The 56,331-nt window shown below is 62.8% G+C and carries 54 protein-coding genes and 2 pseudogenes (1 of these 56 only partly in view); 29 read left to right on the forward strand and 27 right to left on the reverse strand.

Annotated features, from left to right (window positions below):
- Window positions 1-50: 50 nt before the first annotated feature.
- Window positions 51-893, reverse strand: coding sequence for a GAF domain-containing protein (locus ABFY71_RS16280; RefSeq protein ID WP_347947005.1), 843 nt, complete (start codon window positions 891-893; stop codon window positions 51-53).
- Window positions 894-1,088: 195 nt separating this feature from the next.
- Here ABFY71_RS16280 and ABFY71_RS16285 point away from each other — a divergent pair.
- From ABFY71_RS16285 to ABFY71_RS16300, 4 genes and pseudogenes are all read left to right on the forward strand, one after another.
- Window positions 1,089-1,307, forward strand: a pseudogene (locus ABFY71_RS16285) (hypothetical protein); the annotation flags it as partial.
- Window positions 1,308-1,642: 335 nt separating this feature from the next.
- Window positions 1,643-2,569: an HlyD family secretion protein gene (locus ABFY71_RS16290; protein WP_347947006.1), complete on the forward strand. Its 927-nt coding sequence runs from the start codon at window positions 1,643-1,645 to the stop codon at window positions 2,567-2,569.
- 3 nt (window positions 2,570-2,572) lie between these two features.
- Window positions 2,573-3,763 carry an ABC transporter permease gene (locus ABFY71_RS16295; protein WP_347947007.1) on the forward strand — a complete coding sequence of 397 codons (1,191 nt, stop codon included), beginning with the start codon at window positions 2,573-2,575 and terminating at the stop codon, window positions 3,761-3,763.
- Window positions 3,760-4,893, forward strand: coding sequence for an ABC transporter permease (locus ABFY71_RS16300; RefSeq protein WP_347947008.1), 1,134 nt, complete (start codon window positions 3,760-3,762; stop codon window positions 4,891-4,893). The genes ABFY71_RS16295 and ABFY71_RS16300 overlap by 4 nt, the downstream gene beginning before the upstream one ends.
- Before the next feature lie 67 nt (window positions 4,894-4,960).
- Here the strand turns inward: ABFY71_RS16300 and ABFY71_RS16305 are convergent.
- Window positions 4,961-5,409 (reverse strand): annotated as a pseudogene (locus ABFY71_RS16305) (SulP family inorganic anion transporter); the annotation flags it as partial.
- Between the two features lie 282 nt (window positions 5,410-5,691).
- On the reverse strand, window positions 5,692-6,357 hold the full coding sequence (locus ABFY71_RS16310; RefSeq protein WP_347947009.1) for a DUF6629 family protein: 666 nt from the start codon (window positions 6,355-6,357) through the stop codon (window positions 5,692-5,694).
- Between the two features lie 253 nt (window positions 6,358-6,610).
- Between ABFY71_RS16310 and ABFY71_RS16315 the strand changes: the two genes are divergently transcribed.
- From ABFY71_RS16315 to ABFY71_RS16335, 5 genes are all read left to right on the forward strand, one after another.
- Window positions 6,611-6,847, forward strand: coding sequence for a hypothetical protein (locus tag ABFY71_RS16315; RefSeq protein ID WP_305580848.1), 237 nt, complete (start codon window positions 6,611-6,613; stop codon window positions 6,845-6,847).
- 119 nt (window positions 6,848-6,966) lie between these two features.
- Window positions 6,967-7,143: a hypothetical protein gene (locus tag ABFY71_RS16320; RefSeq protein WP_305580850.1), complete on the forward strand. Its 177-nt coding sequence runs from the start codon at window positions 6,967-6,969 to the stop codon at window positions 7,141-7,143.
- Between the two features lie 173 nt (window positions 7,144-7,316).
- Window positions 7,317-7,988, forward strand: a complete 672-nt coding sequence (locus tag ABFY71_RS16325) for a 5-oxoprolinase subunit B family protein (RefSeq protein WP_347947010.1) — start codon at window positions 7,317-7,319, stop codon at window positions 7,986-7,988.
- Window positions 7,985-8,887, forward strand: a complete 903-nt coding sequence (locus ABFY71_RS16330; protein WP_347947011.1) for a 5-oxoprolinase subunit C family protein — start codon at window positions 7,985-7,987, stop codon at window positions 8,885-8,887. The genes ABFY71_RS16325 and ABFY71_RS16330 overlap by 4 nt, the downstream gene beginning before the upstream one ends.
- The gene (locus ABFY71_RS16335; protein WP_347947012.1) at window positions 8,884-9,645 is read left to right on the forward strand and encodes a 5-oxoprolinase subunit PxpA; all 762 of its coding nucleotides are present in this window, start codon (window positions 8,884-8,886) and stop codon (window positions 9,643-9,645) included. Before ABFY71_RS16330 ends, ABFY71_RS16335 begins: the two co-directional genes overlap by 4 nt.
- Window positions 9,646-9,757: 112 nt before the next feature.
- On the opposite strand, the gene ABFY71_RS16340 is transcribed toward ABFY71_RS16335, so the two are convergent.
- The 5 genes from ABFY71_RS16340 to ABFY71_RS16360 all read right to left on the reverse strand — a co-directional run bounded on the left by ABFY71_RS16340 (window position 9,758) and on the right by ABFY71_RS16360 (window position 15,008).
- The gene (locus tag ABFY71_RS16340; RefSeq protein ID WP_347947013.1) at window positions 9,758-10,513 is read right to left on the reverse strand and encodes an ABC transporter ATP-binding protein; all 756 of its coding nucleotides are present in this window, start codon (window positions 10,511-10,513) and stop codon (window positions 9,758-9,760) included.
- Window positions 10,514-10,524: 11 nt separating this feature from the next.
- The gene (locus ABFY71_RS16345) at window positions 10,525-11,292 is read right to left on the reverse strand and encodes an ABC transporter ATP-binding protein (protein WP_347947014.1); all 768 of its coding nucleotides are present in this window, start codon (window positions 11,290-11,292) and stop codon (window positions 10,525-10,527) included.
- Window positions 11,293-11,303: 11 nt separating this feature from the next.
- Window positions 11,304-12,452: a branched-chain amino acid ABC transporter permease gene (locus ABFY71_RS16350; RefSeq protein WP_347947015.1), complete on the reverse strand. Its 1,149-nt coding sequence runs from the start codon at window positions 12,450-12,452 to the stop codon at window positions 11,304-11,306.
- A 1-nt stretch (window position 12,453) separates the two neighbouring features.
- A complete protein-coding gene (locus ABFY71_RS16355; RefSeq protein ID WP_305580864.1) occupies window positions 12,454-13,485 on the reverse strand; it encodes a branched-chain amino acid ABC transporter permease in 1,032 nt (343 codons plus the stop codon).
- 167 nt (window positions 13,486-13,652) lie between these two features.
- Entirely contained in the window at window positions 13,653-15,008 is a 1,356-nt protein-coding gene (locus tag ABFY71_RS16360) for a substrate-binding protein (RefSeq protein WP_347947016.1), read from the reverse strand.
- 190 nt (window positions 15,009-15,198) lie between these two features.
- On the opposite strand from ABFY71_RS16360, the gene ABFY71_RS16365 reads away from it, so the two are divergent.
- From ABFY71_RS16365 to ABFY71_RS16380, 4 genes are read left to right on the forward strand one after another with little or no spacing between them, the layout of a single operon-like run.
- The gene (locus ABFY71_RS16365; RefSeq protein ID WP_347947017.1) at window positions 15,199-16,821 is read left to right on the forward strand and encodes a helix-turn-helix domain-containing protein; all 1,623 of its coding nucleotides are present in this window, start codon (window positions 15,199-15,201) and stop codon (window positions 16,819-16,821) included.
- Window positions 16,822-16,879: 58 nt separating this feature from the next.
- The gene (locus ABFY71_RS16370; RefSeq protein WP_347947018.1) at window positions 16,880-17,263 is read left to right on the forward strand and encodes a response regulator transcription factor; all 384 of its coding nucleotides are present in this window, start codon (window positions 16,880-16,882) and stop codon (window positions 17,261-17,263) included.
- Window positions 17,250-17,483: a hypothetical protein gene (locus ABFY71_RS16375; RefSeq protein WP_347947019.1), complete on the forward strand. Its 234-nt coding sequence runs from the start codon at window positions 17,250-17,252 to the stop codon at window positions 17,481-17,483. The genes ABFY71_RS16370 and ABFY71_RS16375 overlap by 14 nt, the downstream gene beginning before the upstream one ends.
- Window positions 17,483-20,185 (forward strand): ATP-binding protein, encoded by a 2,703-nt coding sequence (locus ABFY71_RS16380; protein WP_347947020.1) that lies wholly within the window; start codon window positions 17,483-17,485, stop codon window positions 20,183-20,185. The genes ABFY71_RS16375 and ABFY71_RS16380 overlap by 1 nt, the downstream gene beginning before the upstream one ends.
- Here ABFY71_RS16380 and ABFY71_RS16385 read toward each other — a convergent pair.
- A complete protein-coding gene (locus ABFY71_RS16385) occupies window positions 20,182-21,003 on the reverse strand; it encodes a potassium channel family protein (RefSeq protein ID WP_347947021.1) in 822 nt (273 codons plus the stop codon). The genes ABFY71_RS16380 and ABFY71_RS16385 overlap by 4 nt on opposite strands.
- 80 nt (window positions 21,004-21,083) lie before the next feature.
- Here ABFY71_RS16385 and ABFY71_RS16390 point away from each other — a divergent pair, with 80 nt between their 5' ends.
- From ABFY71_RS16390 to ABFY71_RS16405, 4 genes are all read left to right on the forward strand, one after another.
- Window positions 21,084-21,584 carry a DUF1993 domain-containing protein gene (locus tag ABFY71_RS16390; RefSeq protein WP_347947022.1) on the forward strand — a complete coding sequence of 167 codons (501 nt, stop codon included), beginning with the start codon at window positions 21,084-21,086 and terminating at the stop codon, window positions 21,582-21,584.
- 191 nt (window positions 21,585-21,775) lie between these two features.
- Window positions 21,776-22,519, forward strand: coding sequence for a glycosyltransferase family 2 protein (locus ABFY71_RS16395; protein ID WP_347947023.1), 744 nt, complete (start codon window positions 21,776-21,778; stop codon window positions 22,517-22,519).
- A 131-nt stretch (window positions 22,520-22,650) separates the two neighbouring features.
- On the forward strand, window positions 22,651-24,408 hold the full coding sequence (fliK, locus tag ABFY71_RS16400; RefSeq protein WP_347947024.1) for a flagellar hook-length control protein FliK: 1,758 nt from the start codon (window positions 22,651-22,653) through the stop codon (window positions 24,406-24,408).
- Entirely contained in the window at window positions 24,405-24,677 is a 273-nt protein-coding gene (locus tag ABFY71_RS16405) for an EscU/YscU/HrcU family type III secretion system export apparatus switch protein (protein ID WP_347947025.1), read from the forward strand. The genes fliK and ABFY71_RS16405 overlap by 4 nt, the downstream gene beginning before the upstream one ends.
- 33 nt (window positions 24,678-24,710) lie before the next feature.
- On the opposite strand, the gene ABFY71_RS16410 is transcribed toward ABFY71_RS16405, so the two are convergent.
- Both ABFY71_RS16410 and ABFY71_RS16415 read right to left on the reverse strand, forming a co-directional pair.
- A complete protein-coding gene (locus ABFY71_RS16410; RefSeq protein ID WP_305580884.1) occupies window positions 24,711-25,175 on the reverse strand; it encodes a cell wall hydrolase in 465 nt (154 codons plus the stop codon).
- A 110-nt stretch (window positions 25,176-25,285) separates the two neighbouring features.
- Entirely contained in the window at window positions 25,286-25,618 is a 333-nt protein-coding gene (locus tag ABFY71_RS16415) for a hypothetical protein (RefSeq protein ID WP_305580886.1), read from the reverse strand.
- Between the two features lie 180 nt (window positions 25,619-25,798).
- Between ABFY71_RS16415 and ABFY71_RS16420 the strand changes: the two genes are divergently transcribed.
- Entirely contained in the window at window positions 25,799-26,119 is a 321-nt protein-coding gene (locus tag ABFY71_RS16420) for a hypothetical protein (RefSeq protein WP_347947026.1), read from the forward strand.
- On the opposite strand, the gene ABFY71_RS16425 is transcribed toward ABFY71_RS16420, so the two are convergent.
- On the reverse strand, window positions 26,116-26,736 hold the full coding sequence (locus ABFY71_RS16425) for a 5'-methylthioadenosine/S-adenosylhomocysteine nucleosidase (RefSeq protein WP_347947027.1): 621 nt from the start codon (window positions 26,734-26,736) through the stop codon (window positions 26,116-26,118). The genes ABFY71_RS16420 and ABFY71_RS16425 overlap by 4 nt on opposite strands.
- A 100-nt stretch (window positions 26,737-26,836) precedes the next feature.
- Here ABFY71_RS16425 and ABFY71_RS16430 point away from each other — a divergent pair, with 100 nt between their 5' ends.
- On the forward strand, window positions 26,837-27,136 hold the full coding sequence (locus ABFY71_RS16430; protein ID WP_305580891.1) for a hypothetical protein: 300 nt from the start codon (window positions 26,837-26,839) through the stop codon (window positions 27,134-27,136).
- 69 nt (window positions 27,137-27,205) lie between these two features.
- Here ABFY71_RS16430 and ABFY71_RS16435 read toward each other — a convergent pair whose 3' ends face one another.
- The 5 genes from ABFY71_RS16435 to ABFY71_RS16455 form a co-directional block, all read right to left on the reverse strand.
- Window positions 27,206-28,024 carry a universal stress protein gene (locus ABFY71_RS16435; RefSeq protein ID WP_347947028.1) on the reverse strand — a complete coding sequence of 273 codons (819 nt, stop codon included), beginning with the start codon at window positions 28,022-28,024 and terminating at the stop codon, window positions 27,206-27,208.
- Between the two features lie 149 nt (window positions 28,025-28,173).
- Window positions 28,174-28,470, reverse strand: a complete 297-nt coding sequence (locus tag ABFY71_RS16440) for a PRC-barrel domain containing protein (RefSeq protein ID WP_347947029.1) — start codon at window positions 28,468-28,470, stop codon at window positions 28,174-28,176.
- Between the two features lie 110 nt (window positions 28,471-28,580).
- The gene (locus ABFY71_RS16445; RefSeq protein ID WP_347947054.1) at window positions 28,581-29,183 is read right to left on the reverse strand and encodes a DUF6969 family protein; all 603 of its coding nucleotides are present in this window, start codon (window positions 29,181-29,183) and stop codon (window positions 28,581-28,583) included.
- A 385-nt stretch (window positions 29,184-29,568) separates the two neighbouring features.
- Entirely contained in the window at window positions 29,569-30,792 is a 1,224-nt protein-coding gene (locus ABFY71_RS16450) for a YeeE/YedE family protein (RefSeq protein ID WP_347947030.1), read from the reverse strand.
- Between the two features lie 106 nt (window positions 30,793-30,898).
- Window positions 30,899-31,822: a sulfurtransferase gene (locus ABFY71_RS16455; protein WP_347947031.1), complete on the reverse strand. Its 924-nt coding sequence runs from the start codon at window positions 31,820-31,822 to the stop codon at window positions 30,899-30,901.
- A 208-nt stretch (window positions 31,823-32,030) separates the two neighbouring features.
- Between ABFY71_RS16455 and ABFY71_RS16460 the strand changes: the two genes are divergently transcribed.
- From ABFY71_RS16460 to murB, 3 genes are all read left to right on the forward strand, one after another.
- Entirely contained in the window at window positions 32,031-32,249 is a 219-nt protein-coding gene (locus ABFY71_RS16460) for a hypothetical protein (RefSeq protein WP_305580901.1), read from the forward strand.
- A 39-nt stretch (window positions 32,250-32,288) separates the two neighbouring features.
- A complete protein-coding gene (gene trxC / locus ABFY71_RS16465; protein ID WP_347947032.1) occupies window positions 32,289-32,747 on the forward strand; it encodes a thioredoxin TrxC in 459 nt (152 codons plus the stop codon).
- Window positions 32,748-32,856: 109 nt separating this feature from the next.
- Window positions 32,857-33,861 (forward strand): UDP-N-acetylmuramate dehydrogenase, encoded by a 1,005-nt coding sequence (gene murB, locus ABFY71_RS16470; RefSeq protein ID WP_347947033.1) that lies wholly within the window; start codon window positions 32,857-32,859, stop codon window positions 33,859-33,861.
- Between the two features lie 16 nt (window positions 33,862-33,877).
- On the opposite strand, the gene ABFY71_RS16475 is transcribed toward murB, so the two are convergent.
- Genes ABFY71_RS16475 through ubiT form a run of 4 tightly spaced genes read right to left on the reverse strand, consistent with a single transcriptional unit; the run spans window position 33,878 to window position 36,653 of the window.
- On the reverse strand, window positions 33,878-34,240 hold the full coding sequence (locus tag ABFY71_RS16475) for a hypothetical protein (RefSeq protein ID WP_347947034.1): 363 nt from the start codon (window positions 34,238-34,240) through the stop codon (window positions 33,878-33,880).
- Entirely contained in the window at window positions 34,237-35,175 is a 939-nt protein-coding gene (gene ubiV, locus ABFY71_RS16480) for a ubiquinone anaerobic biosynthesis protein UbiV (RefSeq protein WP_347947035.1), read from the reverse strand. Before ubiV ends, ABFY71_RS16475 begins: the two co-directional genes overlap by 4 nt.
- 3 nt (window positions 35,176-35,178) lie before the next feature.
- Window positions 35,179-36,156, reverse strand: a complete 978-nt coding sequence (ubiU, locus tag ABFY71_RS16485; RefSeq protein ID WP_347947036.1) for a ubiquinone anaerobic biosynthesis protein UbiU — start codon at window positions 36,154-36,156, stop codon at window positions 35,179-35,181.
- On the reverse strand, window positions 36,147-36,653 hold the full coding sequence (ubiT, locus tag ABFY71_RS16490) for a ubiquinone anaerobic biosynthesis accessory factor UbiT (protein ID WP_347947037.1): 507 nt from the start codon (window positions 36,651-36,653) through the stop codon (window positions 36,147-36,149). Before ubiT ends, ubiU begins: the two co-directional genes overlap by 10 nt.
- A 104-nt stretch (window positions 36,654-36,757) precedes the next feature.
- Here ubiT and ABFY71_RS16495 point away from each other — a divergent pair, with 104 nt between their 5' ends.
- Both ABFY71_RS16495 and ABFY71_RS16500 read left to right on the forward strand, forming a co-directional pair.
- Window positions 36,758-38,278: a UbiD family decarboxylase gene (locus tag ABFY71_RS16495; protein WP_347947038.1), complete on the forward strand. Its 1,521-nt coding sequence runs from the start codon at window positions 36,758-36,760 to the stop codon at window positions 38,276-38,278.
- Entirely contained in the window at window positions 38,275-38,847 is a 573-nt protein-coding gene (locus ABFY71_RS16500; protein ID WP_347947039.1) for a UbiX family flavin prenyltransferase, read from the forward strand. The genes ABFY71_RS16495 and ABFY71_RS16500 overlap by 4 nt, the downstream gene beginning before the upstream one ends.
- On the opposite strand, the gene hemN is transcribed toward ABFY71_RS16500, so the two are convergent.
- Entirely contained in the window at window positions 38,844-40,190 is a 1,347-nt protein-coding gene (gene hemN / locus ABFY71_RS16505) for an oxygen-independent coproporphyrinogen III oxidase (protein ID WP_347947040.1), read from the reverse strand. The two genes, ABFY71_RS16500 and hemN, sit on opposite strands and share 4 nt — an antisense overlap.
- 15 nt (window positions 40,191-40,205) lie before the next feature.
- Window positions 40,206-40,892 carry an NnrU family protein gene (locus tag ABFY71_RS16510; protein WP_347947041.1) on the reverse strand — a complete coding sequence of 229 codons (687 nt, stop codon included), beginning with the start codon at window positions 40,890-40,892 and terminating at the stop codon, window positions 40,206-40,208.
- Window positions 40,893-41,207: 315 nt separating this feature from the next.
- On the opposite strand from ABFY71_RS16510, the gene ABFY71_RS16515 reads away from it, so the two are divergent.
- The 4 genes from ABFY71_RS16515 to ABFY71_RS16530 are packed head-to-tail and all read left to right on the forward strand — an operon-like array spanning window position 41,208 to window position 43,692.
- Window positions 41,208-41,459, forward strand: coding sequence for a DUF2249 domain-containing protein (locus tag ABFY71_RS16515; protein ID WP_347947042.1), 252 nt, complete (start codon window positions 41,208-41,210; stop codon window positions 41,457-41,459).
- A 57-nt stretch (window positions 41,460-41,516) separates the two neighbouring features.
- Complete coding sequence (locus ABFY71_RS16520; protein ID WP_347947043.1) at window positions 41,517-42,875, forward strand: hypothetical protein; 1,359 nt, start codon at window positions 41,517-41,519, stop codon at window positions 42,873-42,875.
- The gene (locus tag ABFY71_RS16525) at window positions 42,872-43,378 is read left to right on the forward strand and encodes a DUF2249 domain-containing protein (RefSeq protein ID WP_347947044.1); all 507 of its coding nucleotides are present in this window, start codon (window positions 42,872-42,874) and stop codon (window positions 43,376-43,378) included. The genes ABFY71_RS16520 and ABFY71_RS16525 overlap by 4 nt, the downstream gene beginning before the upstream one ends.
- Window positions 43,375-43,692, forward strand: a complete 318-nt coding sequence (locus tag ABFY71_RS16530) for a metal-sulfur cluster assembly factor (RefSeq protein WP_347947045.1) — start codon at window positions 43,375-43,377, stop codon at window positions 43,690-43,692. Before ABFY71_RS16525 ends, ABFY71_RS16530 begins: the two co-directional genes overlap by 4 nt.
- Before the next feature lie 15 nt (window positions 43,693-43,707).
- Here the strand turns inward: ABFY71_RS16530 and ABFY71_RS16535 are convergent, their stop codons facing one another.
- The 4 genes from ABFY71_RS16535 to ABFY71_RS16550 form a co-directional block, all read right to left on the reverse strand.
- Window positions 43,708-45,480 carry an SLC13 family permease gene (locus ABFY71_RS16535; RefSeq protein WP_347947046.1) on the reverse strand — a complete coding sequence of 591 codons (1,773 nt, stop codon included), beginning with the start codon at window positions 45,478-45,480 and terminating at the stop codon, window positions 43,708-43,710.
- Between the two features lie 603 nt (window positions 45,481-46,083).
- Window positions 46,084-54,579 carry a glycoside hydrolase family 94 protein gene (locus ABFY71_RS16540; RefSeq protein WP_347947047.1) on the reverse strand — a complete coding sequence of 2,832 codons (8,496 nt, stop codon included), beginning with the start codon at window positions 54,577-54,579 and terminating at the stop codon, window positions 46,084-46,086.
- Between the two features lie 299 nt (window positions 54,580-54,878).
- Entirely contained in the window at window positions 54,879-55,241 is a 363-nt protein-coding gene (locus ABFY71_RS16545; RefSeq protein WP_347947048.1) for a ribbon-helix-helix domain-containing protein, read from the reverse strand.
- Between the two features lie 24 nt (window positions 55,242-55,265).
- Window positions 55,266-55,829 (reverse strand): DJ-1/PfpI family protein, encoded by a 564-nt coding sequence (locus ABFY71_RS16550; RefSeq protein WP_347947055.1) that lies wholly within the window; start codon window positions 55,827-55,829, stop codon window positions 55,266-55,268.
- 237 nt (window positions 55,830-56,066) lie between these two features.
- Here ABFY71_RS16550 and ABFY71_RS16555 point away from each other — a divergent pair, with 237 nt between their 5' ends.
- Window positions 56,067-56,331, forward strand: the 5' portion of a protein-coding gene (locus ABFY71_RS16555; RefSeq protein WP_347947049.1) for a YbaN family protein. Its footprint extends 116 nt past the window's final position; 265 of the gene's 381 nt are visible here — the first part of the coding sequence; its start codon is at window positions 56,067-56,069; its stop codon lies off the right edge, out of view.

Below are 56,331 nucleotides of genomic sequence, written 5' to 3' on the forward strand. Positions count from 1 at the left end.
CATAATGCCGAGAAAATTCTACTTTTGAACCCGGTCAATTGGTGGGGGGATTACCCCACGATGGCGATATCTTGCGGTTGCGGTGACGACGGTTTCCGATAGTAAACTGCGAAAGTTCCGAGCACCGTGTTCGTACGAGACATTATCGGCGTAGACCAGCAAGCTCCCAATTGATGCTGCTTCGCCAGATCACGAAAATCTTCCCATAGGTCGTCGGATTCGATGTCGGATACATAGACTGGCTTAGCAAGGAATGCGGCAGTGCCGCAGGAACCAACTACTGGTCCAATTTTCAAGCCATCTATGGCGCGGATGTATGCGTCGGGCAGACTGGGCGCTGTGCAGTGACGAAGATGTTCACCATCTGCGTCGAGCAGAAGAACTGAGGCCAAAACCTCACATTCGGAATATTGCTCGATCGTCTTCGTTAGACTGGTCAGAGTATTAGTGAGAGGTCGGTCCGAGGCTATCAGGTTTAAGGTTTCGTTCTCCGCTTCGATCAGCTGCTTTTGCCGGAGAGTAGCAGCCTCACGCTCTGTTATCCGGCTCAGAAGCGCCCGATATTCGTCGGCGATCCAGATAATAAGCGCGCATGACAGGGCATATTGCCCCAAACTGACCCATCCGAAAGCATCGTCGAGTGGAGATTGGAAACCTATCCACGCAAAACACAACCCTAGGCTTGCACAGACAAATCCCGCTGCAGCGCCTCCTAATATTGCGACGAGCATTGTTGCGACGAAAAGCGTGGCAAATGGAGGTGCATACGGATCGATGAATCCAAGGCCATAGCGCAAGCCCATTGCTACTATGGCGCAGATTGCAGCCATCACGAAGGCGCTTGCGGTGCGCGGCATCACTGTGAAAACGGGCAGCCGATCGAATACTCGCATGCCAGCTCTGGGCATAGGCTGACCTCCCTGACCTATGGCCTGATCTTATCGAATATTTACCACGTCTCAACCCCCGGCGGCTGGGGCGAACTGCAAAGGAGAAACCCAGCCTTCGGCGCAAGATTCACCCGTTCGGCATTAGAAAGATAAAGTCGTGCAGAGTTTCATAATTCTGCAATCCGGTAAGAATTCGAATTCAAGGACGTGCCAGAGGTGCATGTCGAACTGATTGACCGGCCAAATGACGCGCCCTGGGGCGTGGGCGAACCGGCAGCGGTGGTGGTCTCTGCAGCAATTTCAAACGCGGTGTTCGACGCGGCGTGTATCAGGCTGCGGTCAGTCCCGTTCAAACCGGCAAAGGTGCGCGCGGCGCTTGCAGAGCTGCGTGAGCAGGTATACTTCCCGCACAGCTAAAGCGGCTGGTCGGGCATGTCGCAGGTTCTTTCTGCCTTTCGGCGCTAATGCTCGATCAGCGCTGGAACCGGACGGCCCCCCAAAGAAAGGGCGGCAAACTGTCGATCACTGCTTCCGGAGCGGAGCGAAGTAGGCAATGCATTTTGCTGCGGACGTTTAAGCCCTCTTGATACCCCCTTCTTGTTCGCCTGACCTTGCCTTCGCTTTAGAGATCCTTAATTTTCCTAAACCATCACTCCTAATTGCTGGCGAGGTCGAACCACATGAAAATAAGAAGTACCGCAGTTCTGGCTGTACTCGCCGTCGTCGCGGTCGCGGGGTATCTGGTGTGGACCGTGCGCCAGCCTGCGACCTATCTGGTTCAAGGCGAGGTCGAGGCAACCCGCATCGACCTTTCGGCGATGGTTACCGCGCGGGTATCGCAAACGCCTGTCAGCTTCGGCGACCGGGTCAGTGCGGGCGATGTCGTGGTGCAACTGGAAAGCCCGCAACTGCATGCGCAACGTGAGGCAGCGCTGGCCGGAATCGCCGTGGCCGAGGCGAACCGCAATGTCGCGTTTTCCACCCGCCCGGAAACGATTGCCGTCTATGAGGCGCAACTGGCCAAGGCGGTGGCGGATGTGAAGCTGGCCCAAAGCAACTATGACAGGATCATCCAGCTGCGCGAAAGCTCGGTCGTGTCCCAGGCCAACCTTGATCAGTCAACCAACACACTTAACGCGGCAATTCAGGCGCAGGCTGCGGCTCAGGCCAATCTTGATCAGGCCCGCAACGGCGCCAGCGAGGAACAGAAGGCGGTCGCGGTCGCCCAAGTGGGGCAAGCCAAGGCGAATCTGACCCAAATTCAGGCCAATATCGACGAACTGACCGTCGCCTCCCCCATCGACGGCGAAGTGACGACCCGCACCGCCGAGGTTGGAAAACTGTTCAGCGCGGGCGCGCCGCTGATTTCCATCGTGGATGTGGAGCACGCTTGGTTCACCTTCAACCTGCGCGAAGATCTGTTGGAAGGGCTGGAGGTCGGGCAGCGGCTGGAGGTGCGCGTGCCTGCACTTGGGCCAGAGCATGGATCAATCCACGCGTCGATCACGGCGATCAATGTCGAAGGCAGCTATGCCAATTGGCGTGCGACCAAAGCTACAGGCGACTTCGATCTGCGAACCTTCTCGGTGCGGGCCGAGCCGACCGACGCTGTGACCGGTCTGCGCCCGGGGATGAGTGCGCTGGTCGATTGGCCCGCAACTGCCCGCAGCTTGGAGTAGTATATGGCTGATCTTCGGCAGTCTTCCGGCGTCCTGCGCATTCTGGGCCGAGAATTGCGCCAGATCGCGGCGCGTCCAGCGCTGGCCTTCATGCTGGTTCCTATGCCGCTATTGATCTTCCTAGTCCTCACGGCGGTCTTTGCGCCGGGTCTGCCGCGCGACTTGCCAGTTGCGGCGGTGGATCTCGACGGCTCAACCCTTTCGCGACAGATCGTGCAGATGGTCGATGGCGCGTCGGATGTGGCGGTCACGGAACAGGTGCCCACGCTCAGCGAAGCGCGCGAGGCGCTCGTTGCACGGCGGGTCTATGCGATCCTGATGATTCCGGCGGAAATGGAGCGGGATTTGCAACTGGGCCAAAGTCCCGAGGTTGTGATCTTTTCCAACAATCAATTCATGGCTCCGGGCGGTATTGCCGCGCGCAGCATCGCCACGTCGGTGCTGACCTTTTCCGCCGGGGTTTCCTTGCGTTTGCTTGAGGCGCAGGGCGTTGGGCCGGACCGCGCGATGGAGCTTCTGACACCGATCCCCGTCCAGCAAAGTCCGCTGTTCAACCCCTCGCTCGAGTATATCCGGTTTCTGCTGTCATCAATTATTCCGACCGTCATGCAGATTTTCATCTGTGCCGCCGCCGTGCTGTCATTTTCGCGCGACCATCACGCACCGGGCGGCATGGCGCAGCTTTTGCCCCAGTCGGGCACCACCACTCAGGCGATGATCGGCAAATTGCTGCCTTATACCGTTCCGGGAACCTTGGTGCTGCTGCTGGGCGATGTTTTGTTGTTCACCTTTTTCGGCGCTGATTTCCGCGGCAACGTCTTCGTGTTTTTCTTTAACGGTCTGATCTTCATTTTGACCTGTCAGGTGCTTGGAGCATTGATAGCGCTGTTGGCAAAGGATGCGACCGGGGCTTTGGGGATGATGGCGGTGATTGTTGCCCCGGCGTTCGGGTTTGCCGGCGTTAGCTTTCCGCGCTTTGGGATGTCTGAGTTTGCGCAAGCCTGGGGCGCGATCATCCCCCTGACGCCCTATCTTGAATTGCGCACCGACCAGACCCTGCGCGGCGCTCCGCTGGAATATTCCCTGCCCTCAATGCTGTGGCTTTTCGCGCTGCTCGTCATCTACACGACGCTTTTGTGGATCATGATGCGCCGGGCCGCGCGCCCAACGACCTCGGCGGAGGACAAAGCATGATCGCCCTGCGCAATTTCCTCGCCGAAATCATCTCCGCGCTGCGCAACCTGTTGGCGGACAGCAGCGCACGTATGACGATGATTGCCGGAATTCTGATCTATAGCGCACTTTATCCCCAGCCCTTTGTCAGCGAAGTGCTGCGTGATGTGCCGGTTGTCGTGATCGATCAGGACAATTCCAACGAAAGCCGCAGCTTTCTGCGCCAGATCGACGCCACTGATCAGGTCGCCATCGTGGCGGCGGTGCCGAATATGGAGGCTGCTCGCGATGCGTTTTTCCGCCGCGAGGTTTACGGCGTGATCATCGTTCCGGCCGGGTTTGAAAGAGATATTCTGGGCGGAACTCCCGCGCCGGTGGCGGCCTTTAGCGATGGCAGCTATTTGTTGATCTATTCCAACGTCATGGGGGCGGTCACGACGGTGGCGCGAACTATGGGCGTGCAGGTGAACCATGCCCGGCTGAGCGCAACTGGCATGGATGATGTTCAGGCACGCGCGGCGCTGGCACCCGTCACCGTGACCAGTATTCCGGTGTTCAACCCGCAGGGCGGCTATGCAAGCTATGTGGTGCCCGCGTCGTTTGTTTTGATCCTGCAACAGACTCTTCTGATGGGGATCGGCCTGCTGCATGCCGGACGTAGACCGCCAACGGGATTGGCGATGTGGGCGACACCCGTAGCCTATGTCGGTCTCTATCTGGGCTGGACCGTCTTTACCCAGCTACTTTTACCGGTGCTCTATGGCATCCCCAGAACCGGCGAAGTTGGCACGCTCATGCTGATCGTACTGCCGTTTTTGGCAGCATGTACTGCCATGGGATTTGCCCTCGCGCTGGTCATTCCGTGGCGTGAGGGCGTGGTGTTCTTTCTGGTGGTGATGGGCGTGCCGTTGTTTTTCCTGTCAGGCATCGCATGGCCGATCGAAGCGATTCCCGAGCATCTGCGGATGCTGTCGCTTCTGGTGCCATCCTCCAGCGCGATTTCGGCCTTCGTCGCAGTCAATCAGATGGGTGCCACACCACAGGACATTGCCGGTGCGGTGCAACTTCAGATCGCGCTTGCTTTTGGCTACACGTTCTTGGCGCTCTTGATATCCAGGATAACCAGAGAGAAGCACAGACGGCAGGTTTGAGTTTAGGTGAGGTTGCGGCGACCACCGGTTTGCGATGGCAGCGCAAATTGCGGGAGACGGGATCAGTCGCGATGCCGGCCGTGAAAACGATGGTAACCGGAAACGGAATGAACTTGATGAAAGTCCCTGACCGCAGGAAACCTGCGGCCGTCAGCATGAGTCCGGACAGCAGTGTGGCGAAGATTAGCCCGTCCATGCCGTTCTGGGCCACGGTCGCGGTTACAAGAACAATGAAGGCACCGGCGGGGCCCGCCGAACTGCAAGCGCGACCCGCCAAGCGGGGAGACCAGGAATCCGCCGATGATCGCCGTATAGACCGCTTGCGCCGGCGTCGTGCCAGAGGCGATGGCGATCGCCTTTGACAAGGGCAGCAACGATGGCAACGGTCAGCCCGGCAATGGCATCGGCCCGAAACTGCGACGGGCCGTAGCCCTCTCGCAAGACTGTCACGATCTTGGGTGTATAGGGTTCGGCAAAGCTCGGCGCATCGCCGTTTCTATTGGTCATGTCTTTCATTTCTGGGCCGCGCCTTGGTCAAGGGGGCGGCGAGATCGTTTATTTGTCGCCGTCGCGGGCTTACTTTGTACAGTTGAGGGTTTCGTGAAGTTGGATTCAGACGCATGGGCAATCGCCACACCCACGCTCGTCCGATGGCGTAAAGTATTTTTCTCTTCAATATGAATTACTTAGGGTTTCATAGAGCACTCTGCCCGACATGTATTCGGGCCAGAGAAGGTTCGACGGGGGTCCCGTTCCCTCCGCCATCTTGCATCGGTAGAAACTGTCTGCGCCAAGCCACTATGGGTGCTCGGCGACGACCTGCGACGCGCCAGCCGGCATACTGCGCACATACCAGTAGATCAGGCTGCTGAGCACTGCCGCGCAGAAGCACCACACCGAGGGTAGGTTCAGGGCGAAAAAGCTGGCGGCAAAGCCGAAGCCGGCAAGATTGGCGACGCCGATCCAATGCAGGCGATGATCGCTGGCGATAAAGAACGCACCGCAAACCACCAGCAAATACACCATCTCCATGCCCGGCCAGGTGCCCGCTGGATTTTGATAGACTAGGCATTGATGCTCCACCTGGACCGAGAAGCCATATAGCCCCATCACCACCAGGGTGTAGATGGCGATCCCCACGCCCGGAACCAGCAGGCCGCCCATCAGGCGGCGCCGTGTCTTGTTGGGTTCCAACAGCATCAGGCTGAGGGGGAACAGGATCGGCCAGAGAACGCCGATGAAAAAAGCGTAGAACTGAGCGAGCCCGTACAGTTCGGAACTGGCCTCTGTCTTGGCCAGCGCCAGCCAGATGAAGCCCTCGGTCAGTTGCTGGATGCCGAACAGCAACGGCACCGCTGCGAGTAGTCGCATCTCAGGCTGTCGGGCCTGCCTGACGGCCAATATGCCGATCGTCGAAATCACGAGGCCAGTGGTGAAACTGACCGGAGCGGAAAAGCACATCATGCAACCTGTTCTGCGCGCGGAGAGGGGCCGCATGGATGTGCGGTTGCCAGGGACGGCGCACCACGGCGCACCGTCCAGTGACATTGGTCTAGCAGGAAGCGGCCGGCGGGCCTATTGATCGCTGCGCTGAAGATTGACGGGCCAGCCGGGCCGTCTGGACCGGTCCGGTGCGATCATGTATCTGTGCCCCGCGCGCGCGCGCCCCATATCACTGGCGACGCTGCAGACGCCGATTTCGAGATAGGAACTGCCCGTGAGCCGCAAGGAATTTGAAGCGTCAAAAATGCGCCGGCTGAAGCGCATTGCCGGTCGCCATGGCCTGACCATTCTGACGGCCGAGAAGCTGACGGCCAAGATGGGCAAGGGCGGCCACGCCATTCGTGAGGACGAGAGCTTCAAGGTGATTTTCGGGGACAAGCCGCTGCCGTTCTCGGCGACCTTTGAGGAAATCGAAGCCTATGTCGAGAAACTTGAAGCGGACGAAGAGTAAGCGTCGCTGACCTTGATGGCAATCGTCTGACAGTGCCAACGCACCAAACTTCATTATTTGTTCCGTAACAGGAATCGCGGCACACTGCCTCTATTGGCTACCTTTGGAGGCGCGTTATTGTGTTTACTCTGATCAACGCCGACGTAGAAGACGACGACGCCGAAATCACCGATCCCCAGGAAATTGCAGAATTGTTCGCTGCCATCGCCACCGTTGCCATTGAGGCAATTGGCGCCGGGCAGGCACGGCAGCTGTTTGATGCTGTCGTCGAACAGGAGGGCAAAGACCCCAATTAAGCGCCGCACAACGCACCGACCCGGCAGGTTAATCTAGCCAATATCGCGCGGCGATTGCGGCACTGACAAACGGTCTTCCGAGCCCGGCAGAGTTCCTTGGCTTATCGACCGGATTGACTGCTCCGGGCTGGTCCGACAGGACTAGCCGCATGTTGCGCCCAGGAGGCCGCCTCGTGACCGGTTCGTCTGTCACCGATACATTCCCCACGCCGACCATCGCACCGCTGGGCGACGCCGCTTTATTGGTGCGCTTCGGTACGGCGTTGACCGATTCTGCCAACCGGGCGGCAATCGCGCTGGTGGCCCTGCTGCAGCGCGCGCCCGTGCCCGGCGTGGTCGAAGTGGCACCCAGTCTGGTGTCGGTGCTGCTGCGCTATGATCCGCTGACGGCAGCGGCAGCCGATATCGCCGCAGAGTTGCGGCTGCGTCTCTACGCGCTGGCCGCTGCCGCACCGCCGCCCGGACGCGAATGGACCATCCCCATACGCTTTGACGGCCCCGACTTCGATTCGGTTGCCGATGCCCTCAAGCTGCGGCCTGCAGCGTTCATCGCCGCGCATAATGGCGCGCCGCTGCGGGTTCTGGCCACCGGCTTCGCGCCGGGCTTTGTCTATTGCGGGCTGCACGCCGAGGCGCTGGTGCTGCCGCGCCGCACCGAGGTCCGGCCGATGGTGCCCGCTGGTACGGTGTTGTTTGCCGCCGGGCAGACGGCAATCACCGCCACCGAACTGCCGACCGGCTGGCATGTCATCGGCAGCACGGAGTTCAAGAATTTCGATCCGGCAGCCGAGCCGCCCACACAGCTGTCGCCAGGTGACCGCGTCAGCTTCACGGTTGCGCCATGAGCGCCATCATCACCATCACCCGCGCCGGGCCCCTGACCACGGTGCAGGATGCCGGCCGGTTCGGCCAGCTGCGTCATGGCATCAGCGCATCGGGACCCATGGATGGTGTGGCCTACCGCCTGGCCGGCGCGCTGGCTGGCGCCGATCACGGCGGCATTGAAATCACCATGGCCGGCATCGGGCTGCGACTGCAGAGCGGGCAATGCCGGGTCGGCCTGGCCGGCGGGCGCTTTGATGCCCGGCACAATGGCGTGATGCTGGACTGGCCGGGAGCCGTCTCCCTGGCAGCGGGCGATGAATTGACCGTCATGCCCGGCACTGTGGGCAATTACGGCTATCTGCGCTTCGATGGCGCGCCAGTGCTGCCGACCATCATGGGCAGCCTGGCCACCAGCAGCGGGGCGCGACTCGGCGGTCTTGAGGGGCGGCCGTTGCAGGTGGGTGACGTGCTCGAACTGGCCGACGCTGCTGGCCCGGCGCCGCAGGCGGTAACGGCGCGGCAGGCCGAGACCGGTCCGATCCGCTTCGTCTGGGGTCTGCATGCTGACCTGTTCGCCAGCCCGGTGCGGCAACGCTTCGTTACCACGCCCTTTGTGATCTCACGGCAGCTGGATCGCATGGGCGTGCGGCTGACCGATGCTGGCGGCGTCTTTGCCGATGCCACCATCCTGTCGCTGGCGTCGGACGCCATTGTCCCCGGCGATATCCAGATTCTGGGCGATGGCACGCCCATCGTGCTGATGCGCGACCACCAGCCCACTGGCGGCTATCCGCGGATCGGCACCATTATCAGCGCTGACCTGGATCGCTTTGCCCAATTGCGTCCCGGGACCGATGTTGCCTTTTCATCGGTCAGCGTGGTCCATGCCCAACAGATCCTGCGGAGCCAGAGTCCATGATTTCGATCGATCTCAATGCCGATCTGGGCGAAGGCACCGGTCATGATGACGATTTGCTCGCCATCGTCTCGAGCGCCTCGATCGCCTGCGGTGGCCATGCCGGTGATGCGGCAACCATCCGCCATATCCTGAAGGTCTGCCGGGCCCGTCAGGTGCGGGCAGGGGCCCATCCTGGCTATGCCGACCCGAAACGGTTCGGTCGCTTCCGGCTGGTGATGCCGCTCGCCCAACTGCTGGGTCAGATTCGCGAACAGCTGTTCCTAGTGCGCTTCATTGCCGATGAGGTCGGGCACCCCATCGAATATGTGAAGCTGCATGGTGCGCTGGCCAATCAGACGGCCGAGGAACTGGCGTTTGCCGTGGGAATTTTTGCCACCATTCAGGCCATGGACCCCAAAATGGCAGTTCTGGTGCTCGACAACAGCCAGCAGGTGCGCGCCGCCAAGGCTGTCGGCATGCCGCTGATCCGCGAGGCCTATGCCGACCGCGCCTATACCGCCGACGGCCTGTTAGTGCCGCGCAGCAAGGCCGGGGCGGTAATCGATGATGTGGATGCGGTGATCGCCCGCTGCCTGCGGCTGGCCAAGTCCGGTGAACTGGTCGCTATTGATGGCACCGTGCTGCAATCGGCAGCACGCTCGATCTGCCTGCACGGCGATACGCCTGGCGCTGTCGATCTGGCGCGCGAAGTGCGCAGTGCGCTGGAAGGCGAGGGGATTGCGATAGCCGCCAACGCCCCTGAGGCGCCCGACAACTAGAATTTACCCTGGGCCTCCCGACGGGGAGAGGTGAGATCGGCGGAATGCCTTTAGTCAAAAGACCCAGGGTAGAGCGAATCGGTCCGGGGACCGAAAACTGGTGTGCTGGCGGCTAGATCGCCAGGTATTCGTGGCGGAGCTCGGTATTGTCGAGCACCTCCTTGGCGGTGCCGGCAAAGGCCACTTCGCCGGTGTCCAGAATGACGGCGCGGTCGGCCAGCTTGAGCGCGGCCACGGCATTCTGTTCGACGATGATGGTGGTGATGCCCAGCGGCTTGATCGAGTGCAGGATGCGCTCGATCTCGTGCACGATCACCGGCGCGAGACCTTCATAGGGCTCATCGAGCAGCAACAGCTTGAGATTGCGGGCCAGGGCCCGGGCAATGGCCAGCATCTGCTGCTCGCCGCCCGACAGGGTTACCCCCTCCTGCTTGCGACGCTCGGCCAGGCGCGGAAAGCTCTCATAGATCTGATCGATGCCCCAGCCGGTGCCGGGGGCCACCTGGGCCAAGAAGATGTTTTCCTCGACCGTCAGACCCGAAATGATCCGACGGTCCTCGGGCACCAACTGAATGCCGGCCTGGGCCGCCTGATAGCTCTTCATCTGGTGGATAGGCTGACCATCGAGCCAGATTTCGCCCCGACGCATCTGGGGATCGTCGGTGCGGGCAATGGTGCGCAAGGTGGAGGTCTTGCCGGCGCCGTTGCGACCAAGCAGGGCGAGAATTTCACCCTTGCGCACATCGAGCGTGACACCTTGCACGATATAGCTTTCGCCATAATAGGCGTGCACATCGCGGACCGAGAAAAAGGGCCGGGTGGTTTCAGTCGCAGCAGCGTGGCTGCCAGTGGCAATCTGAGTATCCATGACCATTGTGCTCATACGACTTCGCCTCCGAGATAGGCTTCCTGCACTTTTGGGTTGCCACGCACCTGATCGGGCGTGCCATCGGCAATGATCCGGCCTTGTGCCAGTACCGAAATCTTGTCTGCCAGTGAGAACACCACATGCATGTCGTGCTCGATGATCACCTTGGTCATGCCGCGGCTCTTGATCTTTTTGAGCAGTTCAATCGTGGTGTTGGTGTCATGCCGGCTCATGCCGGCGGTGGGCTCGTCCAGCAGCAGCAGGCGCGGATGCTGGATCAGGCACATGGCCAGCTCCATCCGGCGCTTGTCGCCCCGGCTGAGGCTGCCGGCGCGGTCTTTCTGGCTGCCCAGCATGCCGACGTCTTCGAGCATGTGTTCGGCTTCCGCCCGGACCGCGCTTTCATGCTCAAGCGAGCCGAGCATGTTCAGTTTGAAGGCGCCGTCACGTTTGGCCAGCGCCGGGATCATCACATTGTGCAGCACCGACAGGTCAGCAAAGATCTCGGGCGTCTGGAACACGCGGGAAATGCCCAGCTGGTTGATCTGAAACGGCTTGCGCCCGGTCAACACGGTTCCGTCGAACACCACCTGGCCGCTGGTTGGCGCCAACTTGCCGATAATGACATTGAGCAGGGTCGACTTGCCGGCACCGTTGGGGCCGATGATGGCGTGGGTCTGGCCTTCCTCGACCTGCAGGTCGATATCGGCCAGGGCGTGCAGTCCCCCGAAGCGCTTGTGAACGTCAGCAACATGCAGGACGACATTGGGTTGGGTCATGATCGTACGTCCTATTCAGCTGGCTGTGGCTGCGGCGAGGTGGATTCCGGGCTGGCCGGGGGCTTGCTCTTGGGTGAGACGAGGGTGGTGATGCGTCGCACACCCTCCATCACGCCGCCGGGCAGGAACACCACGATCAGAACGAACACCAGTCCGAGCGTGAGGAACCAGCCTTCACCAACAAACTTGCCACTGACCACAACCGCCGTATGGTCCAGTCCGTCAGGCAGGAAGCTCCAGAACCGGGCGAGGATGGAATCATTGAGGGCCGAGAAGATGTTCTCAAAATACTTGATTATCCAGGCACCAAGGACCGGGCCGACCAGCGTGCCAGCGCCGCCCAGAATGGTCATCAGCACCACTTCGCCCGACGCGGTCCACTGCATGCGCTCGGCACCGGCCAAGGGGTCGGTCACCGCCAGCAGGGCACCGGCAAGGCCGGCATACATGCCCGAGATGACGAAGGCCGCCAGGGTATAGGGGCGCGTATTGACGCCCGTGTAATTCATCCGGGTCTGGTTGGATTTGATGCCCTTGAGCATCATGCCGAAGGGCGAGCCGGTAATGCGCTGGGCAATGAAGAAGGTGAAGATCAGGAAAGCGGCGCAGAAGTAGAACCCGGCAAAGCCACCAAGTGACTGGCCGAGCAGGGTCGGCACAGGCTGGCCGGGCATAGCGTCACCGAACACACGATCGAGATAGCGTGGATCGTTGATGGTCAGTTGCAGCCCGGTTTCACCATTGGTGATCGGCGTCAGCACGGAGTAGGCGAGGTTGTAGCTCATTTGCGCGAAGGCGAGCGTCAGGATCGAGAAGTAGATGCCCGAGCGGCGCAGACTTAGATAGCCGATGATCAGGGCGAAAACGCCCGAGACCACGATGGCGAAAATCATTGCCGGAATGGCGTCGAGGCTGAGCAGCTTGAACGACCATACGGCAGCGTAGGAGCCGACGCCGAAGAAGGCGGCGTGGCCGAAGCTGAGATAGCCGGTGAGGCCGAACAGGATGTTGAAGCCGACGGCAAAGATGCCGAAAATCATGAAGCGCTGCAGCAGATCGGGGTAGGCGGCCCCGAAGGGTTGCAGCCAGATCGGCATGGCGAGCACCACGGCGGCGAAGCCGAGCAGGAGCATTAGATCGTTGCGGGTCATGGTGCGCATCTCAGGCCTCCATCACGCCACGCCGACCGAACAGGCCACGCGGCAATACCAGTAGAATGACGACGGCGACGAGGTAGATGATGACCTGATCGATGCCGGGGATGAGGGCCTTTACCTGCGTCATTGACGCAAAGGACTGCAGGATGCCGAGCAGGAAGCCCGCAGCCACGGCGCCGGGCAGGGAGCCCATGCCGCCAACCACCACCACGACGAAGCTGAGCACCAGGAAGTCCATGCCGATATGGTAATTGGGCGGCAGCAGCGGGGTGTACATCACCCCGGCCAGGCCAGCCACAACAGCCGCCAGTCCGAACATGATGGTGAAGCGTTTGTCGATATTGATGCCGAGCAGGCCCACTGTCTCCCGGTCGGCCATGCCGGCACGAACGACCATGCCAAAGGTGGTGAACTGCAGGAAGGCGAAAACACCGCCGATGATGATGAAGGAGAACAGGAAATACACCAGGCGCCAGATCGGGTAGGTGATGACATTGGCCTGCATGCCCAGGAACGCGCCGATATCGGCTGCGCCGCGCAGGTCCGACGGCATGGGCTGGGGAATGGGATTGGGTCCGAAAAACGACTTGATCAGCTCTTGCGCCACAATGGCCAGACCGAAAGTCACAAGGATCTGTTCGGCGTGGGGGCGTTTGTAGAAGTGCTTGATGATACCGCGCTCAAGCCCGATGCCCACCAGCAGCATGATCGGAATGGTGATGATGATCGATGCCGGTACTGAGTAATTGACCAACACGGCGCCGAAATCGCCGAACCAGGCTTGCACCAGCGGTGCGCGCACTTCGAGGGGGGCCCCCCACGGCGAAAGCTGGGTGGGATCGATGGTGATGGTTTCCATCGTCAGGAGCTGCCGGAACAGCACTGCGCAGAAGGCGCCGAGCATGAACAGCGCGCCATGGGCAAAATTGACAACACCCAATGTGCCGAACACAAGGGTCAGGCCGAGCGCGATCAGCGCGTATGCAGCGCCCTTGTCGAGGCCATTGAGAAACTGAAGAAAGATGACGTCGAACATCGTGTGCTCCTAGAGATGCGGGCGGCCAAAAGGCCAGTGCCCACCTGTGCCATCGTCACCACCGGGTCTGTCCCGGTGATCCATACGATGTAGACCATCGCGATGGATCGCCGGGACAGCCTGGCAATGACGGTGGTGGAGGGGCAGGTTTCCCTGCCCCTGTTGCATCAGCAGAGCGGCGCGGGCTCTGCCGGGCCGAGATCGCCGCCGAAGATGGCCGGGTCGTAGGTCACGACTTCGCGGTCGACTTCCTGCACGATGTTGAGCACGTCGTATTCGCTGGTCGGGTTGTCGTTACCCTGCACCACCAGAATGTTCTTCATGCACTGATGGTCTTCTGCACGATACAGCGTCGGGCCATTGCCCATGCCGTCGAACTCGTGGCCTTCCAGCGCCTTGATAACTTCAGGCGGATAGAAGGTGCCAGCGCGTTCGCAGGCATCAGCGTACAGTAGTGCCTGCACGTAAGCGGTGTGGGCAGCCTGGGATGGCGGCGCACCATAGGCAGCGCCAAACGACTTGGTGAAGGCGACAGTCCCTGGATCCTGCAGGTTCCAGTGCCAGTTCGAGGTGCCGAAAATGCCCTTGATATTGGCGCCGGCGCCCTTGGCCATCAACTCGGAGAACAGCGGAACCACGATTTCGAAGTTCTTGCCGTTCGCCTGACGGTCACGCATGCCGAACTGCACGGCCTGAGTCAGCGAGTTCACCATGTCATTGCCATAGTGGTTCAGGATCAGCACGTCGGCGCCCGAATTGAGCACTGGCGTGAGGAACTGCGAGAAGTCGCCTGCGCCAAGTGGCGTACGCACGGCTTCGACAGTCTCCCAACCGAGCGCTTCGGTGGCAGCCTTCATCGATTCTTCCTGAGTCCAGCCCCAGGTGTAGTCCGCCGTCAGGTGATAGGCGCGGCGGTCGGTGCCATATTCCTGACCAAGCACCGGACCAAGGCCGATACCGGACTGGTAGGCGTTGAAGAAATGGCGGAAGCCGTAGCGACGCTTATCCTTGCCGGTGGTGTCGTTGGAGTGGGTCAGGCCCGCCATGAAGATGACGCCCAATTCCTGGCAGAGACCCTGCACAGCAATAGCCTCGCCCGAGGACGAACCGCCGGTGACCATGATGGCACCATCGCGTTCGATCATGCGAGTGGCGCCAGCCCGGGCAACGTCCGACTTGGTCTGGCTGTCGGAGGTCACAAAGGCGACCTTCTTGCCCAGAATGCCATTGCCCTTGAGGGCAGTCGGGGTCAGCACGTTGATGAGCCCGCCATCGCCTTCGCCATTCAGGTGCTGAACAGCTAGCTCATAAGCCTTCTGCTCGTCGGCACCCTCTTCCGCATAGGCACCGGTAAGTGGGAGATTGAGGCCGAAGGTTACGGTATCGCCGGTTGGATTGTTGCAGAATTCCTGCGCCCATGCGCCCTTGGTAAAGATTGCGGGCATAACGCCCGTGCCGATAATGCCGGCCATGCCGGTCTGCAGCACACGCCTGCGCGACAAGCCACGCTTCAAAAGTGTCATCGATTTCCTCCTTTTGGCGCGGGGCAACTGATACTTGGCCAGCCGCTCACCGCCCCTTGAGTATTTCCTCTATAGAAAACGGCGGCAATAGGGCGTTGTAATTGCAAGGACATTCTGTCAATTATTGTTATAAATCGGATGCTTTCCTGTAAATTAGTTGACACGATCGTCAGGGGCGGAGGAGACAATCATGCGCGCACCAATCGGTTTTCGCATCAGCAACAGGCGGAAATCGCTCAAGATTTCTCAAGCGGGGCTGGCCCGACTGGTGGGCATTTCCCCCAGCTATCTGAACCTGATCGAAAACAACAAACGCGATATTGGCGGGGCGCTGCTGAACCGTGTCGCGACCCAATTGGAGATCGATGTCGATGAACTGGCCGGTCGTACCGAGCAGAAATTGCTGCAGGACCTCGAAGAAGCATTCGCGGACCCAATTGTCGAATCGCTGCCATTTCGGCCCGACGAGCGGCGTGATCTGGTGGCCCAGTACCCAGCCAGCGCGGCTGCCCTGGCGCGGCTGCACCGGGCCTATACCGATGCCGTCTCCAATGCTGATGCCTACGCTGATCGTCTCCGCTCAGATCCATTGCTGAGCCAGTTGCTGCACCAGATCCTGTCTGGCGTTACCGCCATTCGCTCCAGCGCGGAAATTCTGGAGGATGTGACCGATCTGGACGATGCCGAGCGGCAGCGCTTTCTGAACGCCATCCGGCGGGGGTCAATAACGCTGTCGGACGTGGCCCGCAATTTGATCGGTCAGTTCGACACCTCCAGCGAGATCAGCCGCAATGTGTCGCCGGCGCGAGAAATCGACGACATGATCATCGAGCGGCAAAACTATTTCCCTGACCTTGAGGACGTGGCCGACAGCCTGCGGCTGGAGGTCGCCAGGATCGGTCCATTCAATGTGGCGACACTGGCGGCACTGCTCGAGGACAAATTCGGCGTGGTCGTGGTCTTTGGTGGCCCGGCGGACGATCCCGGCTTTCCCGGCCAGTACCAGTTCGACTCCCAAACACGCCGCATGTGGTTCCAGGGGGCGACGACTTTGGCGACCCGCAAGTTCCAGCTGGCACGTCTGTTCGGGGAATTGGCGGCGGCCGATGCCATCAACCAGACGATGCAGAGCGCTGTGCTTTCGACCTCAACTGCGCGCCGGTTCGCGTCACGCGCCATCGGTTCCTATCTCGCCGGTGCGATGGTGTTTCCCTATGAGCGGGTATTGGCGGACGCCGAGGCCAGCGCCTATGACATCGATTACCTCGGGCAGGTTTATAGTGCCAGTTTTGAGCAGGTGGCCCATCGCCTGGTGACCCTGCGCCGACCGGGCCATGAGGGGGTGCCATTCGGCTTCCTGCGCTCGGATCCTGCCGGGCGTCTCACCAAGCACTTTCCCCTGCCGGGCCTGTTATTGCCCAACAGTGGCCATGCCTGTCCGCTGTGGGCGATCTATGGTGCCTTTCGTACGCCCGAGGCTCTGTTGCGGCAGGTGGTGCGCTTTTCCGATGGCTCGCGCTATTTGTTCCTCGCCCGTACCGTGCAGCACCGCACGGCGGCCTTTCGCGAGCAAATCGTGGCATCCTCCGTCATGCTGGCTTGCGATGTGCTGCACGCAGACCGCACCATTTACGCCTCGGGGCTGGATCTGAATGATCACTCGGCCGACATTCCGGTAGGGCCGAGCTGCCGGCTCTGTACGCGTCGTGACTGCGCCAGCCGGCAGGAAGAGACGCTGTCATCCGATATTGCCGCCTCGCCCACACGGGCGCCCCTGCTGCCATCGGCATTTACGCTTGGCGATCACCACTGATTGCGGTTAAGTGATCGGGCATTCGCGGAGGGGAGACCGCGTCTGACAAGGGGGAAATTTGGCAATCGACATACTTATTGCTGAGGATGAACCGAGCATTCTGGAATCGCTCGACTTCATACTGCGCCGTGCCGGCTACAGCATCCGTTCGGTGACCGATGGCGATGCAGTGCTGGACGCGGTGCGGCGAATGACGCCACGCCTGTTGTTGCTCGACGTCATGCTGCCCAGACGCAGCGGCTTTGACATTCTCAAACAGATCCGTGCCGATGTGGAACTGCGCGATTTGCCGGTGCTCATATTGACGGCCAAGGGCCAGCAACAGGATCGCCGGACGGCCGATGAACTGGGCGCTGATGGCTTCGTGACCAAGCCCTACGCCAATGCCGATGTTGTTGGCGCGGTACGGCAATTGTTGGGTGGGCAAGGTGGAACGGCGTAAGCTGGTTGCCAGCATGCTGGTGCTGACGGTGTTTGGAACGGTGCTGCTGGTGCCGCCCTTGGTCTACGTGTTCAACCAGCCGATCAGCCATTCCGGCATCCCCCAGATCGTTATCTATCTGTTCGGCGTCTGGCTGCTGCTGGTTCTTGGGACGGCAGCGCTGGCGCGCCAACTGCCGGACGAGCCTGCCGATCCTGCCGCCGAGCGGGAGACCGACTAATGCTGTCGGCCGATTTCGTCATCGCCACAGCGGTTGGTTATGTTGGTCTGCTGTTTGTGCTGGCGTTTTTCGGTGATCGGCGGGCCCGGTCGAACAAGAAATCATTTCTGCATTCGCCTGCGGTCTATACCCTGTCCATTTCGGTGTACTGCACCAGCTGGACGTTTTACGGCGCCGTAGGCAACGCCGCCCGCAGCGGGCTTGAGTTCCTGACCATCTATCTCGGTCCCACACTGGTGTTTGTCGGCTGGTGGTTTCTGCTGCGTCGGCTGGTTCGGATCAGCCATAATCAACGCATCACGTCGCTGGCCGATTTGCTGTCATCCCGGTTTGGCAAATCCAACCGGCTGGCGGTGCTGGTGACCTGCATCGCCGTGATCGGCATCGCGCCCTATATCGCGCTGCAGCTCAAGGCAGTCACCTCATCCATCCAGACGGTGGCCGGTGCCTCCGAGTTCGGGCAGGGCAGCCTTGCCGGCATTGATGATGTTGGCTTGGCTTTTGGTGTTGCTGCAGCGATGGCGGTATTCACCATTCTGTTCGGTACGCGTCATGTCGACGCCAAGGAGCAGCATCACGGGGTGGTGGCCGCGATCGCCTTTGAAGCCATCGTCAAGCTGACGGCGCTCGTGGCTGTGGGGATATTCGTGGTCTACACTGGCGGGGGTCTTGAAGGCATTTTCAGCGGCGCTGCAGAACTGGGGGTGGGCGAGCAACCCCAGGACACCTTTGACAGCCGCTGGCTGACCACTCTGGGTCTGTCTATCGCCGCCATTGTCTGTCTGCCGCGCCAGTTTCAGGTGACGGTGGTCGAAAACTCTGACGAAAATCACCTGCGCGTCGCGAGCTGGGCCTTCCCCGGCTACATGCTGGTGATGAGCCTGTTTATCCTGCCCATCGCCATGTTCGGTCTGATCGTGATGCCTGCGGGATCGAACCCGGACATGTTCGCGCTGACCTTGCCCATGGCCTTTGGACAGGATGCGCTGGCCTTGTTTGCTTTCATTGGCGGGTTCTCGTCGGCCACTTCAATGATCATCCTTGAATCCATTGCGCTGTCGATCATGGTGTCCAACCACATCGTCATGCCGCTGGTGCTGCGCTTCAGTACCGGCAGGCGCAGTGGCGACGGGCAGGGGGTCAGCCATTCACTGCTGGTGGCCCGGCGCTTCTCCATCGTGCTGATCCTGTCGCTGGGCTTCTTCTATTTCTTCTTCACCCGCGACTCCGACGCCCTGGCGCCAATCGGGCTGATCTCATTTACGGCGATTGCCCAGTTTTTTCCCGCGGTTCTGGCCGCCCTGTTCTGGCGGGACGCTTCTCTGCAGGCCGCGACTGCCGCCATCGCAGCGGGGTTTGTCGTCTGGGTGTGGTGCAGTTTCCTGCCCTCGTTCGAGTCGGTATCGCCCCAGGTGGCGATGCTGTTGCACAGCGGTCCCTGGGGCATCATGTGGCTGCGGCCGGAGGCGCTGTTCGGGCTTGATTGGCTCGATCCCCTCAGCCACGCCGCGTTCTGGAGCCTGAGCATCAATGTGGTGACGCTGACCGTGGTCTCGCTGCTGACCAGCCAATCCTCGCTCGAGCGCATTCAGGCGACGCTGTTTGTCGACGTGTTTCGGCGGGGGCATGTCGCGCAAGGCAATTTTGTACGCGGCTCTGCCACGGCCAATGACCTGTTCTTCGTCGCCGAACGGGTATTGGGCGAGCGGCGCGCCGCTGCGCTGTTCGAGACGGCGGCGCGCGAGATTGGCGTTGCGCCGGACCAGTTGGAACCGTCCTCGGAGTTCATCGGCAAGCTGGAGCGTGAACTGGCGGGCTCGATCGGCGCGGCATCCGCCCATGTGATGCTGTCCAAGGTCGTCTCGGGTAGCGATGTTTCGCTCGAAGAAGTCATGCAGATGGTCGACGAAACCCAGCAGGTGATCGAATATTCCCAGCAATTGGAAAAGACCTCGGCCGAACTGCGCTCCACCGCGCAAAAGCTCGAGGATGCCAATGTGCAATTGCGCGAACTCGACAGCCAGAAGGACGAGTTTCTCAGCCAGGTCAGCCATGAAGTGCGCACCCCGATGACCTCGATCCGCTCGTTCTCGGAAATTCTGCTCGAGCCCGAGGGGATTGACGAATCCCAGCGCCATCATTTCGTCTCCACCATTCATCAGGAAAGCCTGCGGCTGACCAAATTGCTCGACGAAATCCTTGATCTCTCCGCGCTAGAGCGCGGAGAAAGAGCCTGGGACAATGCACCCATTGATGCCGAAGACGCGCTGAATCGGGCACTGAGGGTTTGTGAAGCGCTGTTGCGCCAACGTGGCATGCAGGTGGAACTTGGCGAACGTGCTGGCGTGACCATGGTCGAAGGTGACGCCGACAGGCTCTGCCAAGTGTTCATCAACCTGGTCTCCAACGCTGTCAAATATAACGACGCCGAGGACCCGGTGGTGCGGGTCGTCTCATCGGTCAAGGCCGGCAATTACGTGGTGGAAATCGCCGATAATGGCCCGGGCATTCCCAAGGGCGAACGCACCTTGATCTTTGAGAAATTCTCGCGCGGCAAACACGGCGCCAGCGATCAGACGGGCGCGGGGCTGGGACTGGCCATCTCGCGCCAGATTGTGGCCCGGATGAATGGCACGCTCGAACTGGTGCCAGGACCGCTGCCCGGCGCCTGTTTCCGCGTCCGGCTGGCGGTTATCCGTTAGTAGTAGCCGGAATCGGGGATGTTGAGAATATGGCCGCAGGCCTTGCAGTGCACGGCATCGGGGTCGTGCTTTTGCAGGCCGCATTGCGGACAGGGGAAGTGTACCTTGTTGGGCCGGAAGATGGATTGCGCCAGCTTCACGAACAGCGAAATGCCCACGATCATGATGGCGATGGAGGACAGCTTGCCGCCGGGACCGGGCAGCGTGATATCGCCGAAGCCGGTGGTGGTGACCGTGGCCACGGTGAAGTAGAGCGCGTCGACATAGCCAGCGATACTGTCCGTGCCGCGGTTGGCAAAAGCGGTGTAGACGAAGCCGGTGACGACGAACAGGAACACCAGCAGGTTGATGACCGCCTGGATGGTCTCGCGGTAGATTGACAGCCCCCGTCGATGCAGCGGCCGCCAGAAGGTGCTGCTGCGGGTCAGCGTCCACAGGCGCAAGATCCGCAGGAAGCCCAGGTTGAAGAACCAGGTCGGGGCCAGCAGGGTCACCAGAATGAAGATGTCCATGATGACCGGAAGTTGCCGCACCCAGCGCGACATATCGGTCGAGGCCAGGGCCCGCGCCGTCAGATCGGCGGCCAGCAGCAGCGCGATCGAATAGTCGATCCACAGGAAAGACTCGTACTCGCGCAGCAGCGGCGAGGCGATGAAGAAGGCAATGATCGCCAGATCCACCACCAGCACCGACATCTGGAATCGCTGCGCCTTGGGCGACTGGCTGTGATAGAGCAGGCGCAGCGTTGACCGCAGTCGCTCGAACCCGGTTAACCGGGCAGATTTGCGGGCCGTTGACTGGTCTTGATTGGGGCGCATAGCAAACTCACTTGTCAGCTTGCCCATGCAAGCGCATGGGACTGTTCCCTTTCGTGTCCCGACAATCAAGGTGTCTGCCCATGCCGATCGCTGTTTATGACCTGACCGTGCCGGTCTTTACCCGCATGCTGACCAATCTACTGACTATCATGGACATAGCCGAGGCCAACGCCACCGAGCGCAAATTCGACCCCGCCGTGCTGGCCAATGCGCGGCTGGCGCCCGACATGATCCCGTTTCGCGGACAGGTGATGATTGCCACCGATCACGTCAAGGGCTGCGTGTCGCGCTTGGCCGAGCGCGATGTTCCCTCCTGGCCCGATACCGAAGAGACGTTCGACCAGTTGCGCACCCGCATCGGCAAGGCGCTCGACCTGCTGGCCACCATCAAGCCGGCCGATCTGGCGGGCAGCGAGACCCGTGAGGTGACGCTGAGGCTGGGCGGCAAGGACTTGCAGGAGAACGGGTTGGTCTACCTGACCCAGCGGGTGTTGCCGAATTTCTACTTCCACATCACCACCGCCTACGCCATCCTGCGGGCCAATGGCGCGCCCATCGGCAAGCGCGATTATATCGGCTAGCCACTACCACGCTGCCGTCAGCCGGAGGCCAATTGTCCTTTGGGCATTTTCCCTCCGGTCGACCAGGCAGGGCGCGCAATTGGCATCCTGAGGGCAGCGCCCATGGAAAAACGGCGCTTTGTGTTGCCCAATCTGCCCACAGGCGCTATTTGCACCGACCGGGGCCTGTTCCGGCCTGATGCGAGGCAGCAATGAAACTGGCATTTGTCATACCCGCCTATAATGAAGAGGCGCTGATCGGCAAGTGCCTCGACTCCGTGGTGGCCGAAATTGCCCGTGCCGGCGTCGATGCGCAGATCATCGTGGTCAATAATGCCTCCACTGACCGCACGGGTGAAATTGCCCGCAGCTACCCCAGCGTTCGCGTTGTGGATGAGCCAAAAAAGGGCCTGGTGAATGCACGTGATGCCGGCTTTGCGGCAACCGAGGGCTTTGACCTGGTTGCCAATATCGATAGTGACACGATTGTTCCGGCTGGTTGGCTGGACACCGTTTTCGAGCAGTTTGCTCGCGATCCCAAGCTCGTCTGCCTCAGTGGCCCCTATGTCTATTACGACATGAGTTTCTGGAACCGCCTGCTGGTCAACATGTTTTACGGCCTGACCTATCTGATCTACGTGCTCAACCGCTACATCCTGCGGGTTGGCTCAGTGGTGCAGGGCGGCAATTTTGTGTTCAAGCGGGCAGCCTGGCAGCAGGTCGGGGGCTATGATCGCTCGATCGATTTTTTTGGCGAAGATACCGATGTGGCGGTGCGTCTATCCAAGGTTGGCGCCGTCAAGTGGACCTTTGCGCTGAAGATGAAGACTTCCGGCCGGCGCCTTGAGAAGGAGGGCGTTTTCCGGACCGCGGGTACCTATACGCTGAACTTCTTCTGGGTGACTTTCCGTGGCAAACCGGCGACCAAGACCTATACCGACGTCCGCCCGGACTAGGTGGCAGTGATACTGTCCCCTTCGTTAACATCGCTCACACATCGTTAAGTTTCCCAAGCGAGGCAGAATCATTGGATGCTGGCGCTGCGCTACACTAGCGCTGCCGCATGGCGCGGCGGGGCAGGTCCACCATGATTATCCCCAAGCAGCTACCCCAGATTGCTACGGCTGCCCGCAGCGGAGCCCTGCAGGCGCTTGCGCTGCAGGCGGGACAGATCGTCGACGCCAGGGTTGTCGGCCCCGGGCTCAATGGTGCAACGCAAGTGCAGATTTCGGGTCAGTTGTTGAACCTGATTCTGCCGCAGGCGGCCAAACCCGGCGAAACGCTCAGGCTTGAGGTGCAGGGTAATGGCGCCCAACTCAGGCTGGCGCTGCAGGCCAGTCCGACCTCGCCGCTGGCCCCTTTGCTGCCCGGCGCCCCGGCCACCCAAATAACGACTTCCGCAGTGGTCCAGACTCCGGCCAACCCAGCAGCGCCCGCCGCTGTGATGGCAGCACCGACGCGTGCCGCCCAGCCCGCGCCAACCGCCCCACCGCCGCCGGGCTCAGCCACCAGCGCACCGAAGGCCCAGGCAGCCGGCGTTCCGGCAGCCGGACAGTCTGCCAGCGTTCTGCCAGCCGCGACCGGCCCTGGATCGCCGCCGGTGATCGCCACTACCAGCGCTGCAGCGCCCAGTGCACCCGTGTCAGCGGCGCCGCTTGGCCCAGCCACACCGCCGGCCGCTGTGCCGCAGGCTGCTGCTGCAGTCCCGTCGGCCGCTTTGGCACAGGCTACTGCTGTGGCACAGGCTAACGCAGTGGCGCAGGCTACCGCAGTGGCGCAGCCTGCAACTGCAGTGCCGCGTCAGGCTGCGCCCTATGTCGCCGCGACAGGCAATCCCGCCACCGCCTCAGTACCAGCCAATTTCGCGGTAAACCCCGCGACGATAGTTGCGGCGGTTCAGGTCGCCGGCACCGCGCCACTGGCCCCGCTTATGCCCAGCACGCCACAGGCGGCGCTGGCTCAGATGGTGCAGACTGCGCTGCCGCAGCAAAACAGCCTTGCCGGCCTGGCGACCGCTTTGAACACCATCGCGAGTAGGGTGGCGTTGCCCGAGCCGGTCGCCCGGGCCGCCCAGCAGATCCTGAACAATCAGATCAATATTGGTGGCGGCAGGCTGGATGGTGGCACGTTGCAGAAGGCCGTGCTTAACTCAGGCGTGTTTCAGGAGGCCGCGCTGATGCGGCCCGGAACGCCACTCACCTCACCTCAGGCCGATATGAAAGCGGCCATGCTGGCCTTGCGCCAGACCCTGACGAGCTGGCTCGGGCAACAGACCCCTGTGCTGCCGGTATCCCAGATCGCGCCACCATTGCGCGGCAAGATCCCGCGGGCCCGCGCCCTCGATATCCCACCCATTGACCCGGCAGCCGGGGCCGAGGAGATCGGCAAGCATTTGCTTGAGCGCACGGAATCCGCGCTGGCGCGGATGCGGTTGCATCAGCACGCCTCCCTGCCCGAAGCCCATGTCAAAACCGCCGACTGGAGCACAGAACTGCCCGTGGTCATTGGCGGGCACCTGGCCTTGCTGCAACTCCAGATCCATCGTGATCAACACGGTGCCGCCGAAGATCCCGAACAACGCGGCTGGCAAATGCGCTTTGCCATCAATCTGCCGGGTCTGGGTGAGGTGGGGGCGCAGGTGTCGTTGCGCGGCAGCGCCACCGGCGTCATGCTGTGGGCCAGCGAGCGGGCGACCTCCGAGGCATTGGAGGCCGACATTGAGGGGCTGCGCGGTGCTCTGGAAGGCGCGGGCCTGGCGCCCGGCGCGGTCATTGTGCGGCACGGCGCGCCGCCAGCGCCGCAACAGCCGTCAGATCCGGGCCATCTGGTGGATTCCAGCCGATGAGCGATGAACCCAAAGAGCGCTCGCTGGCTGTCGCGCTGCAATACGATAAGGGCAGCCGCGATGCCCCGCGCGTGGTGGCCAAAGGGCAGGGCATCGTGGCGGAACGGATCGTCGCGCTGGCCCGGGAAAATGATGTGATCATCGAGGCCAATCCGGTGCTCGCCCAGGCGCTGAGCGGCATCGAGATCGACGACACCATTCCGATCGAACTCTATGAAGCAGTCGCCATTGTCATTGGCTATGTGCTGCGCACCGGCACCAAACTCTAGCGAGCCATCGGCGTCGCCGATTCGACGCGCCGCCTAGTATTTTTCGTAGAACTCGTTGCCGCCCGCCTCGAGTACATAGTGCATGTTGTTGTAGGGAAAGCGCAGTCCGGCGGTGTGGAAGTGCTTGGCGCCACGGACGCCCGAATGGCGCGCGCCATTGATGACCTGATCGGCCATCTGAGAGGCCAGCACCGCCCCACTATCGGTCATCTTGCGGGTAAGAACGCCCTGCGCGAACTGGTTCTTCTGCCCCACCACGCCACAAATCGACTTGGGATAGCGCGGATCGTTGAAACGGTTCATCACCACCGTGCCCACCGCCAGCATGCCATCGGGACTGGAGCGGTTGGATTCGAAGTACATCGCCCGCATCATGCATTCCTTTGCGCTCAGCTGGGCCGTGCCAAAGCTGATGCCGAGCAGGCTACACCCGCCCAGACCGGTCCCGACAATGGCAACGGCCGCTGCGCGCAAGGCCACTCTGGTGATCGTCCGCATGGGTCAGTCTCCGCCAGTCGCAACTTAATATTTGCGACCAGAAATGACCCAGCAGCCTTAAGGAAGGCCTGACCCGGACGGTTAGCGAAACGTTAACGCGCTGAGATTGCTCAGTCGCGGGTGAAAATAAGGGCCGAAATCAGTGCGATCGTGCCCAGCGCAACAATGACCGGCACCGGATTGTCGCGCACTGCCTTACCGGCGATATTGGCCTGATGACCGACCTGACGCGCCACAACGCGCCCCTGATGGCCGACCTCACGGGCAATGGCCACCGCATTCTCCTGCACGTCATCGAAAGTGTGATCGCTGTAGGACAGCACCGAATGCGAAATCTGGTCGACCTGTTTGCGCAATGCCGCGACCTGCTGCGCCAGGTTGTCAGATATCGCTTCGCCGCTGTGTTCTGCGCGCTTGAGTGCACGTTGCGTTGTCGTTGCCATTGGACGCTCCTTGAAAGATGATACTGACTCAACTCTGGCCAGACCCGGAAGTTCCCCCAAATCGGGCGCGCATAAGGCGGATTGTCGCCAATGGTGCTGGCCAACGCATCAATGTCCCTTGGCGTAGGGGCTATGCCGCACTACATCATAGGCTCTGCATCCGCGATCCGTGGGACACCAATGTTAAAAAGCCGCGCTCGCCTGAACCGCCAATTCGACCGCATTGCGCGCCACATACCGCAAACAGCTGGTATTCTGGCGCATTTGCGCCGCCCCGGTGCCCGCTGGTTCCGCATTCCGCTGGGCATCGTGCTGATCTTTGGCGGCGTCTTCAGCTTTCTGCCAGTGCTCGGCATCTGGATGCTGCCCCTGGGTCTGTTGCTGCTGGCGCTGGATCTGGCCTTCCTGCAAGGCCCGGTCAACACCGCCATTGTGCGTGGCATGCGCAAGTGGAGTACCTGGAGCCGGGCCCGTCGCGACAAGAAGCGCTCCAAGCGCTAGAGACGACCGGTGGCCATCGCCACCTCGACCAGGTCGACTGCGGCGGCCAGCTTTTCATCGATGATATGCAGATACTGCGTCCAGTCATCGATATGCCCGAGCGCGGCGGCGCCGTCTGAAATTCCGCGCAGCGCGACCAAGCGTACACCGAAGGCCTGACAGGCCCGCAACACCGCATAGGTTTCCATATCCACCATGTCGGCATTGATCCCGTCATAGGCGGGGCCCGAAACGACATTGGCGCCCGTCGACAGGCTTGCGCCTGGTAGTCCGGGAATGCTCGGGCTAAGCGCCTGTACGGGAGTCAGCTCCAGGAATGGCGTCTGGCCCTTGGGAAAGCCCAGCGCCGAGGCATCCATGTCGCGATAGCTGACCGAAACGGCCTGATAAATCCCGCATTGGGCCAGCGTGCGTGACCCGGCCGATCCCAGCGACACCACCAGGCGCGGCAAGGGTCGGGCTTCTGCCAAAGCGCGCGTCACAGCGACAGCTGCTTCCACCGGCCCCACGCCGGTCATCAGGGGCTTGATCCTGGTCTGCAGGTGCGGGCCGTACTCGGCCTGTGCGGCCATGACGTAAAGGATGGACATGCTGGCCGTTCTAGCATGACCAGCCAACTTGCCAAGCCGCCACGTTACCGGTTCGGTAAGGGGTCCGTGTCATTGTCATGACAGAGGCAGGGCCGCGCGGGCAGACTGCCAGAGAGCAGGGGACCAGGTGCGTTTCGCGGTAATCGAGGGTAGCAGAGAGTGGACCGAGCCTTCCCGGCATGATCCACTATCCGGGCTGGTGGCGATACGGATCGAGGATGTCGAGGCCGAAGCCCATCGACGACTACGCGCAATCCGGCTCAATGACTGGCGTACGCGTGAATTTCTCACCGGGCAGCCCATGCCTGAGGATGTCCGCCACTATGCCTTGCAGGTCGAATATGCCGCCAAGGCAATTTCCCGCCTCTCGACCATCCCGCAGGATTTTGACAGCGACATCTACTGGCCGCGTTTTTGGGAGCGCTGAGGCGCGCGCGAGACAACACCTAGTGCTGGTGGCCCTGCATAATCAGCAGCGCCACCAGAAATGGCGTCGCTAGTTGGACAGGAAGCGGTGGATGCCCGGCGTCGCCAGCAGATCGCGGGTCATACCGCCGATCAGCCATTGGCGCAGCCGGCTGTGGCCATAAGCGCCGCTGACGATCAAGTCAGCACCCATGGTTTGCGCTGCACTGGTGATGGACTGGGCGGCCCCGCCTTCATCGGGCAAGACTTCACCGCGCGCTTCCACATCGTGACTTTGCAGCCAGGCCACCGCGTCCAGCATGCTGGCCCGTTCGGCTGCCAGATTGCCTTCGTCGATCACAACCACCTGAACGTCACTGGCCGCCTTGAGCAGGGGCAAGGCATCCACGATGGCGCGGCGCGCCTCCTTGGTGTCTTTCCAGGCGATGATGATCTTGTCGCCCTTGAGCTGCGTCGATCCGGCAGCGGCGAGCAGTACGGGCCGACCGGCGCCCAGCAGCACTTCGCCAATATCGATGGTGCGATAACCGGCATCGCGGGTTTCCCCTTGCGAGCCGATGACGATCAGATCGGCGGTGCGCGCAATGTCGATCAGGCCCAGGGAAGGCTGCTGCACGCGACCGGACCATTTGTGCTCGAGACTGGCCGGCACCAGCGCTGTAAATTTCTCGCGTGCCGCCGCAACGGAGGCCTCAATTTCATTGAGCTGCTCAGTGTAGAGCGTCGCAGCGACGTCACCCGCGCCAACGCTGGCCACAACTGGCGGCTGCGCGGCGGTGAACCCCGTCAGGCTGGCCTTGTGCTGCTGCGCCAGATCCACTGCCAATGCGACCAGGTCCGGGTCGACCAAATCGATGGTCAAGCCGACGACAATATTGCGTATTTCCATCTCAGATCTCCCATGGACTACATTGCCACAGTTTATCCAGAAGTCAGGCGGTTAGCTTGATCCCGATCAAATCGGCGGCGATTTGTGTGTGCTGGGTTTCTGCAGCCGACAAGCAGGGCGTTGGGCTCAAAAGTAAGCACCGGCAGCGCCTAGTCACTATGCTCGGGCATGTCCTCAAGCTGTTGCCTGGTCCAGCTCGTCACGGCATGCACCTCGCCCTTTGGGTCGCGCATGAACTCCAATTGCCCCAACCCCAGCACGACCGGCTTGGAGGCCAGACCCAGGAAGCGACCAACATCGACAACGACCTGACAGGCGGCGCCACTGCCATGCAGATGCGAGACCTGGCCCACTGCTGCGTCGTCAGCGCCGTAAATGGTCGCGCCCTGGAGATTTTCCGGCGTGAGTTCACCGCTGCTGAGAGGCGTATGCTGGGAATGATCCATGGTCCATTATCCTTGTGTGCAGGTCCTCGTGATCAACGCCCTCGGCAGCTCAGGCGTTCCCTGTAGCCTGAGCGTAGCCTGGGCAACGCGGTCGGGCCGAGGCTGCCGGCTCAGATGCCGAGCTCGGCGGCGCGCGCCTGCAGCTCGATGCTGCATTGCGAGACTACCTCAAGCGCTCGGTCCTGGCGGGTTTCGGTGCCATGGGGCGGCACATGGGTTGCAAGCACCGCATCGCGCTGGGTGATCAGCGCCGCAATCTCGTTGTGATACAAGCCAATAATGGCGGTCAGCCAACGGTTGACCAGGTAGGAAGGGCGCGCCATCTGCACGTCGAACGCGTCCAGAAGGGCGATGGTGGTGTCGGCATCGGCCCAGACATCGTCGACCACCCACTGGTTGACGGTAAAAAGCCGGATCGCCTTGCCATAGGCATCCACCCCGACCGCCACCAGATGATGGATCGGCCCATCCTTGCCCTGCGGACGGATGAAGCAGTGAAAATGGCCGTGTTCGGCTGCCTCCGGCCCGGCATTGTGGCAGTGATAATACCATTGTGCGCCGCTATCGCGATCAAACACATCGCCGGGTGGATAATGATCCCAGGTGACGGGTGTGGCGCCACGCAGTGTCTCCAGCAGAATATTGTCGCCGGACTTGGCGAGAATCGTCTCGCAGAACACTGCCTCTTGCGCCGCGCGGCGCATCGCCTCCATCACCGGACCGCCTACTGACCGGCCGCCGCGCAGGGCGCTGCGGGGGCGAATGGTGCGGCAGTGGGTGCAGGGGCTGCAGAGCACGGGGCGACGGCTGCGCAGGGGCTCGCCGCTGAACAGGGCGATGCCGCCGGTGCCGCCGCACATGGCGCGGCAGCAGGTGCAGCTGAGCATGGCGCGGCAGTAGGTGCAGCGGAGCATGGCGATGCCGCCGGAGCTGCCGCGCAGGGAGCAGCCGCGCAGGGCGCGGCGGAACACGGCGCAGCGCTGGGCGAAGCCGCCGCGACGGCTGGAGGGGCAGCAACCCGATGGGCGACATGATCTGCCGCCACGGCGCCGGTTGCGGCGATCAGCGCAGCGCCGAACAGGAGAGTATTGCGATTGCTCATGAGCGTTTGAAACCGTCCATACCAAAGAGGGGGCGCGCATAGACGCCAGCGAGGCTACCGACAAAGGCAGCGGCAAACCACAGCCAGCCATGCAGGCTGCCCGACGCAATGCCCGAAAACAGCGCCCCGATATTGCAGCCAAACGACAGTCGCGCGCCATATCCCATCAGCAGGCCACCCAGCGCGGCTGCGAGCAGCGACAGCAGCGGTACCGCGACCTTGGGGGCGAACTTGCCGGCCAGACCGGCGGTCAGTGCGGCGCCCAGGATGATCCCGAAATTCATCACCGAGGTGGTGTCAGCCAATACGCTGTCATTGAGGGCGCTGGCCTGGGCCGGCCAGGTCCAGAACTCCCAGCTGGCGACGGGGACGCCGACAGCCTGGGCAAGCTTGGCGCCCCAGAGCCCAAAGCCATAAGTGATCGACCAGGGATGGCCCGCCACCAGCAGTGTCGCCAGGTTCAGCGCCGCCAGCGCCAATCCGGCACCCACCAGCGGCCAAGGGCCATGCAGCAGCCGCTCGAGACCCTTTCGGGTCGGGCGGGGAGCAGCTTCAAGACTGCCATGCCGCGAGCGCTCGATCAGCGCCGTAACGCCGGCAATGGCTGCCAGACCCAGCAGGGTCACAGCCACACCACCGGGAACACCGAACAATGTTCCCAGACTGGTTGGCGGCAAAGCTGGTAAAGTGAGCCAATAGGGCAGGTGGGCGGTACCCGCGACCGCGCCGATGATGAAGAATAGCAAGGTGACCAGCATGCGGGCGCTACCGCCGCCAACGGTGAACAGTGTCCCCGAACCGCAGCCGCCACCCAATTGCATGCCGAGGCCAAACAGGGCCGCGCCGACCAGCACTGAGACACCCACTGGGGCCATGGCGCCAACCAGCGGCTGACCGAACACATTGCCCATGGCCAACAGCGGCATGAAGGCGATGGCGGCCACGGCGATCATCAGCATCTGGGCGCGCATGGCCCGGCCACGGCGCTCGACCACCATTCGCCGCCAGCCACCGGTGAAACCGAAGGAAGCGTGATACAGCGTTGCGCCCAACAGGCCGCCGATCAGGAATAGCAGCGACTGGCGGGGCGAAATCACTTGTCCGATGACCTGCGCAGCAAGCACCATCAGCAGCGCAACGACCAGCACAACGCCCTTGTCGACATTAAGGGCGCCTGACGCCGGCGCGGGCCCCGAACTGGTGGCAGAAATCTCACTCATGGCGCGCACGCCCCCTTGGAAAACCTGGTCGACTATTGGAGGCCCGAACGCGCAATGTCCAGAACCGGGGCTCTGGACATTGTTGATTGTTGAGCCGGCGTAGCAGCTAGATGCCGTTGGCAACCGGACGCGCTTCGTCAGCGGTCCATTCGGCCAGCGAGCCGTCATACATGCGGGTATTCTTGTTGCCCTGCACTTCGGACAGGCCGAACCAGACCACCGATGCCCAGTGGCCGGTATTGCAGAAGGCAATATTGGCTTCGTCGGCGCCCAGGCCAACGCCGGATGCCAGCTGTGCCACCTGATCGGCGCTGATATGGGAGGCGCTGTCGGCATTGTAGAGCAGGCCATTGTCGATATTGACGGCGCCGGGAATGGTGCCGGCAACGCGCGCCACCGGGCTCTTGCTTTCGCCGCGATACTGGGCGACCGGACGACCGTCGACCAATGTGGTGCCGTCAGCCAGGGCAGCCTGGACATCAGCCGTGGTTGCCAGTAGGTGCTGCTGGAAATTGGCGTTGAAGCTGGTCGGCTCGAGCACGGTGGCAGCGGCGCTCACCTCGCCGCCAGCGGCTTCCCAGGCCCGAGCGCCACCATCGAGAATCGACACGGCGTCATGGCCGAGCACCTTGAAGGTCCAGTAGACGCGGGTTGCGGCGCCGAATTCGGAGGAATTGGTGCCCTGCGGCACGATGACGACATGGTCGTCATTGCCAATGCCCAGCTTGCCAATCAGCGCGGAGGTGGCTTCGACACCGGGGAACTGGCCGGGTACGCCGTCGATTTCCAGGCGCCAGCCGGACGAACCATAGGGGGCCGAAATGGCGCCGGGAATGTGTGCGCTGTCATAGGCGGCAACATTGTCGACGGGATCGCGCACGTCGAGGACCACCAGGCCTTCATTGCCCAAATGCTGTTCCAGCCAGCCTGCATCAACCAGCGGCGCGTCGGTCAGGCGCTCGGCCTGGACGGCAGTGGCCATGCTGGCGACGCTCATGACCGCGGCGGCGGCAAACAGTGCAAAACGCATGCTCAAACTCCATATTTCACATTGCGCGCACTCTAGTGCAGCCCCCTGGGCGGTGTCTGGCGATGGCTTGGCCAAATTCTCGGGCGCAGCGGATTTTCGTGCCCCGATCCGCCTCAGCCTGAGCAAGCCATTCTTTATGACCCATCCCTTGCGCCGAAGCAGAATGTATATTAGGTAGTTCTAATATTGAAGAATGCAGAGGTTCACCATGGATTGGTTCGACAGTCTCCCGCTTACGCCCTTCATCTTGCTGGCGCTCACTTTGGGTCTGGCGCCGTTCCTGCCCGAACCCCATCTGGTGGAAAAGATCCGCATGCTGTTCAACGGCACGCTGACCCGGCCAATGGACATTTTCGATCTGGTGTTCCATGGCGCGCCCTGGCTGCTGCTCGGCGCCAAGCTGGTGCGCATGCAATTGGTCAGATAGCTTCAGACCATCCCCCGACAACTCGCGTCAGGACATAAGATGAGCCAATCCAATCACGTCGTCTGCACCGCCTGTGGTGCCATCAACCGGGTTTCAACCGACAAGGACGCCGCTGCCGGCAAGTGTGGCAAGTGCGGAACCGCGCTGTTCAGCGGCACCCCGGCCGACATGTCCGCCAGCAATCTCGAGCGTCAGATCGCCAAGACCGACATTCCCGTGCTGGTCGATGTCTGGGCGCCCTGGTGCGGACCGTGCCGGGTCATGAGCCCGCAATTTGCCGAGGCGGCCAGCAAGGCCGAGCCCGGCATGCGTTTTCTCAAGCTCAATTCGGACGAAGCCCCCGAGCTGTCCACGCGTCTGGCCATCCGCGGCATCCCCACCATGCTGCTGTTCGAAGGCGGCAAGGAAGTCGCCCGGGTTTCCGGGGCCATGTCCTCGAGCGACATTCTCAAATGGGCCGAAGGCGCACGCAGCAAGTCGGCTGGCGGCGCCGCCTAGCGACCGGACGGACGCGACAGATACCGCGGCGCTCGACAATAGGTACTTGCAAGCTGTGCGCTCCCGTCGTCTTGTCCGCCCCGGACAAAACGGAGTCGATGGGCGCGCCATGAACCAGTTCCTGTCGCAGGATTACGACCTGACGGCGCACAATACCTTCGGGCTTGCTGCGCACTCGCAATTCGCCCGTACCATTGTCGACGAGGCCGAAATCCCGTCGCTGTTCGCGCTGGCGGACCAGCAGGGCCTGCCGGTGCGCATGCTGGGCGAGGGCAGCAATGTCATCCTGAGCGAGCGCTTTGATGGCATTACCGCCCTGATAGCGACGCGGGGGCGGGAGCTGATCGTCGGCGACAATGGCGATCTCATTCTGGATGCGCAGGCCGGCGAGAATTGGCACGCGCTGGTCGCCCACACTGTTGGGGAAGGGCTGTGGGGGCTGGAGAATCTTGCCGGTATTCCGGGAACCGTTGGCGCCGCCCCCGTGCAGAATATTGGCGCCTATGGCGTTGAGCTCAGTGACCGGTTTGTGTCGCTGCGGGCCTATGATCGGGTGGCCGGCGCCTTCGTTGAGCTGGACGGTCCGGCCTGCCGCTTTGCCTATCGCCACAGCCTGTTCAAGGAGCACAGGGGGCGTTACGTCGTGGCGCGCGTGCGGCTGCGCTTGAGCCGGTCGGCAAAGCCCGAACTTTCCTATCGCGATCTGTCGGCGCTTGCAGCGCCGGACCATCCATCCGTGGTCATGGACAGGGTCCTGCAATTGCGGGCCGCAAAAATACCGGACTGGCGTGGCCTGGGCAATGCCGGTTCCTTCTTTCACAATCCAGTGGTGCCGGCGGCTATCGGCGCAGCCTTCATGGCCGCCCATCCAACGGCCCCGGCTTACGCTCAGGCCGATGGCGCGATCAAGCTCTCGGCGGGCTGGTTGATCGAGCAGGCGGGTTTGAAGGGCTATCGGGACGGGCCGGTGGGCGTGTCCGCCCAGCATGCCCTGGTGCTGGTCAACCATGGCGGGGCCAGCTGTACCGACGTGCTAGGGCTGGCCGAACACGTGGTCACCACCGTCCATGACCGCTTTGGGATCCGCCTGCAGCGCGAGCCGGAACTGCTGTAGTCCCCCGGTTTGTTGCCTATGGCTGGGACACCATGCGCAGGGCGGCAGCCCCCGCTTCGGCGAGGCGTTTGATGTCCTCGAAAATACACGCCAGTTCGGGAAACACGCTGCGATCATCCTCGCGCCAGGAGACATCCTCCAGTTCGCCGAGCAATTCCACCAGTGCGGCAATGGAGGCGCGCGACTGGCGCGCGTCCTGCAGGCTGCGCCGGTCATGACGCTGCTGTTCCTGTTCGACAAAGCGGAACAGCGCATCATTGACCCGCTGGCGGCAATCGCAGTCGAGCGCGACGGTGCCAATTACATTGCGGATGCGGGCGACCAGATGCCGGGGATCTTCATCGAGCTGCTCGGGCTGTGCCGGAGAGCCGCGCGTCATGATGTCACCAATTGATCGGCGGACGGGGCCGCAATCCAGTCTGCGCCGACGACACCGTGGTAGAATCCATTGGAGAATGGCGCCTCGGGATAGATCGCGGCCAGCTGCTGCTCGCCTTCCAGCGCACTGGTGCGGCCATCCCGCACATCGGCAAACACGGTCGCGACAGCATTCATGTCGCAGCGTTGCGGCGACAATCTGAGATGGGTGACCCCGGCCTGGGCCAGCATGGGCAGTTCGGCCAGCAGTACCTGACAGGTGTGCGACATGGTCTGCACGCCGTTGAGCGACAGGAAGGACTGTCCGTCCAGCGTGTCGACTGCCAGGCCGTCCGGGTCCTCCCGGCAGACGAACTGGCAATTGTCCTTGCTGTGTCCTTTGGCGCGGGCGTGGGCGCAGCGGGCGGAAATCGCCAGGGGCAGGCGGCCAAAGCCGAAGACTTCGAAGTCTATGCCGGGGGCGTCCGCAATGATGGCAGCGACCGATGCAGCCGACAGTTCCGGGCCCAGACAAATTCTGCTCGCGCCACGGGCCGCCAGCATCCGCGCGGTCGCGCCATTGTAGACATTGACGAATGGCCCCACCAGATGGGGCTTGCCGGCCAGAAGCCCGATCGCCGACAGATCATTGGCTTCAATCAGCCTGATGTCGGATCTGGCGAGACGGCGGGTGGCCTCGGCTTCGCGTTCCAGCGTGACCATGGCCAGAGAGGCCAGCGCGACCTGCTTGCCTGCCTGTTCGAGCCGGGCCACGACTTCGTCAATATAGGGTTGGATGAAATGGGTGCGCTTTGAACACACGACCTCACCCAGAGTCACCGCATCGATCCATGCAGAGTCGGCAATGCGAAAATAGAAGTCACGCCATTCTTCACCGTCCCACAGATAGGGAACGGGACCGAGGGTGAACTTGAGCTTTAGTGCGGTTGCGGTCATGGGTCAGCGCCACTTCTTTTCGTAGGCGCCGGCCGTGGTCTGCTGCCCTTCACTGAGCCGGCGCAACTGGCTAAGGATGGCCGGACGGTCCTGCGGTGTTGCCGCAAGCGCTTGCCGCAGCCGCGAAACCACCTCGGCGACATAGGCTTTGCCGCGCTGCCGCCCCTCAATCTTGAGAGCGACGACGCCGGCGGCGGTCAAGGCGTCCAGATGTTCCATGACATCGAGGCTGGTGGGATCTTCGAAGGCGTAGCCGTCATCATCGGCGATGTGAAAACGCCCCTTGCACAGCGTGGGGTAGCCGGCCGCTTCGCCCGGACCAAACCGGTTGATGGTGTAGCCACCCAGTTCCGAGACCATGTCCGCACCGTCCTCACGATAGTGCACATGGCTGGCGGGCGAGCACACGCCCTGCATGTTGGGCGATTGTCCCGTTGCGTAGGAGGAGAGCGAGCATCGCCCTTCGGCCATGACGCAGAGCCCGCCGAAGGCAAAAACCTCCAGCTCGCAGGCCACCTTGGGCGCCAAAGTGGCAATATCGGTGACGGTGAGCACGCGCGGCAACACCAGGCGCTTGACGCCGAAGCTTTCGACCAGGAAATTGACCGCGTCGGCATTGGAGGCGGACGCCTGCACCGAAGCGTGCAGGCGCTGCTGGGGGTGGCGCTCGGCCACATAGGCCATCAGCGCGATATCGGCGACGATCAACGCATCGGCGCCCAGTTGGACGGCGGTGTCGACCCCCTCATACCAGATCTGTTCGGCTCCGGCGCGCATGAAGGTGTTGAGCGCGACATAGGTATGGACGCCGTGAGCCTTGCCATAGGCGATCGATCCGGCCAGTTCCTCGGGCGAAAAATTCAGGCCGGGGAAGTTGCGGGCATTGGTCTCGTTGCGAAAGCCGCAATAGACGGCGTCGGCGCCGGCATCGACAGCACCGCGAAAGGCCGACGGCGTGCCGGCCGGGCAAATCAATTCCATGGTTGGACAGTCCCCGTTAGAGCGCGCTGACGAATGGCTTGCGCCACGCGCGTTACCAGATGTGAAAACGGTCCCGCCGCCCGGCCAATGTCCTCGGCCAGGTCCAGCCCGTTGTCGTCGAGCGCATTGCGCAGGGCAAGCAGCGCCTCCATGTCGCCGGTAACCGTCAGGCCACGGGCAAAAAAGATGGCGTCGCCGTCGATATGACCTTCCAGCAGCGCCAGCAGGGTCAGCATAGGCCCGGTCACAGTTGCATCAGCGCGCATCGGATGGTCGGCGCGTGTGACACTAATGGAGCGCTCAGACGGCACAATGCGGAACGACAGGTCGAGATCAACCGGCGTGAAGCGGAAGGATTTGCTGGCGTAGTTGCCGAGCCGGTCGAACAGGTTCGGATGCTGTTTGAGCACCTGGTTGAAGACCATGGCAGTCGCCCGCTGCACCAGCGGCAGTGGCGTGACATTGATCGGTAATATGACGGCCCTTGGTAGGTTCATTGCGGCGCCCTGTGCGTTGGTTGCGGGTAGAATGCGCCCTTCGGACAATCGGTACATTGTTCTGGGACAAAGACGGGGCAGCGTTTGTGGCTAGAGTGGCGCGGATGTCCAGTCAGGCGCTCCCCGATACGACCTTCCCCCTGCAGCGCGATTTGCGGGGGTTTCTGCGTGAACTGGAGCAGCGCGGGCGCCTGCATCGTCTCTCCAGGCCGATCAGCCTGGTGCATGAACTGACCGAAATTCACCGCCGGGTGCTGTCGGCTGGCGGGCCCGCCCTGCTGATCGAACAACCCGTCGACGCAGCGGGGCGTGTTGGCGAGGTGCCGGTGCTGGTCAATCTGTTCGGCACGACCGAGCGGATCGCCTGGGGGCTCGGGCTTGAACCGGCGGCTTTGCCGGATCTGGGAGAGGCCATGGCCGGGCTGCGCGACCCGCGGGCACCACGTGGCCTCAGGCAGGCCTGGGGCCAGCGCTCATTGCTGGCGGCGGCGCTCAGCATGCGCACGCGGCGGGTGCAGCGGGCGCCGTGTCAGTCGCAAGTCTGGACCGGCGAGGATATCGATCTGGGCCGCCTGCCGATCCAGTGGTGCTGGCCGGGTGAACCAGCCCCACTGATCACCTGGCCCTTGGTCATCACCTGCTCCCCCGATGACCCCGACGATATCAATGTGGGCATCTATCGCATGCAGGTGCTGGGCAAGGACCGGGTCATCATGCGCTGGTTGGCGCATCGGGGCGGGGCGCGGCATCATCGGCAGTGGCAGCAATTGGGGCGCGACATGCCGGTGGCCATCGCCATCGGCGCGGATCCCGCAACAATTCTGGCGGCTGTCATGCCACTGCCCGAGGGCATGAGCGAGCTGGGTTTTGCCGGGCTGTTGCGGCGCAGCCGGACCAAGGTGGTGCAGGGCAAGACGGTGCCGCTACCGGTGCCAGCCCATACCGAGATCATCCTGGAAGGGCATGTGTCGGTGACCGAGACGGCACCTGAGGGGCCCTATGGCGACCACACCGGCTACTACAACAGCGTCGAGCCGTTTCCGGTGCTGACGCTGAGCGCCATCACCATGCGTGACAAGCCAATCTATCTCTCGACCTATACCGGTCGGCCGCCTGATGAGCCGTCGCAATTAGGCGCAGCCATGACGCCGCTATTTGTGCCGCTGGCCAAGCGACAGTTCCCCGAAATCATCGATTTGTGGATGCCGCCGGAGGCCTGTTCCTATCGCGCCATGGTGGTGGCCATCGACAAGCGCTATCCAGGACAGGCGCGCCGCGTGATGATGGGGCTGTGGTCGATGTTGCCGCAGTTCAGTTACACCAAGCTGATCATCATGGTGGATGGCGATATCAATGTGCGCGACTGGCACGATGTGATGTGGGCGCTGGCCACCCGGTTTGACGCACCACGCGACGTTGTCATCGTTCCCGATACGCCAATCGACTATCTCGATTTCGCCTCAGCCCAGCCCGGACTGGGTGGCAAGCTGGGGCTTGATGCGACCAACAAGCTGGGCGCCGAGACCAGCCGCGAATGGGGCCGGGTGTTGACCATGTCGGACGAGGTTGTATCGCGCGTCGACGCGATCTGGGATGAACTCGGTCTTTCCGCGGTGGCCCCATGAGACGGGTGGTTGTCGCCATTACTGGCGCATCAGGCGCGGCCATTGGCGTGCGGGTAGTCGAGCGCCTGGCCGCAACACAGATCGCCGTGCACCTGGTCCTGTCTGGCGCGGCCGAGCGTACGCTGGCCCACGAAGTGGGCGCAACGGCAGCATCTCGCCTGCGTGCGCTGGCGCATAGCGTCCACGCCATTGATGACGTCGGCGCCGGTATCGCCAGCGGATCGTTCGCATCGGCAGGCATGCTGGTGGTGCCGTGCTCGATGCACACGCTGGCAGCGATCGCCAATGGCCTTGCTGATAATCTGATCGTGCGGGCAGCAGACGTCCATCTCAAGGAGCGTCGCCCGCTGCTGCTGCTGGCCCGCGAGACGCCACTGCATCTGGGTCATCTGCGCAATATGGTGGCGGTGACCGAGATGGGGGGCATCGTCATGCCGCCGGTGCCGGCCTTCTACAACAAGCCCGCCAGCGTCGACGAGATTGTCGATCATCTGGCGGCCAAAGCCATTGATCTGCTGCGCCTGTGGCCTGATCAACTGGCCCCGGAATGGACTGGCGAGGCCAGCTAGACTGCCAGCGAGTGCCGGGCCTTGCCCTCTGTGAGATAGCTGTCGAAGCGCGCGGCAATGGCCCGGACAAAGGGGCGCCCCAGGTCCGTCATGGCGAAGCGGTCGGCGTCCGCCTGGGTCAGTCCGTCCGGATCGGTTGCGGCGAGGTCAAGGGCATAGTCGAACAGCGCCGCGCCCTCCGGGCCAAAAGCCTCAAGGTCACGCCTTTCGATATCGAAACGACATAGAAGGGATTCGATGGCGCGGGCATGCAGGCGATCGGTTGGTGCGAGGGAAAAGCCGCGGGCGGTGGCGCCGGTACCGGAGAGCACTGCCTTCTGATAGTCGCCGGTCGGGGTAATATTCTGCACATAGCCCTGCGGTAATTGGCCAATGGCCGAGGCGCCAAGCCCGATCAGGGCGTCAGCCCCATCATCGGTATAGCCCTGGAAATTGCGGCGCAGCTTGTTGTTTCTGGCAGCAATGGACAGGCTGTCACTGTCGCGGGCGAAATGGTCAAAGCCAATCGGGTGCAATCCGCCCTCGGTCAGCAGGCGAGCCGCCAGCTGGGATTGGGCGAAGCGTTCCTGGATATCGGGCAGGGCCTCGTCGGGAATCATCTGCTGGTGCTTTTTCATCCAGGGCACATGCGCGTAGCCAAACAGCGCGGTGCGGTCCGCAGCCAGCAGCAGTGTCTTGGCAATCGTCTGTTCGATACTGGTCAGCGTCTGGTAGGGCAGGCCGTAAAGCACATCCACATTGACCGAATGCACGCCGCGGGCGCGCACGGAGTCGATGACATGCTGGGTTTGCTCGAAGCTCTGCAGGCGATTGATGGCCCGCTGCACCTTGGGGTCAAAATCCTGCACGCCGACGCTGGCGCGGGTGAGTCCGAACGCGGCCATGGCGTCGAACCGATCCTCGCCCAGGTCGTTGGGATCGATTTCGATACTGATTTCGGCAGTTGGCGATATGGTGAACCGGGTGGACAGCCGAAGCTTGAGCCGCGCCATATCTTCGGCGCTCAGCATGGTGGGCGAGCCCCCGCCCAGATGGATGGCCGTTACCACGCCCTTGCCATCGAGCTGGTCGGCAACCCAGTCGATTTCGGCAAACAGCGCCTCGAGATAGCTGGCAATCGGCTCGTAGCGCAGCGTGTGCTTGGTGTGGCAGCCGCAAAACCAGCACAGGCGGTCACAATAGGGGATATGCAGATAGAGCGAGATGGTGGCGTCCTGGGCCAACGCGGCCAGCCATGAGGCGTAAATCTCTGGCGTGATGCCTGCATGAAAGTGTGGCGCCGTCGGGTAGCTGGTATAACGCGGGACGGGGGCGCTGTAGCGCTCGATAAGGTCTGCTTGCATCGCTCAAAATTCCAGTTACAGGGTCGTCAGGACCAGCGGGTCGGCGTTGAACAGGACGACGTGGCCGCCCAGCAGCAGCCAGACGGTGAGGGCGGCGCTGCCAAGGACGCCGCTGACGAGCGGGCCATCGACCCGCAGGCGGGCCCGTCCAGTCAGCAGGGCAGCGAAGGGTATGACCGAGGTGCTGAGGGTGATGGCATTCCATTGCTCGCCCAGACGCCGGCGGGCCCGGCGCTCCGTCATCCAGATCCCCAGCAGCGCAAAGGCGAGGAATGAGCCGAACAGCAGCAGGCTGCGCACATCGCCATTGGGCACCAGATGGCTGCCGGCCCACAGGGCAAAGCCCCACAGCACCGGGTGACGGGTGATGGTCGTGACGGCGCCTGGCTCGGCCGCTGGCCCGCGCAGGGTGACCGAAGCGGGATTGGGACTGAGCAGGCCGGCAACCAGCAGGGCCATGGCCAGTGGCGTCAGCACCATTGGCACCCAGGCCTGCCAGGCGGCGGGGTCCCACAGGGGTATGAAATCGAGCCGCATGGCGGCATGGAATACCCAGCCCAGCAGCACCAGCGACACCAGTGAATAGACCAGCAAATAGGCGCGCCGCCCCATCATCGCGATCAGACCCGCCCGTATGGGGGGGACCGCCGGGATGATGTGCATGGCCAAAAACAGCAAGAGCGCCAACAGGAATTGCGTCAATTTTACTCCATTCCCTTCACTCGGCGGGGAGGCCCGGATCACTTGTCCACTGGTAATGGGCGATGTCGCCAACAGGGGCCCGGTGGCTTTCCGTCAGCCGATGGGACCCTATCACTGTCGAGGGGGGTGTGTTTGACCCGGATCAAGCTGGCGCCATTATCTGGCGACTGCACTGCGCGGCCGTCTGCAGTCTGCCTGTTGTTTGACGGGCGACAAAGTGGCGCGGTGATAATGCGCCTAAGAGCGGATCAGCTGGGCTTTTTGGCCGACGCCCGGTGTGCCTTTTCGCTCGCGGCCATTGGAGATTGAAACACCATGCCAGATACCGAGTCTGCCGCAGCCTTTATTGATGTGCGCACTGTACCGCCGCGCGAACGGCATCCGCGAATCTTCGGAATGGCCAATGCGCTGGAAATTGGCGACGCCTTTGTGATCATCAATGATCACGATCCGATGCCGCTGCACTACCAATTGCAGGCTGAGTATCCCGGGCAGTTCTCCTGGACCTATCTCGAGAGTGGTCCTGAAGTCTGGCGTGTGGAACTTGGTCGCCAGGCAGCCGCCTAGCGGCTTTGCTTGGGGTGGTGCCGCATTGCGGCGCCACCCGCAACCGGGAGATAAGCCATGCTGGGCGCAAGTCTGTCACGCTGGACAATGAGCTATTTCGCTGCGGCGCTCGTCTGCCTGATTGGCGCCGAGGCGTTGATGGCGGCTGGATTTGGCTATCCAACTGTTGCCCTGGCGGCGCCCGAAACCCTGCTGCTGGTGCACCTGACCACCATAGGCTGGTTGAGCCTGTTGATGACTGGCGCCCTGCTGCAATTTGTTCCTGTGCTGGTGGCCCGACCGCTGCAATGGCCGGACCTGTCGGCGCCGGCGCTGCTGCTGATTCTGGCCGGGCTCGCCGCCCTGTTGAGCGGCTTCGCCAGCATGGCCGGCATTATCAGTGCGCCCCTCGAAGTACTACCGGTTGGTGGTCTGCTGCTGATGCTGGGCTTCGGCGCCGTCATCGCCACCCTGGGGCGCACCATGTGGCAAGCAAGGCCGCTGACGCTGCCGACCAAATTCGTCGTGGCCGGGCTCGCGGCCCTGACCGGGACGGTGGCGCTGGGCGAGACGTTTGCATTGACCATTTCAGGCCTGGCGGGTGGCGAGGAGGTGCTGTCACTGTGGACCCATGGCGTCCCGCTGCATGCCCTGCTGGGCCTGGGCGGCTGGATGACACTGAGCGCCATGGGCGTGAGTTACCGGCTGTTCGCCATGTTCATGCTGGCGCCGGATGCCGAGGGCTTTTCTACCCGTCTGGTGCTGTATGCCGGCATCGCGGCGCTGCTGGTTGTGGCCGCAGCGACGCCCTTCGCCATGGTGGCGACGGCAGGACTGCCGGCCATGCTGCTGGTCGCTGGCGTGAGCGGGCTGGTCGCCCTGGCGCTTTATGGCCGCGATATCGTGGCGCTGTATCGGCAGCGCAAGCGGCGCGTCATCGAGCTCAATGCCCAGGCCGCCATCGGTGGCTTTGCCGCGCTGGGTGCGACGGTCCTGTTATTGGTCGGCCTGCTCGTGGCTGGACAGTTGTCGAGCCATATTGGTGCGCTGACCTATCTGTTTGTCTTTGGCTGGCTGACGGGGCTGGGCCTGTCCAAGCTCTACAAGATCATTGCCTTCATGACCTGGCTGGAGTGTTTTGCGCCGGTGATGGGCAAGCGGCAGACGCCGCGGGTGCAGGATCTGGTCGATGAACCGCACGCCGCGCCCTGGTTCGGCGCCTATTACGCCGCCGTTGGCTTTGGCACCTTGACGCTGCTCGTTGATCTGCCAATCGCCTTTCAGCTGTTTGTGGGGGTGCAATTGTTTGCCACCCTCGCCATAGTCCGCCACTTCTACCGTACGCGCGGGCTGCTCAATGTTCCCCTCAAGTTGCGCGGCAGCACGGCGCTGCCCCATCTTTTCCGACCCAAATCCATTATCAGGAGTCCATCATGACTGATCATGAACTCGATGTTCGCCCGCTGCTGCTCAATGGCGGAGAGCCATTCGGCGCGATAATGGCGGCGGTAAACCAACTACAGGCCGGCCAGCGCCTCAAACTGCTGGTCACCTTCAAGCCCGAGCCGCTGTTCAATGTGATGGCGGCCAAGGGCTATACCCATGAGGCCACGCCGCTCGAAAATGGCGACTGGATGGTGATTTTTACGCCCGGTGACGGGGGTAGTCCGGCGGTGGTGTCCAAGGCCGATGCGCCCGAGACCTGGCCCGATCCGGCCCATTATCTTGACTGCTCCGAACTCGATCCGCCCGAGCCCATGGTACGCATTCTGGCCATGCTCGAGACCATGAGCGAGGGCGAGGTGCTGTTCGCCCTGCTGGGACGCGAGCCGCTGTTCCTGTTTCCCGAACTGCAGGCGCGCGGCCACGCCTGGGCCGGCGACTTTGACGAGGCGGGCGAAGCCTATCGGCTGATGATTCGCGCGGGTGCCAAGTCTTGACCGCGCCGGATGATGCCGGGTTGATCGAGGCGGTCCGCACGGCACTCAAAATGGTGATTGACCCCGAGCTGGGCCAGAATGTCGTTGATCTGGGCATGGTCTACGCCATCACCGTCAGCGATGGCTGCATCGTCAACATCACCATGACCACCACGACCCGCGGCTGCCCGGCGACCGACTATATCCGCCAGGGCATCGAGGAATGCGCCTGGCACGTCGACGGGGTCGAACTGGTGAATGTGACCCTGGCCTATGATCCCCCGTGGTCACCAGCCATGATTGCGCCTGAAGTGGCCGATCTGCTGGGCCTTTGAGTTGTTGCGGGGCCGTCAGAGCGGCCAGAAGAACAGGATGGACGGGACGCCCACGGCGATGATGATGGCTTCGAGCGGCAGGCCCATGCGCCAGTAATCGCCGAAGCGGTAGCCGCCCGGTCCCATGATGATGGTGTTGTTCTTGTGCCCGATCGGGGTGAGGAAGGCGCAGGAGGCGGCCACGGCCACCGCCATCAGGAACGGGTCGGGCGAGACATCCAGCGACTGGGCAATCGACAGGCCGACGGGGGCCGCGATCAGGGCGGTAGCCACATTATTGAGGAAGTCCGACAGCGTCATGGTTACGATCATCAGCAGGGTCAGGGTAGCCCAGGCCGGAAACGAGCCGGTCAGCGACAGGATCGCTTCGGCAATCAACAGCGTGCCGCCCGAACTCTCCAGCGCCAGCCCGAGCGGGATCAGCGAGCCAAGCAGCACGATGATCGGCCATTCCACCGATTCGTAGACCTCCTGCGGCCCGACAATGTTGAACATGGCATAGACGCTGACCACCAGCGCCAGCGCGATGGCGAGCGGAAACAGCCCGATGACCGAGGCGGCAATTGCAGCGGCGAACACGCCGATGGCGAACAGCGCCTTGCTGCGCTGCACCACGGCATGAGTCTTTTCCGCAAGCGGCAGGACGCCGAGCCATTCGGCAACGTCATTGACGCGGCTTTCCGGACCGATGAGCAGCACCACGTCGCCCGCCTTGATCACCAGATTGCGCACCTGATCGCGAAAGCGCTGGCCTTGCCGCGACACGCCGAGCAGGGCCACGCCGCGCCGGTTACGCAGGCGCAGATCGGTGGCCGTGCGACCAACCAGGCGGGCATTGTCGGGAACGATGGCCTCCATCAGGGTCAGTGACTTGCTGCGCAAGCCGACATCTTCCTGGGTGGCCGAGGTTTCCAGGCTCGCTGCACCGATGAAGCCCTCGATGGATTCGGGGTCGCCTTCGAGCACCAGCATGTCGCCGGCGCGCAGTTCGGTATTGGCCGCAAAGCCGGGCAGGCGGCGGCCATTGCGGATCAGGCCGAGCAGGGTGGTGTCGTGTTCGTCGGCCACGGCCATCAGATCATGCTGGGTCTTGCCGATGCTCTTGGAGTCTTCGCTGACTATGGCTTCGGCAACGAAATGGCCGTCATCCTCCTCGGCGCCAGCAGTGGCTTCGGCCGACGGAGTTGGCAGCAGGCGCCAGCCAATCAGGGTAACGAAGGCGATGCCCACCACGGCGCAGACCAGGCCGACAGGGGTGTAGTCGAACATTTCAAATGGCGCGCCCAGCGCCCGCTCGCGGAATTGGGAGACCACGATATTGGGCGGCGTGCCGATCAGGGTGATCATGCCCCCCAATATGGTGGCGAAGGATAGCGGCATCAGCGAGCTGTAAACCGAGCGCTTGCCCTTTTTGGCCGCCTCGATATCGAGCGACATCAGCATGACCAGGGCAGCCACATTGTTGATGACGGCCGACAGCGCCGCGCCCACCATTGCCATGATCCCTATATGGGTCGACAGCGAGCGATCCGCCGATATCACCAGCCGCGCGACAATTTCGACGGCGCCGGCATTGGTCAGCGCGCGCGAGACAATCAGCACCAGCGCGATGATGATCACCGCTTCCTGGCCAAAGCCTGCAAAGGCCTGACCCACCGGTACCACGCCGCCGATTACCGCAATGATCAGCGCCACAAAGGCCACCAGATCGTAGCGGATGCGCCCCCAGATCAGGAAGCCGAATACCACGCCCAGCAGCGCGAAGAGGAAGCCTTGCTCATAGGTCATGGAGTGATCTCGTGCGGGTCGGGTGACGCTACCCCTAGCAGACTAAACGACGTCGATCTAACCTTGGATGATGGATAATTGCCAAGCAGTTGCGCCGGACGGGCGATGGCGACGGCTGGCGTGATGGGCGTGCCGAAACCCCGCCCGGCCAGCTGGCGTCGCGGTGTCACGGGTAACGGGCGGCCATTGGGCCAAAAGGGTAGTGGAACGGACCAAGGGCCGCCCGTCACGAGCCGGTTTTGCGCGGGGGATGGTTCAGGCGACACCAGTATTGCAGGCGCGGCTGCCATGCTCCCCACTGGACAGGCGCCCCCGTCCCCCGGTCTCCCCGCCTGGCCCTGCGTCGGGGCCAGTGACTTGGCGGGAACGGGGCCATGATGGCACACGATATTGGGGACGGGGATTAGATGGATAAGGTTTTGTTGGTCCGAGACCCCCACCTAGCCTCCCCTGGCAGGGGGAGGGACGGGCTGGTGGGTGTGACGAGTTCGAACCACAATCTTGCGGTCGTCTCCCTCCCCTGAAGGGAGAGGGAAGCCTGTCCGGCACGCGGCAAACCATTGTGCCCGGGACCCTTGTTCAATCGAGGCACTGGCGCCGCCATTATCCAGCCAGTTGAATGGTGACCTGATGCGCGCGCCCGTCCAGCGGCAGCGTGAACGGCCCATCGTCGGTCGGCATGACGTTACCGTCCACGACCAGACTGCGCGTTGCGCCTTCCGCGCCCTGCGAAGCGATGACCTCAATGCTGTAGCGGGTCGCGCCCATGGTGATGGTTGCAGAAAATCCTGGCCAGGAGTCGGGCAGGCATGGCGCGACAAGGAGACGGTCCCCGACGCGCGTAATGCCCAAAATGGCTTCTATTCCCGCGCGATGCATCCAGCCGGCCGATCCGGTGTACCAGGTCCAGCCGCCACGGCCGACATGGGGAGCGACCGAATAGACGTCGGCGGCAACCACATAGGGTTCGACCTTGTAGCGATCCACCTGCGCTGGCGTCGTGGCGTGGTTGATCGGATTGAGCAGGGCGAAGAGGTCGTGGGCCTTGTTGCCCTGGCCGAGCCTGGCAAAGGCCATGATTCCCCACATGGCAGCGTGGCTGTATTGCCCGCCATTTTCGCGCAGCCCCGGCGGATAGCCCTTGATATAGCCGGGATCGCGCGGGGTCTGGTCGAAAGGCGGGGTAAACAGCAGGGCAATCCCATCGTCTGGACGAATCAGATGGCGTTGCATGGCGGCCATGCCAGCCGCTGCCCGGATGGGATCTGCGCCACCAGACAGCACGGCCCAGGATTGCGCGATGGAGTCGATCTGGCACTCGTCGCTCTGCTTGGAGCCGAGCCAGGTGCCATCGTCAAAGGTAGCGCGCCGATACCATTCGCCGTCCCAGGCATGGCGCCCGAGGGCTGTCTTGGTGCGGGCCAGATGGGTACGCCAGCGCTGCGCGCGCTCGGGCGCCCGGGCCTCCGCCAGGGGCAGGAACAGCGTGAGGGTGCGGATCAACAACCAGGCGAGCCAGACGCTCTCGCCCTTGCCGCCCTCGCCGACACGGCTCATGCCGTCGTTCCAGTCGCCGGTGCCCATCAAGGGCAGGCCATGTTTGCCCGTCAGATCAAGGCATTGGTCCAGTCCGCGTGCACAATGCTCGAACAGCGTGGCGGACTCTTCGGCAATCATGGGCTGGAAGAAGGCATCATGCTCTTCGGGGAGCAGCCTGGGCCCTTCAAGGAAGGGCACGATTTCTTCGAGAACCGCCGCATCGTCGGTCGCGGCGACATAGGTGGCCGCCGCAAAGGCCAACCAGACCCGGTCATCGGAGATGCGGGTCCGAACGCCCTGACCCGATTGGGGCAGCCACCAATGCTGGACATCGCCTTCGGGAAACTGACGGCCCGCCGCGCGCAGCAGGTGATGCCGCGTTTCTTCGGGGCGGGCAAAGGTGAGCGCCATGCCATCCTGCAACTGGTCGCGGAAGCCATAGGCGCCGCTGGCCTGGTAGAAGGCCGAGCGGGCCCAGACGCGGCAGGCCAGCGTCTGATAGAGCAACCAGCCATTGAGCATGATGTCCATGGCGCGGTCGGGCGTCCTGACCTGAACGGTGCCAAGCAAAGCCTGCCAGTGGTCGGTAACCTCGGCCAGCACGGCATCGAGATCGGCCTCCCGATAGCGCGCTATCAGTTCCCGGTTCGCCTCAGCTGAAGTGCATTGGCCCAGCAGTGATGTCACTTCCACCGACTCTCCGGGCTTCAATTCGATGACCTGTTGCAGCGCCGCGCAGGGATCCAGCCCGGCGCCGCTCGCGCCGGCCAGCGGGGTTTTCCCCAGCAAGGCGGCTGGCGTGGCCGGACCGCTATGGCGCCCGAGGAATTCGGTGCGGTCGGCCGTCCAGCTCGTCTGCTGCCCAGCCAGGTCAGCAAAAGCGATCCGGCCACAAAACGCCGAACTCCAAGGGTTATGGGCAAAGATGGCGCCGGTATCGGCATCTGCTTCGGTGATGATGAACGGCGCCGAGGCCCCGCGTGCGGTGCCGAGCACCCATTCGGCATAGTAGGTGACGGAGAGACGCCGTGACTTGCTCGACTGATTGGTGAGGGTGAGGCGCGAGATCTTGATCGGGTCGCCCAGGGGCACATATTGCAGCAGGTCGCTGGCGATGCCATTGGCTGTGTGGGTGAAGCGGCTATAGCCGAAGCCGTGCCGCGCGAGATAGGTCCCGCCATCGCGGATCGGCTGCGCCGTCGGGCTCCAGAGCTCGCCACTATCCTCGTCGCGCAGATAGAACGCTTCGCCGGTCGGATCGGTGACCGGATCGTTGGACCACTGCGTCAGCTGGTTTTCACGGCTGTTTTCGGCCCAGCTATAGCCGCTGCCTTCGGTGGAAACCTGGAAGCCGAAATCGGGATTGGCAATGACGTTGATCCAGGGGGCCGGGGTGCTCTGGCCGGCATTGAGGACCGTCACATACTCGGTGCCATCCTTCTCAAAGCCCCCCAGGCCATTGAAGAATTCCAGCGCCGGCGTGGGCAGGATGACTGGTCGCGCAATCCGCGGTTCACGCATTGGCAAGGGCGGCACTGGCAGCGTCGGCATCAGATCGAGTTGCTGGCCGATGGAGCCGTGATGGGCGTTGAGAACCACCCGCGCCACCGAGCGGAGCAGGGCGCGTGCCTCAAGGCTCATCAGGTCGGCGCGCAATATATGGACAGTGCCCTGCTCGAGCGGCTCGCCATGGCTTGCGCGCAGCTGGCTGCTCCGGACCGCGGTCTCAATGGCGATCTGCAGGTCCTGCACATAGGATGAGCCGCGATCGTTGATGATGACGAGATCGACGGCAAGCCGCTTCATCTGCCAATATTCCTGGGCGCGCAGCAATTGGCGAACCTGGGCGATATCCTCGATATCCTCGATGCGCAGCAGCACGATGGGGAGGTCGCCAGAGATGGCCAGCGGCCATAGTCCCGGCTGCGAACCGGCGCCGCGGATGATCAGTTCGGAGGCGGGGCGGAAGCGGCGGTCGGCGTAAAGCAGCGGCGCGGCCAGGCGCTGGAAGTCGGCAGCCTCCTGCGCTTCGACGTCGAGATGGCGCAGCTGCACCTGGGCCTGGGTCCAGGCCAGAGTCTGGGCGCGCTCGAAGGCGCTGCGGTCATGGTGCTTGTCGAGCAGATCCAGCAGCTCAGCGCGCGAGGCGGCAACAATGGTCCAGAAGGCGACGCGCGAGACCTTGCCGGGCACGACGCGCAGGCGCCGGCGCAGGGAAAAGATCGGATCGAGAACCGTGCCCACCGTGTTCGACAGCGGCTCACCGGCCTGCAGCACGGCCGCATCGCCCAGCGTACGGGCCGCGCCGATGAAGCGCGCCCGGTCGGTCTCATATTGCGGATCGGCGGCAAGTTCGCCTTCCACCACCGCGAAATGGGCGGCCCACACTGCCGGATCGGCCGCCGAGCGGGGGCGGCGGGTCGCGACAATGGCGTCGAACTCGGCAAGATGCTCGGTCTGCACGAACATCTTGGCGAAGGCGGGATGGGCATTGTCTGTCGCCGGCGTGGTGAGCACGATCTCGGCATAGGATGTCAGCTCGATCTCGCGGGCGCGCCGGCCGGTATTGGTCAGCGTGACGCGGCGCACCTCGCCATCGTCCTCGCTCGACACCAGCACATCCATTGCCGTGGTCAGCGAACCGTAGCGGCGGGTGAACTCGGCATGATCCTCCCCGAAAATCACCTCGTCATGGTCGGCCTCGTTCTTGACCGGCTGCGCGCAAGCGGACCACACATGGCCGCTCTGGATGTCGCGCAGCATTATGAAGGAGCCCCAATTGTCACGGGTCGCATCCTCGCGCCACCGCGTGATGGCGATATCGCGCCAGCGGCTATAGCCGGCGCCCGCCGCCGTGAGCATCACCGCATAACGCCCGTTCGAGAGCAGATGGGTCATGGGCTGGCGCCCGGAAGGCAAGCGCGTGCTGCGGACAGCGGGCGCTTCCCCGATGGCTTGGGCCGGGGAGGCTTTGACTTCCTCGGCGCGCGGATGGGTGGTGACGATGTCGCGCGGCACCCGCTCCTGCAGCAGCAATTCGCTGGCCCGGATCATCGGCTCGCGATGGAATCGATCACGCATCCGGCCGTCCAGCAGCGTATTGGCGATGGAGACAATGGTCATGCCCTGGTGGTGGGCCATGAAGTTGCGGACAATGGCGACGTCCTGATTTTCCGGCACGCGAGAGCGGGTGAAGTCCAGCGCTTCAAAAAAGCCATAGCGGCCACTGGCGCCCAATTCGGCGAGACGGCCATAGTTGCGCAGCGCACCATGCGGATCGATCATGGCGGCCAGGCCGGTCGCATAGGGCGAAATCACCACATTGTCGGACAGGCCGCGTTTGAGACCGAGCCCGGGCACGCCAAAATTGGAATACTGATAAGTAAATTCCATGTCGCGCGCATTATAGGCGGATTCCGAGATGCCCCACGGCACCCCAAGCGAGCGGCCATAGGCCTGCTGGCGTTCCACCACCAGCCGGCTCGTTTCTTCGAGCAGGCTCCCCACCGGCTCTTCCATCACCAGTGACGGCATCAGGTATTCGAACATCGAGCCGGACCAGGAGATCAACGCCGATCCATTGCCCAGCGGGGTGGCTGCCCGGCTCAGCCGGAACCAATGCTGGGTGGAAACATCGCCCTTGGCCACCGCGAACAGGCTCGCCAAACGGGCCTCGGAGGCCAGCAAATCGTAGCAGCTGGGATCAAGCGTGTTATCGACCAGCGAATAGCCGATCGACAGCAGTTTGCGGTCGGGTTCGAGCAGCCAGGCAAAGTCCATGGCCATCGCCATCTCGCGCGCGCCATCGGCCAGGGCCTGCAGGCGGGCTGTCAGATCGATCGCCGGGGCGTTGGCCTGCAGCAGGTCGCGCTCATGCTCGAAAGCGGTCTTGCGCAGCGCTTCGCACCAGAACACCAGGTCAAGTGCGCTGGTATGGCCCACCACCGGGATAATATCCTGCGCCACCCTGGCGGCTTTTTCGGCCAGCCGCCGGAGCGTGGGCGTCAGGGACTCGGTGGGGCGGGGGGCGGTGAGCTCGGCCTCAATCGCGTCCAATGCCGTCGCCAGCTGCAGCCCGGCCTCGCCCTGGGCTGCGGGCAAGTCGGCAAGCGCCGCGCGCGCCAGTTGCAGTGTATCGGTCAGACCGGCGCGGCCATCCAGTGCCAGGGGCGCCAAGGTCCACTCTTCGCAGGCATTGGCCAGGGCGATCAGGTGCCCGGCCAGATTGCCGCTATCCACCGATGAGACATAAATCGGGTCGAGCGATCGCAGATCCTGGGTGTCGTACCAGTTGAACAGATGGCCGCGGAATTTGGTCAGCCGGCGGATCGAGGCAAATGTCGTCTCAAGCCGCTCGGTGGTTTCGATTGTCCCGGCCCAGCCGAAATCCCGGGCCGCCACGGTCGAGAGCAGATAGAGCCCGATATTGGTCGGCGAGGTTCGGTGGGCGAGGGCGGGCTGCGGGTTCTCCTGGAAATTGTCCGGTGGCAGCATGTGATCGGCCGGCGTGACGAAGGTCTCGAAAAACCGCCAGGTTCGGCGCGCGATCAGCCGCAGCGCATCGGCATCGGTCTCGGACAGCACCAGGCGCCTGGGCAGGGCGGGCGGCCGGCTGGCCCAGCGCGCCAGCGCCGGCGCACAAAACCAGAGCAGGGCAAACGGCAAGACCAGGGGCCAGGACCCCGGCGCCAATATCACGGCGCCGGCACAGATGATCAGGCCGAACGCCGTGCCACCGGCCATGAACCGGTAAAACCCCGGCAGATCCAGCTCGGGACGGTTCATTGATTGAGCGGCTGTGGTCCATTCCAGCAGGTTCCGGCGGGTAATGAACAGCCGGTTCAGCGTGCGGACAATCGCGTCCCCCATGCGCCAGGCCTGATCGGGGAGGAAGGCGATGACCAGAAAAATCTGCATGGCCGCGATCCGCAGATCAGCCGCCACGGCCTTGAAATGGTTGCGCAACTGCACCCCGGTGCGCCGGTGCAGCACCGACAGCAGGGAAGGCAGGAACGCCGGCAGCGCCAGGGTGCCGAGCACGATGATGGCGGCGAGCGCGCCCGGCCATACCGGCAGCAGAAAACTCATGCCCAGGCTCAGCAGGGCGAATGGCGCGACCAGGGAGCGGCGCAGATTATCCAGCATCTTGCCGCGTCCGACGGCTGGAACGGCAGCGGCGGCGCGGCGCGCGAACAACCAGGGCAGCAATTGCCAGTCGCCGCGTGTCCAGCGATGCTGGCGCATGCTGGCAACGTCATAGCGCGCGGGCACACCCTCGACCACTTCGATATCGGAGGCGAGACCCGCCCGGGCAAAAATCCCCTCGAACAGATCGTGGCTGAGCAGGGCGTTTTCGGGCACCCGGCCATCCAGCGCCGCCTCGAAGGCGTCGACGTCATAGATGCCCTTGCCGGTATAGGAGCCTTCGCCAAACAGGTCCTGATAGATATCGGAAACCGCCGCCGCATAGGGATCCATGCCGCCTGGCCCTGAAAAGGCCAGCTGATAAAGCGAGCCGTCACTGCCCTGCGGCAGCGATGCGGTGACGCGCGGCTGCAGAATGCCGTAGCCCTTGACCACGCGATTGCTGGTGGCGTCGAACCGCGGGCGATTGAGGGGATGGGCCATCTTGCCGATCAGCCGCGACGCGGCCTCACGGGGCAGACGGGTATCGCTATCCAGGGTGATGACATAGCGCACATCGGTCGGAACCCGCGGCGCGACACCGGCGACCGGGACGAAAGTGGTATCGGTCGCTCCGCGCAACAGCCGGTTGAGCTCGTGCAGCTTGCCGCGCTTGCGCTCCCAGGCCATCCATTTGTTTTCACTGGCGTTGAACAGGCGTCGGCGATGCAGCAGGATAAAGCGATCCCCGGCCGGGGCGGGGCCGTAGCGCTGGTTCAGCTTGTCGATGGCCGCCGCAGCCGTCGCCAGCAGGGCCGCATCACCCTCGATTTCCTCCTGATCGGCATCGCGTCCATCCGGCATCAGCGCGAACACTAGATCGCCGCTGGCGCCAGACAGATGGTGCACTTCCAGCCGCTCGATCTGCTCGAGCAGGTCGGCTTCGTTGGTGAGCAGCGTCGGCACGACAATCAGCGTGCGCATGGATTGCGGGACGCCGCGAAGGAGGTCCATTCCCGGCAGGGAGGTTGCGCCAAAGCTCCAGGTGATGGCCCGGTTGACCAGAGCGGTCGCCACGTCGGTCATTGGCAGGAAGGCGATGGCAGCAAAGGCCGCCAGCCACCCCCCTGTTGCGCCACAAGTGGCCAAGGCCCACAGCGAAGAGGCTAGCAGCAAAGCGGTGACGGCGAGAATGCTCCCAACATAGCCGGCAATGCCGAGCCGGACATTGAAGCGGCTGATCAGCAGGCGCGGCGGGGCGCGGAAACCAATGGTCTGTTCGAGCGCGGCGCGTCCTTCGGCAATCAGAAAATATCCAGGATCCGACTTTCGCTCCGCTTCAGCGGTACCGATCGACGACTGCACCGCAGCCAGCGCCTTGTCGACGATGTCGAGTTCGGTGAAGCCGGACCCGCGCGCCAGTTCCTCGATGGCGTTGCGGTAAAGATCGCGGGTGGCGAAATCCATGTCGCCGAAGGCGCTTTTGGCGCGCAGTCTGGCGTCGACGAGGCTGACGCTCTCGAACAGCTCCGCCCAGTCGATATCGGAGATCAGCCGCATGCTGGTGATGATGTTGCGCACGCTGACATTGGAGGCGCCCTGCTGCTGCTGGGCCAGCTGGACCACGGCCTCAACCGAGGTGCCCTGCAGGCCCAGCCGCTCTTCCAGCCAGCCCAGGGCAGGGGTCGTCCGCGGGTCGCGGTCGCGCAGCCGCTTGGAAAGCTGGGCAGCGAACGCCGTCGATAGCGGCGCCGAGGAGCGCAGGCCAATGTCGGCGTCGAGCGCCGAACGTGCATTGCCCGAGACCAGCAGCCGATTGGCCAGTTCATCGGCGTCCGCCCGCTTAAGCTGCCCCACGCTCATCTGGTCGGCCAACCTTCTGAGGTTCTCGATCAGGACGATGCGCAGGGTAATGGCGACGGCCCAGAGTTCACCAATGGTCAGCGGTTGCACGCGCTGGTAGGCGGTGATGAAGCGGACCAGCGTTTCGGGGTCGATATGGCTGTCAGTGTGGGCAACGAAAGCCCAGGCAATGCCGAAGACACGCGGATAGCCGGCAAACGGCCCTTGGGCGAGCTTGGGCAATTGGCGATAGAAGCCGGGTGGCAAATCGTCCCTGATCTCGCGAATCTGCTCTTCGATCAGGTGATAATTGTCGAGCACCCATTCAGCGGCGGGCTCCACCTCGTGGCCCTGCTCCACCTCGGTGGCACTGGCGCGGTAGGCTGCCAGCAACACGGCAGCGTTCTCGTTCAACCGTGCACTCAGCGACAGCACGCGCGGCGGGGTGCGGGTAACGGGCTGTTCTGCCGCCAGCGTTTCAGCGTGCTGCTCAAGCCGCTCTATGCCAAACAATTCTCCCCGTACCGGTGCCTTATCGTCCCAAACCGGCGATGACGAGCGTATTCTCCAGGCGCGGCGCGGAATCGAGGGCATGAGAATTTTCCTTGCAGATTGTCTCGCAACAACCGCGAGAAGCCGCGCCGGTCAGGACGCGGATAACAGTCAATTGGCGCAGGATATTGGCGAGCTGCACCGCAGCAAAATTGGGGGCCTCCTCCGGTTCAGCAATGTGGGTCCACGATGGGGCGCGGCATCGACCACCCCTGGCTGTGGTCACCACATGCGGGATCAGTGTTGCACATCATCATACATGTTCTGAGGGTTGATTGGTCGGTTTAATTTGGTGGGGCAGTTCGATGCCGCACACCCGATCCGCTTCGCTCCGGCGGCCCTCAGTTCATTGCGGCACCGCGCCGGGCGCTTTCGCGCGCAAGGATCGCGCGGGCGGCATGGTCGGCGATCGGAATGCCGAGATCGGGGGAGACCTCGCCCGCTGCGATCAGCGCATGGTAACGGGCGCAACATACCCGCAAAAACGAGGTGAAATTGCCCAGATCATGGTCGGCGTCCATAGCCTCGTGCCACAGGCGCGTGATGAGCTGCGCGACGGTCATGCCGTCGCGCTGGCCGATTTCGCCGAGCGTATCCCAGAAGTGGTTCTCGATCCGGATCGAAGTCGCAACCCCGTCAATGCGCAGACTATGGGCGCGGCTCTGCCATTGGCTGGCGTCAGCCTTGATGAAGAGTTCACACATTGAGGGGCTCCCTTGGCGTTGCAGTCAGAGGATGGCGAGGAACTGTTTCAGCCATGCCGGGTGGGCGGGCCACGCCGGCGCACTGACCAGATTGCCATCAGTCACCGCCTCTGTCACCGCAATATCGGCAAAAGTGCCGCCCGATGCGGTGACCTCATAGGCGCAGGCCGGATAGGCCGAACAGGTGCGCCCCTTGAGCACGCCGGCAGCGGCCAGCAATTGTGCGCCATGGCAGATGGCCGCAACCGGCTTTCCAGCCTCGAAAAAGTGCTGCACCTTCCTGATCACTTCGGGGTCGAGGCGCAGATATTCCGGCGCGCGGCCGCCGGGAACGACAAGGGCGTCGTAGCTGGCGGGGTCGGCCGTGTCGAAATCGGCATTGAGCGCGAAATTGTGACCGGGCTTTTCCGAATAGGTCTGGTCGCCCTCAAAATCATGGATCGCCGTCTTGACTGTGTCACCGGCCTTTTTGCCGGGACAGACAGCATCGACGCTGTGGCCGGTCGCCAGCAGCGTCTGGAACGGCACCATGGTCTCGTAGTCTTCCGTGAAGTCGCCGGTAATCATCAGGATCTTCGCCATCATTATCCTCCATTTTGATGGTTGAGAGCGCACGATAGGCGCGCCACCGGGGCGGCGAGTGTTACCCCGATACTACGTCACACGGGCCTCTCGCCCGGAAGCAGCGGTGTCGAACGGGACGCCATGGTCAAACAAATCAGGGCGGCAATTGATCCGGCTCAATGACGGCGTCCCGCAGCCTGATAAGCATGGCGCCATGGAGCACGATCAGGGTAGCGGGATAGCCGATTGGAACTCGGGGCCATGACTGGTCTTCGCGCCATCAATCTCATCCTCGGCGCTGTCATGTTGGCAGTGGGCGTCTTGGGGGCCATACTGCCGCTGCTCCCGTCCACGCCTTTCCTGCTGGCTGCGGCCTGGTTCTTCTCGCGCGGTTCGCCACGAGCCGAGCAGTGGCTGCTGCAACACCCCGTATTGGGCCGGCCGCTGCGCAATTGGCTCCGGGAACGGGCCTTGTCCAATCGCAGCAAGGTGCTGGCCATCGGCATGATGGCAGCGAGCTATGCCC

Source organism: Devosia alba (assembly GCF_039938915.1).
GTDB lineage: Bacteria > Pseudomonadota > Alphaproteobacteria > Rhizobiales > Devosiaceae > Devosia > Devosia alba.

Excerpts from the sequence above, each read along its gene's own strand:
- hemN (WP_347947040.1), bottom strand. The coding sequence starts at position 40,190 with ATGCAAGCAGACCTTATCGAGCGCTACAGCGCCCCCGTCCCGCGTTAT.
- fliK (WP_347947024.1), top strand. The coding sequence starts at position 22,651 with ATGATTATCCCCAAGCAGCTACCCCAGATTGCTACGGCTGCCCGCAGC.
- ABFY71_RS16350 (WP_347947015.1), bottom strand. The coding sequence starts at position 12,452 with ATGCGCACCATGACCCGCAACGATCTAATGCTCCTGCTCGGCTTCGCC.
- ABFY71_RS16360 (WP_347947016.1), bottom strand. The coding sequence starts at position 15,008 with ATGACACTTTTGAAGCGTGGCTTGTCGCGCAGGCGTGTGCTGCAGACC.
- ABFY71_RS16475 (WP_347947034.1), bottom strand. The coding sequence starts at position 34,240 with ATGACGCGCGGCTCTCCGGCACAGCCCGAGCAGCTCGATGAAGATCCC.
- ABFY71_RS16385 (WP_347947021.1), bottom strand. The coding sequence starts at position 21,003 with ATGCGCCCCAATCAAGACCAGTCAACGGCCCGCAAATCTGCCCGGTTA.
- ABFY71_RS16535 (WP_347947046.1), bottom strand. The coding sequence starts at position 45,480 with ATGACCTATGAGCAAGGCTTCCTCTTCGCGCTGCTGGGCGTGGTATTC.
- ABFY71_RS16415 (WP_305580886.1), bottom strand. The coding sequence starts at position 25,618 with ATGGCAACGACAACGCAACGTGCACTCAAGCGCGCAGAACACAGCGGC.
- ABFY71_RS16545 (WP_347947048.1), bottom strand. The coding sequence starts at position 55,241 with ATGTGTGAACTCTTCATCAAGGCTGACGCCAGCCAATGGCAGAGCCGC.
- ABFY71_RS16540 (WP_347947047.1), bottom strand. The coding sequence starts at position 54,579 with ATGCCCTCGATTCCGCGCCGCGCCTGGAGAATACGCTCGTCATCGCCG.
- ABFY71_RS16395 (WP_347947023.1), top strand. The coding sequence starts at position 21,776 with ATGAAACTGGCATTTGTCATACCCGCCTATAATGAAGAGGCGCTGATC.
- ABFY71_RS16355 (WP_305580864.1), bottom strand. The coding sequence starts at position 13,485 with ATGTTCGACGTCATCTTTCTTCAGTTTCTCAATGGCCTCGACAAGGGC.
- ABFY71_RS16340 (WP_347947013.1), bottom strand. The coding sequence starts at position 10,513 with ATGGATACTCAGATTGCCACTGGCAGCCACGCTGCTGCGACTGAAACC.
- ABFY71_RS16310 (WP_347947009.1), bottom strand. The coding sequence starts at position 6,357 with ATGATGTGCTTTTCCGCTCCGGTCAGTTTCACCACTGGCCTCGTGATT.
- ABFY71_RS16495 (WP_347947038.1), top strand. The coding sequence starts at position 36,758 with ATGTCCAGTCAGGCGCTCCCCGATACGACCTTCCCCCTGCAGCGCGAT.
- ABFY71_RS16295 (WP_347947007.1), top strand. The coding sequence starts at position 2,573 with ATGGCTGATCTTCGGCAGTCTTCCGGCGTCCTGCGCATTCTGGGCCGA.
- ABFY71_RS16525 (WP_347947044.1), top strand. The coding sequence starts at position 42,872 with ATGACTGATCATGAACTCGATGTTCGCCCGCTGCTGCTCAATGGCGGA.
- ABFY71_RS16405 (WP_347947025.1), top strand. The coding sequence starts at position 24,405 with ATGAGCGATGAACCCAAAGAGCGCTCGCTGGCTGTCGCGCTGCAATAC.
- ABFY71_RS16435 (WP_347947028.1), bottom strand. The coding sequence starts at position 28,024 with ATGGAAATACGCAATATTGTCGTCGGCTTGACCATCGATTTGGTCGAC.
- ABFY71_RS16500 (WP_347947039.1), top strand. The coding sequence starts at position 38,275 with ATGAGACGGGTGGTTGTCGCCATTACTGGCGCATCAGGCGCGGCCATT.
- ABFY71_RS16410 (WP_305580884.1), bottom strand. The coding sequence starts at position 25,175 with ATGCGGACGATCACCAGAGTGGCCTTGCGCGCAGCGGCCGTTGCCATT.
- ABFY71_RS16300 (WP_347947008.1), top strand. The coding sequence starts at position 3,760 with ATGATCGCCCTGCGCAATTTCCTCGCCGAAATCATCTCCGCGCTGCGC.
- ABFY71_RS16520 (WP_347947043.1), top strand. The coding sequence starts at position 41,517 with ATGCTGGGCGCAAGTCTGTCACGCTGGACAATGAGCTATTTCGCTGCG.
- ubiV (WP_347947035.1), bottom strand. The coding sequence starts at position 35,175 with ATGACCGCAACCGCACTAAAGCTCAAGTTCACCCTCGGTCCCGTTCCC.
- ABFY71_RS16330 (WP_347947011.1), top strand. The coding sequence starts at position 7,985 with ATGAGCGCCATCATCACCATCACCCGCGCCGGGCCCCTGACCACGGTG.
- murB (WP_347947033.1), top strand. The coding sequence starts at position 32,857 with ATGAACCAGTTCCTGTCGCAGGATTACGACCTGACGGCGCACAATACC.
- ABFY71_RS16335 (WP_347947012.1), top strand. The coding sequence starts at position 8,884 with ATGATTTCGATCGATCTCAATGCCGATCTGGGCGAAGGCACCGGTCAT.
- ABFY71_RS16380 (WP_347947020.1), top strand. The coding sequence starts at position 17,483 with ATGCTGTCGGCCGATTTCGTCATCGCCACAGCGGTTGGTTATGTTGGT.
- ABFY71_RS16445 (WP_347947054.1), bottom strand. The coding sequence starts at position 29,183 with ATGGAGGCGATGCGCCGCGCGGCGCAAGAGGCAGTGTTCTGCGAGACG.
- ABFY71_RS16460 (WP_305580901.1), top strand. The coding sequence starts at position 32,031 with ATGGATTGGTTCGACAGTCTCCCGCTTACGCCCTTCATCTTGCTGGCG.
- ABFY71_RS16455 (WP_347947031.1), bottom strand. The coding sequence starts at position 31,822 with ATGCGTTTTGCACTGTTTGCCGCCGCCGCGGTCATGAGCGTCGCCAGC.
- ABFY71_RS16420 (WP_347947026.1), top strand. The coding sequence starts at position 25,799 with ATGTTAAAAAGCCGCGCTCGCCTGAACCGCCAATTCGACCGCATTGCG.
- ABFY71_RS16440 (WP_347947029.1), bottom strand. The coding sequence starts at position 28,470 with ATGGATCATTCCCAGCATACGCCTCTCAGCAGCGGTGAACTCACGCCG.
- ABFY71_RS16280 (WP_347947005.1), bottom strand. The coding sequence starts at position 893 with ATGCGAGTATTCGATCGGCTGCCCGTTTTCACAGTGATGCCGCGCACC.
- trxC (WP_347947032.1), top strand. The coding sequence starts at position 32,289 with ATGAGCCAATCCAATCACGTCGTCTGCACCGCCTGTGGTGCCATCAAC.
- ABFY71_RS16390 (WP_347947022.1), top strand. The coding sequence starts at position 21,084 with ATGCCGATCGCTGTTTATGACCTGACCGTGCCGGTCTTTACCCGCATG.
- ABFY71_RS16365 (WP_347947017.1), top strand. The coding sequence starts at position 15,199 with ATGCGCGCACCAATCGGTTTTCGCATCAGCAACAGGCGGAAATCGCTC.
- ABFY71_RS16450 (WP_347947030.1), bottom strand. The coding sequence starts at position 30,792 with ATGAGTGAGATTTCTGCCACCAGTTCGGGGCCCGCGCCGGCGTCAGGC.
- ubiU (WP_347947036.1), bottom strand. The coding sequence starts at position 36,156 with ATGGAATTGATTTGCCCGGCCGGCACGCCGTCGGCCTTTCGCGGTGCT.
- ABFY71_RS16515 (WP_347947042.1), top strand. The coding sequence starts at position 41,208 with ATGCCAGATACCGAGTCTGCCGCAGCCTTTATTGATGTGCGCACTGTA.
- ABFY71_RS16345 (WP_347947014.1), bottom strand. The coding sequence starts at position 11,292 with ATGACCCAACCCAATGTCGTCCTGCATGTTGCTGACGTTCACAAGCGC.
- ubiT (WP_347947037.1), bottom strand. The coding sequence starts at position 36,653 with ATGAACCTACCAAGGGCCGTCATATTACCGATCAATGTCACGCCACTG.